Below are 56,486 nucleotides of genomic sequence, written 5' to 3' on the forward strand. Positions count from 1 at the left end.
TGCGCGTTCACCGGCCGGGAACCACAGGCGCGTGGTTTTCACGCAGGCCGGGTAGTTGGCTGCTTCGGTCAGGCCGAGGATGAACCGGCAGACCATGAAGCCGAGGGCCGACGTCGCCAGACCATGGGCGCCGGTGGCCAGGCTCCAGAGCAGCACCGCGCAGAAGAACACGCGCTTGACGCCGACGCGGTCGATCAGGCGTCCCTGCAGGACGAAACCGATCGCATAGCCGACCTGAAACCAGAAGTTGATGTTGGCGTAATCCATCGCCGTCCAGCTCATTTCCTTGGCGAGGATGGGCTGCATGACGCCGAGGGCTGCGCGGTCGATGTAGTTCAGGGTCGTGGCGAAAAACACCAGCGCCAGCATGCCCCAACGGGTCTTGCCGACAGCCATGGCGCCGCGGATCTTGTCGCCGATGCCACCCGTGGCAGTGCTCATGGCCGGGGCCATGCGGGAAGTCTGTGAAGGAATCATTGTTCCACCCGTTTTTGAATTTGTTATGTGGTGTTGTTTGCACGCACTGCGACCGGAGGTTCATTTCCGGACTCAATGTGAAGTCGATGGTGGGCAGTGGACGAAAAATCGTCAATTCGCCGAAACGCCATAGTGTTCGATAATCGCACGCAAAACTAACCGGCTGGTACACTTTAAATTGCTGCTGAAGACGATGCAGCCAATAATTTCCTCACGATAAAAAACGTACCTCTGTAGGAGCTGCCGAAGGCTGCGATCTTTGTTTGTGAAGATCAAAAGATCGCAGCCTTCGGCAGCTCCTACACAGGACGCGTGACAAGACGATCTCCATCGGGAGTAGAAACATGCAGCGTTCCATTGCCACCGTTTCCCTGAGCGGCACCCTGCCGGAAAAGCTCGAAGCCATTGCCGCCGCCGGGTTCGACGGGGTCGAAATCTTCGAAAACGATCTGCTGTATTACGATGGCAGTCCGCGGGAAATCAGGCAGATGTGCGCTGACCTGGGGATCGCCATCACCCTGTTCCAGCCGTTCCGCGATTTTGAAGGCTGCCGCCGTGATCGGCTGGCGCGCAATCTGGAACGGGCCGAGCGCAAATTCGACCTGATGCAGGAACTGGGCACCGATCTGGTGCTGGTCTGCAGCAACGCTTCGGCGGACAGCGTCGGCGACCGGCAGATTCTCGTCGATGATCTGCGGCTGCTGGCCGAACGTGCCGGCGCTCGCGGGTTGCGTATCGGCTATGAAGCGCTGGCCTGGGGCCGGCACGTCAATACTTATCAACAGGTCTGGGACATCGTCCGCCAGGCCGATCACCCGGCGCTCGGCGTGCTGCTCGACAGCTTTCACACCTTGTCGCTGAAAGGTGATCCACGCGCGATTGCCGATATTCCCGGCGACAAAATCTTCTTCGTGCAAATGGCCGACGCGCCGATCCTCGCCATGGATGTCCTGGAGTGGAGCCGGCATTTCCGTTGCTTCCCGGGGCAGGGCGAATTCGATCTGCCGGGGTTCCTCGCGCCGATTATCCAGAGCGGTTACACCGGGCCGTTGTCGCTGGAGATCTTCAACGATGGTTTCCGCGCCGCACCGCCACGGGCCAATGCCGCCGATGGTCTGCGTTCGCTGCTGTATCTGGAAGAGAAAACCCGTCAGCGCCTGGAACAGCAAGCAACGCCGGTGACCAACCGCGAAATCCTCTTCGAAACGCCACAGGCCAGCGAGTACAACGGCATCGAGTTTCTTGAGTTCGCCGTCGACGAAAGCCTTGGCGCCAAACTGAGCAACTGGCTGGAGCGCCTGGGCTTCGTCAAGGCCGGGCAGCACCGCTCCAAGAGCGTGAGCCTGCTGCGTCAGGGCGATATCAACCTGATCCTCAACGCCGAACCGTACTCGTTCGGCCACAGTTTCTTCGAGGCCCATGGCCCGTCGCTGTGTGCCACCGCTGTGCGGGTCAAGGACAGCGCCAGCGCCCTCGCTCGTGCGGTCGCTTACAAGGGCCAGCCCTATCGCGGCCTGGTCGGCCCCAACGAACTGGAACTGGCCGCGGTGCGTGCGCCGGACGGCAGCCTGATTTATCTGGTGGATGAAGCGGCGGATGTCTATGGCACCGACTTCAATCTGCTGCCGAACGCTCAGGCCCGTGGCGGCCTCAAGCGCATCGATCACATGGCCATGGCGTTGCCGGCCGACAGCCTCGACAGTTGGGTGTTGTTCTATAAGAGTCTGCTGGATTTCGAGGCCGACGATGAAGTGGTATTGCCCGATCCGTACGGGCTGGTGAAGAGCCGCGCGTTGCGCAGCCGCGACAGTTCGATCCGCTTGCCGCTGAACATCTCGGAGAACCGCAATACCGCGATTTCCCACGCGCTGTCGAGTTATCGCGGCTCCGGTGTGCATCACATCGCCTTCGATTGTGATGACATCTTCGCCGAAGTCAGCCGCGCCAAAGAAGCTGGTGTGCCGTTGCTGGATATCCCGCTCAACTATTACGACGACCTCGCCGCGCGCTTCGATTTCGACGACGAGTTCCTCAGCGAGCTGGCGTACTTCAACGTGCTCTACGACCGCGACGCGCAGGGCGGCGAGTTGTTCCACGTGTACACCGAGCCGTTCGAGGGACGCTTCTTCTTCGAGATCATCCAGCGTAAAAACGGCTATGCCGGTTATGGTGCGGCGAACGTCGCGGTACGTCTGGCGGCGATGGCCAAATCACGCAGCGGTGCGGTGCGTCAGGCGAAGTTGTAGGAATTTCGTAAACGCGGGATTAAACACGAGCCGCGTGGCTTCCTTCACTGTGCAGCGCGGCCCATAATCGCCAACCTGTGCAGTGATGGCCGTGAGCCCGCAATGACAATGACTTCAGAACTCCCCGCTGCTCCCGTCGAATCCGGTATCGAGCCGCGCAAGAGTCGCAAGAACAACCCGGAAAAAACCCGCGAGAACATCCTGCAGGAGGCGATCGTCGAGTTCGTCCAGCAGGGCTTGTCCGGCGCCCGCGTCGACGCGATCGCCGAGCGCATCCACACCTCCAAACGCATGATCTATTACTACTTCGGCAGTAAGGAGCAGTTGTACGTCGAGGTACTGGAGAAGCTTTACGGCGACATCCGCAGCACCGAAAACCGCCTGCACCTGGCCGAGTTGCCGCCGGTGGTGGCGATCCGTCGACTGGTGGAGTTCACCTTTGATCACCACGACCGCAACGTCGATTTCGTGCGCATCGTCTGTATCGAAAATATCCACAACGCCGAGTTCGTGAAGCGTTCGGACACGATCAAGGCGATGAATAATACGATCCTCGATTCACTGGGCGAGATTTTGCGTCGCGGTGCCGAGGAGGGTGTCTTCCGCGCCGGGCTGGACGCGCTGGATGTGCACTTGCTGATCAGCTCGTTCTGTTTCTACCGCGTCTCGAACCGCCATACGTTCGGTGAGATTTTTCAGATCGATTTGCCGGACGAAAGCATCAAGCAGCGTCATCGCGAGATGATCTGCGAGTCGGTGTTGCGCTACTTGCAGCCGTGACACCTATCCAATGTGGGAGCGGGCTTGCTCGCGAAAGCGGCGTGTCAGCCTATACATCTAGCGCCTGACACACAGCCTTCGCGAGCAAGCCCGCTCCCACAGGATCGATGTTTATCTTCAGCCATTCATGCTTTGAAAATGCGCCAGCATCCGCTGTGCGTCCGGCACCACGCCGCTGAACAATTCAAACGCCTTCACCGCTTGAAACACCGCCATGTTGCCGCCGTCCAGCGTGCGGCAACCCAGCACGCGGGCGTTGCGCAGCAGTTCGGTTTCCAGCGGGAAGTAAACGATCTCCGCGACCCACAATTCCTTGCGCAGCAACTCCACCGGCACCGGCATGCCCGGCAGTTTGGCCATGCCCATCGGCGTGGTGTTCACCAGACCATCGGCCTGATTCAGCGTGCCCGGCAGATCACGCCTGGCGACGGCGCGACCGACGCCGAAATGGTGGTTGAGGTTGTTCGCCAGACTCTCGGCGCGCTCGCGGTCGACATCGAAAATACTCAGCTGCTGTACGCCTTCGCTCAACAACGCGTGGGCCACTGCCGCTCCCGCACCGCCGGCACCCATCTGGACGACACGCTCACGGGCGACATCCTGCAAGCCGCGACGAAAACCTTCGGCAAAACCCAGGCAGTCGGTGTTGTGGCCGATGCGTTTGCCGTCCTTGAGCACCACGGTGTTGACCGCGCCGATGCCCCGGGCTTCCGGGGACAGTTCGTCGAGCAGCGGGATGATCGCCTGCTTGCACGGGAAAGTAATGTTCAGGCCGGTGTAGTTCATCCGCTCGGCCGCCTGCAGCAAGTCGGGCAGGGCGTTGCTGTCCAGATGCAACTGATCGAGATCAATCAGCCGATACAGGTAGCGCAAGCCTTGGGCGTCGCCCTCATGTTCATGCAGTGCTGGCGTGCGCGAGGCTTGAATACCCGCACCGATCAGGCCAGCCAGTATTACCGGTTTACGGGTCATGCTGCGCGCCCCTTCAGTCGCTGACTGAAATGCTCCAGGGCCAGGCGATAGCCATGGCTGCCGAAGCCGCACATCACCGCCGTGGCGATGGCCGAGACAAACGAGTGGTGGCGGAACGGCTCACGCGCATGCACGTTGGACAGGTGCACTTCGATCACCGGCAACTCACTGGCCACCAGCGCGTCGCGGATTGCCACCGAGGTGTGTGTCCACGCCGCCGGGTTGATCACGATCCCGGCGCAGCGGCCGCGTGCCGCATGAATCCAGTCGAGCAATTCGCCTTCGTGATTGGTCTGGCGAAACTCCACGGCCAGGCCGAATTCTTCGGCAGCGCGGCCGCACAGAGCAGAAATATCAGCCAGGGTTTCGTGACCGTAGGTCGCCGGTTCACGAGTGCCGAGCAGGTTCAGGTTCGGGCCGTTGAGCACCAGAACGATAGGGGGCATGGGGGCAAACTCCACTTATTGTTTTTGGCTTGGGCCGAAGGTTTCAGCCTGTGGAGGTAAAATGTACCAGATGGTTACCATGGTCAATTGAACTGATTTAACCCGATGGTTTTGTGTTCGGTGATCGCACAAAAGCTACATCGCATTCAGATTTTCCGAATTGTATCGACAGTTTTGCTTACGTTTTTTTTCGAAGATGCAGCGCTTCCTCATCCGTGCCGACGCTAGTCTGAATGTGGTGAAAGGCATTGAGGTGCTGTGCAGCACCGGCCGTCGGATTTGAAAGGAAAATCGAATCCTGAAACTTATTAACCTAACGGATGGGTTAGCATGAAAGTATGCAACTACAAGGGATTGTCGATAAGCATCATGTTGCGAGATGAGCATTGCCCGCCACATGTTCACGTTAATACAGGCGCCTGGAATGCCCGATTTCAGTTCAGTTTCTGGCACAACGACATTGAACTGTGGGATGTCGTGCCGCTTTCACGTCGACCGCCGCTGGCGTTGCTGGAAGGATTGTGTCGATCACTGGGGCAACCTGCTCATCTGCGTCGCGCACGAGGGATCTGGTGGTCAGTCTTGCAGACAGTTTGTCTCGACAATCAGGTGTGGGACTGCGAGTCAAACGAAGTCCCCGTGATGAAACCGGTCACCGCTACGACCTACAGGATCAGATCGGCGCGTTATGAGCCAGAAGCAGACAAGACTGTTCTGACATTGCTCGGCAAACTGGCAGGAGTTGAAATCGATTTATGAAAGTCATCAAGGCAAAGCCGTCCGTACATCGTCCGCTGACGGAAGAAATGCTCGATGCCGCGATAAAACGTGGCGAAGCGCGCCAAGCTAGCAGCTTGCAGGCTGTTTCTGTGACCTTTGAAAGCCCGTCTCTGGTCATTCGTTTTGAAGACGGCAGCGGTGTGTTGCTACCGGTGAGCCAGTATTCGGAGTTCGACGGGTTTGATTCAGACGATTATGCGAACCTGACAGTCGGCTATGCAGGCACTGCGCTTTGCCACGAGGGCAAAGACCTCGACGTTTCCATCTCCGGAATGATTTCGGCGAGCCCGTCACTCATGAGGATGGCGGCTTCGGTGGTTGCGTCGCGTAACGGTCGTCAAAGCAGTGCGGCAAAATCCGAAGCTGCACGAGCAAATGGCAAGAAGGGCGGGCGTCCACGTAAGACCGACACTGCACCGTAAGCACCCACAAAAAAGCCGTCAATCACGACGGCTTTCTCGTATCCGGCATTCGCCATCAACGCCGGGTCAGCAACACCCCGGACTCCATGTGATGTGTCCATGGGAACTGGTCGAACATCGCGCAGCGGGTGATGCGGTGCGTGTCGTGCAGTTGGGCGATGTTGGCCGCCAGGGTTTCCGGGTTGCAGGAGATGTACAGGATGTTGTCGAAGCGCCGGGTCAGCTCGCAGGTGTCCGGGTCCATGCCGGCACGCGGCGGGTCGACGAATACGCTACCGAACTCGTAGCTCTTCAGGTCGATGCCTTGCAGGCGACGGAACGGGCGCACCTCGTTCAGCGCTTCGGTCAGCTCTTCGGCGGACAGCCGTACCAGCGTGACGTTATCCACAGCGTTTTCGCTGAGGTTGCTCAGTGCGGCGTTGACCGAGGTCTTGCTGATCTCGGTGGCCAGCACTTTGCGCACACGGGTGGCGAGCGGCAGGGTGAAGTTGCCGTTGCCGCAATACAGCTCCAGCAGATCGTCGGGACGATCGCCCAGCGCTTCGTAGGCCCAGTTCAGCATCTTCTGGTTCACCGTGCCATTGGGCTGGGTGAATGCGCCTTCCGGCTGGCGGTAGCTGAAGGTGCGACCACCGACGTCGAGTTTCTCCACCACGTAATCGTGGCCGATGACTTCGCGTTTGCCCTTGGAACGGCCGATGACGCTGACGTTGAGATCAGCCGCCAACTTCGACGCGGCCGCATGCCAGTGTTCGTCCAGCGGACGGTGATAGCACAGGGTAATCATCGCATCGCCGGCCAGGGTGGTCAGGAACTCCACCTGGAACAGCTTGTGGCTCAGCGCCGAACTGGCCTGCCATGCCGCCTTGAGCTGCGGCATCAACTGGTTGATGCGCAGGCTGGCAATCGGGAACTCTTCGATCAGGATCGGCGTGCGTTTGTCGTCCTGGGAAAACATCGCGTAGTGCCGCTCACCGGCCTCGCGCCACAGGCGAAATTCCGCGCGCAGGCGGAAGTTCTGCAGCGGCGAGTCGAACACGGTCGGCTCTGGTGCATCGAACGGGGCCAGCAGGTCACGCAAACGCGTGACCTTGTCTTCGAGCTGAGTGGCGTAGGCCTGGGAATCGAAAGTCATGCGTTGAACCAACCCAACTTGATCACAAACAGAATCGACAGAATCACCAGCGCCGGGTTCAGCTCACGGGCGCGGCCCGACAGCAGCTTGATCACGGTCCAGGAGATGAAACCGAAGGCGATGCCGTTGGCGATCGAGTAGGTGAACGGCATGGCCAGCGCGGTAACCACCACCGGTGCGGCGACGGTGATGTCTTCCCAGTCTATTTCCGCCAGACCGGAAGTCATCAGCACGGCGACGAACAGCAACGCCGGTGCGGTGGCGAAGGCTGGCACGCTGGCCGCCAGTGGCGAGAAGAACAGCGCCAACAGGAACAGGATCGCCACGACGATCGCCGTCAGACCGGTCCGGCCGCCAGCGCTCACGCCGGCAGCGGATTCGATGTAGCTGGTGGTGGTCGAAGTACCCAGCAGCGAGCCGGCCATCGCCGCGGTGCTGTCGGCGATCAGTGCCCGGCCCATTTTCGGCATGTGGCCGTCCTTGCCCATCAGGCCGGCGCGTTTGGCGACGCCGATCAGGGTGCCGGAGTTGTCGAACAGGTCGACGAACAGGAAGGCGAAGATCACGCTGACCAGACCAATGTCCAGCGCGCCCTTGATGTCCAGTTGCATGAAGGTCGGGGCCAGCGAAGGTGGCATCGAGGTCACGCCGCCGAACGGGGTGAAGCCCATGGCGATGGAAATGATGGTCACTGCCAGAATGCCGATCAGCACTGCGCCGCGCACTTTCAGCGCTTCGAGGGCGACGATCAGGGCGAAGCCGAGGGTGGCGAGGATCGGCGCGGGGGCTTTCAGGTCACCGAGGCCGACCATGGTCGCCGGGTTGCTGACCACGATGCCCGCGTTGTGCAGGGCGATCAGCGCCAGGAACAGGCCGATACCGGCGGCAATCGCCGAGCGCAGCGGCAGCGGGATGCTGTTGATGATCCATTCGCGGATGCGGAAGATCGACAGCAGGAAGAAGCACACTGCCGAGATGAACACCGCGCCCAGCGCCACTTGCCAGGTGTGGCCCATGTGCAGGACCACGGTGTAAGTGAAGAAGGCGTTCAGGCCCATGCCCGGGGCGAGGGCGATCGGGTAGTTGGCGATCAGGCCCATGATGGTCGAGCCGATGGCGGCTGCCAGACAGGTGGCGACGAACACCGCGCCCTTGTCCATGCCGGTCTCGCCGAGGATGCTCGGGTTGACGAACAGAATGTAGGCCATGGCCAGGAAGGTCGTGACGCCCGCCAGAATCTCGGTACGCACGTTGGTGTTGTGTGCCTTGAGTTGAAACAGCCTTTCCAGCATGTCTGCTCCCCGTGGCGCGCGCGGCGCCGTGAATGTATCGACCTCAACAGCAAAGCACAGACCGTCGCAAGCGCCTGGGAATTTGTGGTGGGCCGGAAAAAGCCGCGCATCATACCAGCAGCGTGAGGAATATGGCGGTTGTTGGTGCCGAACGTCGTCGAAGTTTTGCCACAGGGTCAACTGCGCCATACTGCGCGCTGAATTTTTTGGGGAAATACGATCACATGGGCAAGCGCTGGATAAAGGCTTTCGGGTTAATGGCCGGGCTGATGGCCGGGTCGACGGCGGCGCTGGCAGCCTCGGCGCCACCGTTGACTGAAGTTAAGGTGATCAAGGTTCAATCGCCGGCCTGTGGTCTGGAAGACATCGGTGATAACCAGCCGCAAACCCAATGCGATCACAGCGGCCCGAGCATCAAGGTGTTCGTGCTGGAAATCGGCTATGGCCAGAACCAGCCGCATGCCACGCTGGACGGTTTTGAAGTCAACGGCACCCGGGCGCCGGTGTGCGCCTTTGATAACGGCAACCTGACCGAGTGCAAGCCCGGCAGCAACACCGTCGGCTCACTGTATACCTTTGATCTGGCGGGCAAGCAGGAAGGCACCTTCACCTTCAGTAACACCTCGATCAACGCGCCACGCAACACCCTGTCGGCCCAGCTTTACATCAAGTAACGGCTGTCATCGAACAGGCAGGGCAAAGCTGACTACGCTTTAAAGATCACCCAGCGGATAGCGCCCATGACCTTTAGAGCCCTGATTACCCTCGCCGAGGGCATCGATGATCTGCAAAGCGTGACCCTGATCGATGTGCTGCGCCGCGCCGGCGTCGAAGTCGTGGCGGCCAGCATCGAAGGCCGGCGCATGCTGACCTGCGCCCGCGGTACGCGCCTGACAGCGGACGGCATGCTGGTTGATGTACTGGCGCAGACCTTCGACCTGATCGTCCTGCCCGGTGGTGCCGTCGGCGCCCAACATCTCGCGGCGCATCAGCCACTGCAACAATTGCTCAAGGACCAGGCCAGCGCCGGACGCCTGTTCGCCGCCATCGGCGAAGCCCCAGCCATCGCCCTGCAAGCCTCAGGCGTATTACGCCAACGCCGCATGACCTGCCTGCCGAGTGCCAGTCATCAATTGTCGGGCTGTACGTTTGTTGATCAACCGGTGGTGGTCGACGGCAATTGCATCACCGCCCAAGGCTCCGGTGGCGCACTGGCGTTTGCCCTGACGCTGGTGGAGCAGCTTGGTGGCAAGGCGTTGCGGGCGAAAGTGGCGGGGGAGATGCTGGTGTGACGAGAGTCAGACCTTCGCCTCTTCCACCGGCACATGCATCCGGTCGCGGTTGGCCAGGGTCGGGAACAGTTTGATCCACGTTCCGGTGACCACCAGCGTGCCGATCCCGCCCATCACCACCGCCGGGACGGTGCCGAACCAGTGCGCGGTGAGGCCGGATTCGAATTCGCCCAACTGGTTCGAGGCGCCGATGAACAGGCCGTTCACCGCGCTGACCCGGCCGCGCATTTCGTCCGGGGTTTCCAGTTGCACGAAGGAGGCGCGGATCACCATGCTGATCATGTCCGCCGCGCCGAGCACCACCAGCACCGCCAGCGAGAACCAGAACGAGGTCGACAGACCGAAGGCGATGGTTGCGACGCCGAACACGCCAACGGCGGTGAACATCACCCGGCCAACGTTGCGTTCGACGGAGAACCGGGCGAGGAACAGTGACATCCCCAACGCGCCAACCGCCGGCGCCGAACGCAGCAGCCCCAGGCCCCAAGGCCCGGTGAGCAGGATGTCCTTGGCGAACACCGGCAGCAACGCGGTGGCGCCACCGAGCAACACCGCGAACAGATCCAGCGAGATCGCCCCGAGGATGTCCGGGCGGCTGCGAATGAAGCGGATGCCCGCCAACAACGAATCCAGTGTGGCTTTGCCTTTGTTCAGCGGCGTCTGTCGTGCGGGCAGGTTGAGCATCAAGGTGCAGGCGATGACATAGAGCAACACCGTCGGGCCGTAGACCCAGACACTGCCAAACGCGTAAAGCAAGCCACCGAGGGCCGGAGCGACAATGGTGGCTGACTGTTGAGCCGACTGCGCTGCGGCGACCGCCCGTGGAAACAGGGCGCTGGGCACGATACTTGGCAGCAGCGCCTGGGTCGTCGGCATCTCGAAGGAGCGCGCCGCACCGAGCAGGAAGGCGAGGATAAAGATCATTTCCCGGGTGACGTGGTCGGTCGCACTGCCGATGGCCAGTGCCAGGGCAATCAACGCCTGCAACGACTGACAGATCGCCGCGACCCGGCGTCGGTCATAGCGGTCGGCGACATGCCCGGTGTGCAGCATGAACAGCACCCGTGGTGCGAATTCCACCAGCCCGACCAGCCCCAGGTCGAGCACGTTGCCGGTGAGTTGATACAGATTCCAGCCGATCGCCACGGTAAGCATCTGAAAACCGCTGGCGGTGAAGATCCGGGCGAACCAGAACGCGAGAAACGGACGATGGTGACGTAACAGCAGGGGCTCTTGGCTGGGCATCTGAAGGCAGGTCTGGCTCAGGAGGGGAACCGCGAGATTATCACCAGTCTGTAACAGGAAGTTGCTATGACAGAAAATTTAGTTAGCCAGACATCGATTATCCGGATACCCCGTTCTCTGTGGCGAGGGAGCTTGCTCCCGCCGGGTCGCGAAGCGGCCCCGACCCAGCACAATCCTGCTTTCAGGCAAGCGCTGGAAAAACTCTTTACGCCTGCTGCGCAGCCGAGCGGGAGCAAGCTCCCTCGCCACGGAGGGTTTCCTGGCTCTGGGACATCTGTTTCAGAACGTTGCCCAGGCAATGAGGCAACTTGTCACGCGGCAAACGACCACGCCGTTCTTCGTCGGAAATGGGACTACTCTTTTAACGTTGCTTGATCCAGATCAAGACCCTCCCGGGCCATGCTCTGGTGGCCCGTTGGCCAGACTCCCTGCGTTGCGATGGCTGTTAAAAAAGAACGAATCAGAATTCGCCGCACTCCATATCCGTGGGGGCAGTAGGCAGGGGCCACAAGCCCCAATGCCGGTATTACCTGACAGAGGAAGACTTATGTTCGGTTTAGAGGCACTCGATCTCGCCCGAATTCAGTTCGCGTTCACCATCTCGTTCCACATCCTGTTCCCGGCCATCACCATTGGTCTGGCGAGCTACCTGGCGGTGCTTGAAGGGTTGTGGTTGAAAACCCATAACGACACTTACCGGGATCTCTACCACTTCTGGTCGAAAATCTTTGCCGTCAACTTCGGCATGGGTGTGGTCTCCGGTCTGGTCATGGCTTACCAGTTCGGCACCAACTGGAGCCGTTTCTCGGACTTCGCCGGTTCCGTCACCGGACCGTTGCTGACCTACGAGGTGCTCACGGCATTCTTCCTTGAGGCCGGTTTCCTCGGGGTGATGCTGTTCGGCTGGAACAAGGTCGGACGCAAACTGCACTTCTTCTCCACGGTAATGGTGGCGATCGGCACGCTGATCTCGACATTCTGGATTCTCGCTTCCAACAGCTGGATGCAGACGCCGCAAGGCTTCGAGATCGTCAACGGCCAGGTGATCCCGACCGACTGGCTGGCCATCGTGTTCAACCCATCGTTCCCGTATCGCCTGATGCACATGGCGACCGCCGCGTTCGTGGCCACGGCGTTCTTCGTTGGCTCGTCGGCGGCCTGGCACCTGCTTCGCGGCAAGGACAACCCGGCGATCCGCACCATGCTGTCGATGGCAATGTGGATGGCGCTGATCGTCGCGCCAATCCAGGCGGTTATCGGTGACTTCCACGGGCTGAACACCCTTGAGCATCAGCCGGCGAAAATCGCCGCGATCGAAGGCCACTGGGAAAACAAAGGCAACGAAGCGACCCCGTTGATCCTGTTCGGCTGGCCGGACATGAAAGAAGAGAAAACCAAATTCGCCGTAGAGATCCCGTACCTCGGCAGCCTGATCCTGACCCACTCGCTGGACAAGCAAGTGCCGGCACTCAAGGAGTTCCCGCCTGAAGACCGGCCGAACTCGACCATTGTGTTCTGGTCGTTCCGGGTCATGGTCGGTCTCGGCTTCCTGATGATCTTCACCGGTCTGTGGAGCCTGTGGCTGCGCAAGCGCGATTCGCTCTACACCTCGCGGCCGTTCCTGTATCTGGCGCTGTGGATGGGGCCGTCCGGCCTGATCGCGATCCTCGCTGGCTGGTTCACCACTGAAATCGGTCGGCAGCCGTGGGTGGTCTACGGGCTGATGCGCACGGCGGATGCTTCGTCCAATCACAGTTTCATGCAGATGAGCATCACCCTGATCATGTTCGTCGTGGTGTATTTCGCGCTGTTCGGTGCGGGGCTTGGCTACATGATGCGCCTGGTGCGCAAAGGGCCGAAAACCGACGAAGGCAAGGAAACCAACGAAGGTGGTCCTGGCCAGAAACGCACTCCGGCTCGGCCGTTGTCCGCAGCCGATGATGAAGGTACCGACGCCGACTCGCAGCGCAGCCTGGAAAAGGAGATTTGACTCATGGGTATTGATCTTCCGCTGATCTGGGCCGTGATCATCATCTTCGGCATCATGATGTACGTGGTCATGGACGGCTTCGACCTGGGGATCGGGATTCTCTTCCCGTTCATCCCGGGCAAGACCGACCGTGACGTGATGATGAACACCGTCGCCCCGGTTTGGGACGGCAATGAAACCTGGCTGGTACTGGGCGGTGCGGCGTTGTTTGGCGCGTTCCCGCTGGCCTATTCGGTGGTGCTGTCGGCGCTGTACCTGCCGTTGATCTTCATGCTGATCGGCCTGATTTTCCGCGGCGTGGCGTTCGAGTTCCGCTTCAAGGCCAAGGACGACAAGCGTCACCTGTGGGACAAGGCGTTCATCGGCGGTTCGGTGGCGGCGACGTTCTTCCAGGGCGTGGCACTCGGGGCTTTCATCGACGGTTTGCCGGTGGTCAATCGGCAATACGCCGGCGGTTCACTGGACTGGCTGACACCGTTCACCCTGTTCTGCGGCGCCGCGCTGGTGGTGGCCTATGCCTTGCTCGGTTGCACCTGGTTGATCATGAAGACCGAAGGCAAGTTGCAGGAGCAGATGCACAACCTCGCGCGGCCGCTGGCATTCGTGCTGTTGGCGGTGATCGGCATCGTCAGTCTGTGGACGCCGCTGGCTCACCCCGAGATCGCGACACGCTGGTTCAGCATGCCGAACCTGTTCTGGTTCATGCCGGTGCCGATTCTGGTGCTGGTGACGCTGTACGGGCTGATCCGCGCGGTGGCGCGCAATGCCAACTACATGCCGTTCCTGCTGACCCTGGTGCTGATATTCCTCGGCTACAGCGGTCTGGGCATCAGCCTGTGGCCGAACATCGTGCCGCCGTCGATCTCGATCTGGGACGCCGCCGCACCGCCGCAAAGTCAGGGCTTCATGCTGGTCGGTACGCTGTTCATCATCCCGTTCATCCTGGGTTACACCTTCTGGAGCTATTACGTGTTCCGCGGCAAGGTCACCCATGAAGACGGTTACCACTGATCTCTCGCTCTGCTCACCCTGTGAGAGCAAGCCTTCTCGCGGTGGCGTCCTCAGCGACGCCATCGCCCAAGAGGAACGATGCAATGAACGGCAAACATTCCCTGCACGAGATTGAAGAAGCCGAAAAAAAGCCGCTGTGGCAGCGGCTCGGCTGGTTGGCCCTGATCTGGATCGGTAGCGTCGGCGCGCTGTTCATTGCCGCCAGCCTGATGCGCCTGTTCATGAACGCGGCCGGCCTGACCACACACTGAAACATCCCGTCCCGCTGCCCTTGGGCACGGTTTTATGACCCTCCGCATTGCGGAGGGTTTTTTTTGCCTGACGCTTTACTTGCGGGCTTTGAGAATCACGAATTTCGGTGTGGCTGCCACTTGCTCGACGCCACGGAACAGCCGCGCCAGTTTGCTGTGATATCCCAGATGACGGTTGCCGACAATGTACAGCGCACCGCCCACCACCAGCGCTTCACGGGCCTGCTGAAACATGCGCCAGGCGAGGAAGTCACCAACCACCTGCTGCTGGTGGAACGGCGGATTGCACAGCACCACGTCCAGCGATTGCGGCTCTTGACCGGCCAGACCATCGCCGGCCCGCACGATCACTTCGCGCTCGCCCAGCGCGGCACGCCAGTTCTCGGCGGCCGATTGCACGGCCATGAACGATTCGTCGACCAGCGTGTAGTGCGCGTCGGGGTTGTGCAGGGCGCTGGCGATGGCCAGTACGCCGTTACCACAGCCGAGGTCGGCGACGCGGGCGCTGCCGAGGTTTTTTGGCAGGTGCGGGAGAAAGGCACGGGTGCCGATGTCCAGACCTTCACGGCAGAACACGTTGGCGTGGTTGAGCAGCTCAATGGCCGGCTCGTCCAGCTGGTAGCGTGAGGGGTAGGGCGAGGTCGCCGGGGCTTTGGCCTCAGGCGTTGCGATCAACAGGCGAGCCTTCTTCACCGCCAGTGAAGCCTGTACCGGACCGATGTAACGCTCGAGCAGATCACCGGCAGCGCGCGGCAAATGCTTGACCATGGCCGCTGCTACCACTTCAGCGCCGGGTGCCAGTTGCCCTTGCAGGCGAATCAGTTGTTCTTCCAGCAATGCCAGTGTCTTGGGCACGCGGATCAGCACTCGGTCGAACGGCCCGATCAACGGCTGACTGGCCGCAATCCCGCGCACGGCATCAAATGCCAGGCCGTTGCGTACCAGATTCTTTTCCAGTCCCTGGAATGCGAGAAATGAGTCGCCACTGCTGCTGACCTGAACCTTGCCCGCCAGACTCGCCGCCAGCGCTCCGAAGCTGTCATTGAGTACCAACACCCGGGTGTCTGCCGTCGGTTGTTGCGCGGCCAGATGATTGAGCAGGTATTCGTCAGCCGCATCGAACGCTTGCAGAGGTTCATTCTGCTGCTCGGGCTGGCGGATCAGGTCGAGTTGGGCAAAGGGTGTTTCGAGCAAGGGCATCGGGCGAGAACTCTGGTTATTCAACGGGTGGCCCGCAGCCCAGGGCGTCGCGCGGCGGAACCATCCGAGTGGACTGCGGCGTGCGGCGCACGTCATCACTCAGGAAGGTTGCAAATGGTACGTTTTTTTCCGTTGAAATACTCGCAGCTTTTAGTGGGCGGGCATGTCGAGAAGGCCGCAACTCTTGGCGGCAATGACCGCAGAAATCTTGTTGCAGACGTTCAGTTTGAGAATCACGTTTTGCACGTGGTAATTCACCGTCCGCTCGCTCAGGCAGAGGATCCTGGCAATCTCATAGGCCGTCTTGCCGAGCGCCGAGAGCTTGAGCACTTCCAGTTCTCGCGGTGAAAGGCGTGGGGGGACGGGCTTTTTGGCCGGTTTGGGCAAGGTTTTGGCGAACAGGTCACTCAGGTGGCTGGTTGCGTAAAACATATAGCCAAAATGCTCGTATAACTCGAGCGGACTTAATGGACCGTTTTTCCTGGCAAGGCTCAGGGTGCTGCACAGCCCGCTGTCTTCGTGGTGGAACGACTGGGACCAACCGTGTCGCAACCCATGCCTCTGTTGCGCGTCCCACAGCGACAAGGTTTGCGAAAACACGTCCTCGGTCCAGACAATCGGCAGCATTGAATTACTGCAGTGTGCTACTACCGGGTCGATTTTTCTGTAGTTTTGTCTTTCATAAAGTTGGTTCCACTCTTTCGGATAGTTATTGATTTGCAAGGTCTTTAAGTCAGCGTTCCGATTGTTTGATGTCAATGAGATGGCACAAAAATTGAAGCCAATATTTTGAGCGAATCGCAGCAAGATCGGATAAGCGGTCTCTATTTCTCTTGCGAAAGTCAGTTGCTTTAATTGCGACTCCTTCCACATTTCCATCACTCACTCTCCATGAGTCGTTCGTCGGGTGCTTTTTATGGATCCAATCGGATCCTGCACGCAACCGAGTGTAGGACAGGTCTTACAAATGGCGTTGAATTTTTTTGCTCTTGGAGGGGGCGGTTAGTTGCTGGAAAGGTTATTAGTCATCAATAACGCGTTGGATTTAACCTGTCATTCAATCGGACTTTGAATAAAGCTGTATTAACGGCATTTGGGTTTAATTCTCATTTTTTCGGGCGGTCTGAACGGTAAACCACTACAAAAGCAGTGGTGTTTATGCTCTGAGTTTGCGCGAGACTGTCAGGGTCTTTTCCGTGGAGTGCCCCCATGACTGTCAGCGCAGATAAATTTACTGCCCAGACCTTGCTCGACGTGCAGCCTTTGACCCCCAGTCTGTTTACCCTGCGCACCACGCGCGATACGGGCTTCAGGTTTCGCGCGGGACAATTCGCTCGCTTGGGGGTGACCAAGGCTGATGGCAGCACGGTCTGGCGTGCTTACTCGATGGTCTCTTCACCCTTCGACGAGTTTCTCGAGTTCTTCTCCATCGTGGTGCCAGGTGGCGAATTCACCAGTGAACTTAGTCGCTTGCAGGTCGGCGATACCCTGCTGGTGGAACGCCAGGCCTTTGGTTACCTGACGCTGGATCGGTTTGTCGACGGTCGGGATTTGTGGCTGTTATCCACCGGGACCGGGGTTGCGCCGTTTCTGTCGATTCTGCAGGACTTCGAAGTGTGGGAGCGATTCGAGCGGATCATTCTGGTGTACAGCGTGCGCGAAGCGCGGGAACTGGCCTATCAGTCGTTGATTGCAGAACTGTCCGAGCGTGATTACCTGGCAGAACACGCCCATAAACTGCAGTTCATTCCCACCGTTACCCGAGAAAAGGTTCCTGGTGCCTTGCATGGCCGTATTACCAGCCTGATTGAAAGCGGCGAGCTGGAGCGTGAAGCCGGCGTTGAACTGGCCCCCGAGCACTCGCGCGTCATGCTGTGCGGCAATCCGCAGATGATCGACGACACCCGGGCACTGCTGAAGAAACGCCACATGAGCCTGAGCCTGACGCGGCGGCCGGGACAGGTGGCGGTGGAAAACTACTGGTAAAAAAACGGCGCCATCAGGCGCCGTTCTTTATTCATCAAGCAGTCAAGGCCGGTTGTTCTGGGCCTTGAGCAGATCGCGGATCTCACCGAGCAACTCTTCTTCCTTGGTCGGAACCGGTGGCAGGGAAGGGGCTACGGCTTCTTCGCGTTTAAGGCGGTTGATGGCTTTGACACCCATGAAGATCGCGAAGGCGACAATCACGAAGTCCAGAATGCTCTGGATGAATTTACCGTAAGCCATGACCACGGCAGGGGCGTTGCCCTCGGCGGCTTTAAGCGTGATGGCCAGATCACTGAAGTCCACCCCTCCGATCAACAGGCCGATTGGCGGCATGATCACGTCGCCGACAAACGACGAAACAATTTTGCCAAAGGCGGCACCGATGATGATACCGACGGCCATGTCGACCACATTGCCTTTGACCGCGAAGGCCTTGAACTCACTTAGCACGCCCATAGGTTATTTCCTTGTTACAGATGAGGTTGGTGTACGCAGTGTAAATCAGCAAACGCGTCCTGCGCGAAACACCTTCTTACAATGCCCGTTTTTATCGACCGATAAATCTGCAATTAGTTTGCAAAGTGCCACTAATCGCGCGCGAAATACGCCGTAACGCGCTGATCGGGAAGCCAAAATTTTCAATCGTCGGGTTACGAACTTTCTATTTATGTTCGCGGACTTAGCCCTCTAGCCTCTGGTTGGCGCACCTGGATGCGCCCAAAAGAACCAGAGGAACCTGATATGAATTCCACCCTTGGACTGGGGGCTTTTCCCCATCGCCGTACGCTCGGCGTACTCACCGCCAGCCTGTTGACCTTCTCCGTGCACGCCGCGCCCCTGACCCGGGACAACGGTGCAGCGGTGGGCGACAATCAGAACTCGCAAACCGCCGGCGCCAACGGCCCGGTGCTGCTGCAAGACGTGCAACTGATCCAGAAACTCCAGCGTTTCGACCGTGAACGCATTCCCGAACGCGTGGTGCATGCCCGCGGTACCGGTGCCCATGGCACGTTCACCGTGACCAACGACCTCAGCGACCTGAGCAAGGCCAAGGTATTCGCTGCCGGGCAGGTGACGCCAGTGTTCGTGCGCTTCTCCGCAGTGGTTCACGGTAACCACTCCCCGGAAACCCTGCGCGATCCACGGGGCTTTGCCACCAAGTTCTACACCGCTGATGGCAACTGGGACCTGGTCGGCAACAACTTCCCGACCTTCTTCATTCGCGACGCGATCAAGTTTCCGGACATGGTCCATGCGTTCAAACCCGATCCACGCACCAACCTTGACGATGACTCGCGTCGTTTCGACTTCTTCTCCCACGTGCCGGAAGCCACTCGCACGCTGACCGAGCTGTATTCCAATTCGGGTACTCCAGCCAGTTATCGGGAAATGGACGGTAATGGCGTGCATGCCTACAAATTGGTTAACGCCAAAGGCGAAGTGCACTATGTGAAGTTCCACTGGAAAAGTTTGCAGGGCATCAAAAACCTGACACCTGAACAAGTCGAGAAAGTTCAGGGCAAAGATTACAGTCATATGACTAATGATCTGGTCGGTCATATCAACAAGGGTGATTTCCCGAAATGGGACTTGTACATCCAAGTGCTGAATCCACAAGATTTGTCCAAGTTTGATTTCGATCCATTGGACGCTACCAAGATCTGGCCGAATGTTCCTGAGCGAAAAGTTGGACAAATGGTGTTGAACCGTAATCCGGCCAATGTGTTCCAGGAAACCGAACAAGTTGCCATGGCCCCGGCCAATGTTGTGCCGGGTATCGAACCTTCAGAAGATCGTCTATTGCAAGGCCGAGTGTTTTCTTATGCCGATACGCAAATGTATCGTCTGGGAGCCAATGCCCTGCAGTTGCCGATCAACGCGCCAAAAGTTGCGGTCAACAATGGCAATCAGGATGGTGCGATGAACTTCGGTGCCACGGCGTCTGGCGTGAACTATCAGCCAAGCCGCCTGCAACCGCGTGAAGAGCCGCAGAGCGCGCGTTACAGCCAGCTGGCACTGTCGGGCAGCACCCAGCAGGCGAAGATTCAGCGTGAGCAGAACTTCAAACAGGCCGGGGATCTGTATCGCTCGTTCAGCCAGCAGGAGCGTCAGGACCTGATCGCCAGCTTCGGCGGTTCGTTGGCGACCACCGATGACGAGAGCAAGCACATCATCCTGTCCTTTCTTTATAAGGCAGATCCGGAATACGGCACCGGTGTGACCAAAGTGGCTAAGGGTGACCTGAGCCGGGTCAAGGCGCTGGCAGCGAAACTGGTCGACTGATCTCGACGCCATGCAACGCGGGGCCTGATTCAGGCCCCGTTCTGCCCAAGGAGAGCGTTTATGCGTGCCTTTCTTTTACTGTTGCTCGGTTGCCTGTCATTTACAGCGCTGGCCGAACAGAACCCCGAGGCGATCAAGGCGCAGTTGCAGGATTACTATTTCGATGCCGCCCGGCGTGGTGATGTGCCGATGCTCGAGACCTTTATCGAGTCCGGTTATTCCCTCGATACCCGCGACAGCAAGGGCTACACGGCTTTGATTCTGGCGGCGTATCACGGCCAGGGTGCGGCAGTTGACCGGTTACTGGCAGCGGGCGCTGATGCCTGCGCGCAGGACCAACGTGGCAATACAGCGCTGATGGGGGCGATTTTCAAAGGCGAGATGCAGATTGCTCGAAGGCTGATGGCCACCGATTGCAGCCCCGATCAGCGCAACGGCGCAGGCCAGACTGCGGCGATGTACGCCGGGTTGTTCAAGCGCATCGAACTGCTCGACGCGCTCAAGGCCAAGGGCGCCGATCTTAATGCCGAAGACCCGCTGGGCAACAGCGCCGCGCGTCTGGCCAACGGCGAAATCCGTACCGCCTCGCCGCGCTGAGCGGTGGCTGCGTTATCATCGCGGTTTTTGCCGGGGGATCCAGATGGCCAAGGCCAAGCGCATGTACGGCTGCACCGAGTGCGGCGCAACCTTTCCCAAGTGGGCGGGCCAGTGCGGCGAGTGCGGCGCCTGGAACACCCTGACCGAAACCATGATCGAAAGCGGCGGGGCCACGGCGCCCACCGGGCGTACCGGCTGGGCCGGGCAGCAGGCGCAGATCAAGACCCTGGCCGAAGTCAGCATCGAGGAGATTCCACGTTTCTCCACCGCGTCCGGTGAGCTGGATCGGGTTTTGGGTGGCGGTCTGGTCGACGGCTCGGTGGTGTTGATCGGTGGTGACCCGGGCATCGGCAAGTCGACGATTCTGTTGCAGACCCTGTGCAACCTCGCCAAGAGCATGCCGGCGCTGTACGTCACCGGCGAAGAATCCCAGCAGCAAGTGGCCATGCGTGCCCGCCGTCTCGGGCTGCCGCAGGATCAACTGCGGGTGATGACCGAAACCTGCATCGAAACCATCATCGCCACCGCCCGTCAGGAAAAACCCAAGGTGATGGTGATCGACTCGATCCAGACCATTTTCACCGAACAGCTGCAATCAGCGCCGGGTGGCGTCTCGCAGGTACGTGAGAGCGCGGCGTTGCTGGTGCGTTATGCCAAGCAGAGTGGCACCGCGATCTTCCTCGTCGGTCACGTCACCAAGGAAGGCGCGCTCGCCGGCCCGCGGGTGCTGGAGCACATGGTCGATACCGTGCTGTATTTCGAAGGCGAGTCCGATGGCCGTTTGCGTCTGTTGCGGGCGGTGAAAAACCGTTTCGGTGCGGTCAACGAACTGGGTGTGTTCGGCATGACCGACAAGGGTCTGAAGGAAGTCTCCAACCCTTCGGCGATTTTTCTCACCCGTGCCCAGGAAGAAGTCCCGGGCAGTGTGGTGATGGCCACCTGGGAAGGAACCCGGCCTATGCTGGTGGAAGTGCAGGCGCTGGTCGATGACAGCCATCTGGCCAATCCACGGCGCGTGACGTTGGGCCTTGATCAGAACCGATTGGCGATGTTGCTGGCGGTATTGCACCGTCACGGTGGTATTCCGACTCACGACCAGGACGTATTTCTCAACGTGGTGGGCGGGGTGAAGGTGTTGGAGACCGCGTCCGACCTGGCGTTGATGGCGGCGGTGATGTCGAGCCTGCGCAACCGGCCATTGCCGCATGATTTGCTGGTGTTTGGCGAAGTCGGTTTGTCCGGCGAAGTGCGCCCGGTGCCGAGCGGGCAGGAGCGCTTGAAGGAAGCGGCCAAGCATGGCTTCAAACGGGCGATTGTGCCCAAGGGCAATGCACCGAAAGAAGCGCCGCCGGGGTTGCAGATCATTGCCGTGACCCGGCTGGAACAGGCGCTCGACGCACTGTTCGAATAATCTTTCAGAGACGCCGCATACCCTGTGGGAGCGGGCTTGCCCGCGAAAGCGGTGTGTCAGTCGAAATCAATGTTGACTGACACGGCTTCTTCGCGGGCAAGCCCGCTCCCACAGGGGATTTGTATTGATGGCTAGATTTCGATCAGGGCGCCGAGTTCGCGCTCAAGCTCGGCTTCGTCAGCCAGGTTGAGCTCGATCAACCGTCGCAAGCGCTGGATCGACTCCAGACTGATATGCCGGCAGACGAAGCCTAGTTGTCCGTGATCTTCGTGAGCCAGGTGTACATCCATCTCGATATCGACATCATCGCTCAGATGAATGTTGACGAAGAAATCCTGCTCCCTATCCCCAAGCCACGGCTCCGGCCGTTCGATCAGCAGCCCTTTGAGCGACAGATCGATCAACTTCACCGGCCAGATGAATTGACCCTGACTCAGCTCGGTTCTGGCATCGAACGCAATACGTTTGAAGCGACGGCGATTGGCTGGGTGTTCGCTCATGGCGCAATCCTCGGGAGAGTTCGCTGACTATAGACCCGACTCGCGGGTGGCTGCCAATCAACGAGCCGTCTAGACCAACGTCGGGGTATGGCCTTTGGCGCCGTAAGCGCTAAACTCGGGGTGGCTGTCTTTCTTGTCCACCCTGGCTGGAATAATAAAATGAAAAATAATAATAGCCTGCTACGCCACTTACCCTGGCTAGTGCTGGCAATCGTAGGAGCGTGCGCCCTGGGCGTAGTGGCATTGCGCCGAGGAGAGGCGATCAACGCCTTGTGGATCGTGGTCGCGGCCGTGGCCATTTATCTGGTTGCGTACCGTTACTACAGCCTGTTCATCGCCAACAATGTGATGCAACTCGATCCGCGTCGGGCCACCCCCGCCGTACTCAACAACGACGGTCTGGACTATGTGCCGACCAACAAACACATTCTTTTCGGTCACCACTTCGCCGCGATCGCGGGCGCCGGACCTCTGGTCGGCCCGGTATTGGCGGCGCAGATGGGTTATCTGCCCGGCACGCTGTGGCTGATTGCCGGGGTGGTGCTGGCGGGCGCGGTGCAGGACTTCATGGTTCTGTTCATGTCGACCCGGCGCAACGGCCGTTCCCTGGGCGACATGGTCCGTGAAGAAATGGGCCGCATCCCCGGCACCATCGCCCTGTTCGGCTGCTTCCTGATCATGATCATCATCCTCGCGGTGCTGGCGCTGATCGTGGTCAAGGCACTGGCAGAGAGCCCATGGGGCATCTTCACCGTGATGGCGACCATCCCGATCGCGATGTTCATGGGCATCTACATGCGCTACATCCGACCGGGTCGCATCGGCGAAATCTCGGTCATCGGTGTGTTGCTGCTGCTCGGTTCGATCTGGCTCGGCGGGCAGATTGCCGCTGATCCGGTGTGGGCCAAGGCCTTCAGCTTCACCGGCGTGCAAATCACCTGGATGCTGATCGGTTATGGCTTCGTCGCCGCCGTGTTGCCGGTGTGGCTGATCCTCGCGCCACGCGACTACCTGTCGACGTTCCTCAAGATCGGCACCATCATCGCCCTGGCGATCGGCATTCTGGTGACCATGCCCGAGCTGAAAATGCCGGCGCTGACCCAGTTCGTCGACGGCACCGGGCCGGTGTGGAAGGGCGGTCTGTTCCCCTTCCTGTTCATCACCATCGCTTGCGGTGCGGTATCGGGTTTCCACGCGCTGATCTCTTCGGGCACCACACCGAAGCTGCTGGATAACGAAACCAACGCGCGCTACATCGGTTATGGCGGCATGCTGATGGAATCGTTCGTGGCGATCATGGCCATGGTTGCCGCTTCGGTGATCGAGCCGGGCGTGTACTTCGCCATGAACAGCCCGGCCGCCGTGGTCGGCGGTGACGTCGCATCGGTGGCGCAGATGGTCAGCAGCTGGGGCTTCGCGATCACGCCGGAGGCGCTGCAAGCGGTGGCTCACGACATCGGCGAAACCACCATTCTGGCCCGGGCCGGCGGTGCACCGACCCTGGCGGTCGGTATCGCGCAGATCCTGCACAGTGTCCTGCCGGGTGAAAACACCATGGCGTTCTGGTACCACTTCGCGATCCTGTTCGAAGCGCTGTTCATTCTGACTGCTGTAGACGCCGGTACCCGTGCCGGGCGCTTCATGCTGCAGGACCTGCTCGGCTCCTTCGTTCCGGCGCTCAAGCGCACCGAATCGTGGACTGCCAACCTGATCGCCACCGCCGGTTGTGTGGCGATGTGGGGCTGGTTGCTGTATCAGGGCGTGATCGATCCACTGGGCGGCATCAACACCCTGTGGCCGCTGTTCGGTATCTCCAACCAGATGCTGGCCGGTATCGCGCTGATGCTCGGCACCGTGGTCCTGATCAAGATGAAGCGCCAGCGCTACATCTGGGTCACCCTGCTGCCAGCCGCCTGGCTGCTGATCTGCACCACCACCGCAGGCTTCATCAAGTTGTTCGACGCCAACCCGGCGATCGGCTTCCTGTCGCTGGCCAGGAAATACAGCGATGCGCTGGCCAATGGTCAGGTGCTGGCACCGGCAAAAAGCGTCGAGCAGATGCAGCACGTGATCTTCAACGCCTACACCAACGCAACGCTCACTGCTCTGTTCCTGTTCGTGGTCTTCAGCATCCTGTTCTATGCGCTCAAGGTCGGCATCGCCGCCTGGGGCAAAAAAGAGCGTACGGATAAAGAATCGCCATTCCAGGCCCTGCCGGACGCGTAACCAGAGGATTGCACCATGTTCAATGACCTGAGTCGCCTCGGTAAATACCTCGGTCAGGCCGCCCGCCTGATGGTCGGCATGCCCGACTACGACACCTACGTCGAGCATATGCAAACCAAACACCCGGACAAACCGGTGATGAGCTACGAGATGTTCTTCCGCGAACGTCAGGAAGCGCGTTACGGTGGCAAGGGTGGGCCGAAGTGCTGTTGAGCTGACAGCCTGCGGTTGAGGTAATCCCCCTGTGGGAGCGGGCTTGCTCGCGAATACGGAGTGTCAGTTGAGACGCGTGGTGACTGACACACCGCTTTCGCGAGCAAGCCCGCTCCCACATTTGTTTTGTGTTTCTTTAAGGAGATCGTGTTTTGTCTTCTCCCATACCCGTAACGGTACTCAGCGGTTTCCTCGGTGCCGGCAAGACCACCTTGCTGCGCCATCTATTGAAAGCCGAGCACGGCCTGAAAATCGCCGTGATCGAGAACGAATTCAGCGACGCCGGCATCGACACCCAGTTGCTCGGCGTCGAACCGGTGCAAGTCATGACCCTGGCCAACGGCTGCGTCTGCTGCACCATCCACACCGATCTGACCAAGGCCCTGTACCTGCTGCTCGAACGCCTGGACAGCGGTGAAATCGCCTTCGACCGTCTGGTGATCGAGTGCACCGGGCTGGCTGATCCAGCGCCTGTGGCGCAGACCTTTTTCATCGATGAAGAACTGCGCGAACGCTATCTGCTCGACGGCATCATCACCCTGGTAGATGCCGCCCATGCCGACCAGCACCTGACCCAGACCATCGCCCAGGCGCAGATCGGTTTCGCCGACCGCTTGCTGGTGAGCAAGACCGATCTGGTGGATGAGGCGACGTTCAACGCACTGAGCGAACGCCTGACGCGAATCAATCGTCGTGCGCCGATCCGCGTGGTCGAGCACGGCAACATCGATCTGGCGGAACTGCTCGACGTGCGCGGCTTCAACCTCAATGCTGACCTGGGCGGCGGGGTCAGCCTGCGCCCGGTGAGCAAGGCGCCGTCCATCGACCGTATCTCCAGCCTGGTGCTGCGCACAGACCAGCCGCTGGATATCGATCAACTCAGCGAGTTCATGAATGAGCTGCTGGAAGAACATGGCAAGCAGTTGTTGCGCTACAAGGGCGTGTTGAACATCGCTGGCGAGGATCGGCGGCTGGTGTTTCAGGGCGTACTGAAACTTTACGGTTTCGACTGGGACACCGAGTGGGCCGAGGGTGAGGCGCGGGAAAGCGTGATCGTGTTTATTGCCGATGATCTGCCGGAAGAGAAAATTCGGGCGGGGTTTGCCAGAGTGACTTCTGCCTGATGGATCCTGGTTGTCAGCGATGGCCTCTTCGCGAGCAGGCTCGCTCCCACAGTAGGTCGCATTCTGTCAGGAGGAATGCAATTCACTGTGGGAGCGGGCTTGCTCGCGAAGGCGATCTAACCGGCGACACGATGCTCAAGGGCTGTACCCAGCAAGGTCTGCTCAAGATGATCCAGGTGTTGATTCATCAGTCGCTCAGCCATGGACATATCCCCAGACGCGACCGCCTCGACAATCGCCAGATGCTCCTGCCACGCGCAGCAACCGGGCGTCGATCCATCACACCGCGCAATCGCCAGCGACGTCAACGGCACCAGACTGCCAAGAAAATGCGCCAACGGTGCATTCCCCGCCATTTGTGCCAACTGCAGATGAAACTCGCCGGACAAACGAATCGCCGCCGCACGCCGTTCCTGTGTCACGGCCAGACGTTCGCGTTCGACCAGCGTGCGCAAGCGTTTCAAACCCTCCGCTGAGGCATTCTGACAAGCCAGACGCGCCAGCGTCGCTTCGGTCAGGCGCCGGGCGTGCAGGGTTTGCCGGGTCTGCTCGGCATCCGGTGCGGCCACCCGTGGCCGATGGTTGGCGCGCAGCACAATCACCTGCTCATGGGACAACTGCGTCAGCACCCGGCGCACATCGGCGCGGCTGACGCCAAACATCTGCTTGAGACTGTCTTCGGTGAAGCGGCTGGCCGGGTCGATTCGCCGGTCCAGAATCGCGTCGAACAGCCGCGGGTACAGATCGTCTGCCGACGCCTGCAGGCGGGAGAAGTGCAGGGGGGCCGACATCTGACGAGTGTGCGGCGACGTGGCAAGGCTGTTCATGGCCGGTCTCCAGTGTGAATCAATCAGTGGCTGAGGTTGTCATCCGGAATGTTCAATTCAACGCCCATCCGTTGGCCTTCGCGCAGAATGTGCCGACGCATTTCGGCGCTGGCCTGAGCGCTGTTCTTGCTGCGGATTGCGCGCACCACCGCTTCGTTTTCTTCCAGGCGTTCGGCCAGATGCTCAGGCGAATTGCGCAGCACTTCGGCGCTTTGCTTGAGGGCATTGCTCGTTTGCTGCACCACACTCTGGAAAATCGGGTTCGAGGTCAGGGTGAACAGCTCTTCGTGGAAGGCGATGTAGGCGCTGACCCCGGCTTCGCTGTCGCCCGCTTCGAGGGCTTCGCGCATGTCCATCAACGTCAGGCGCAATTGCCCGACTTCCTTGCTGCTGATCGACTGCGCGACCAGACCGACGATGAAAGGCTCAAGGGTGTAGCGCAGTTGCAGCACGTCTTCGAGGCTGGCGCCGGCCACCGCGCTGTCGTGGCTCTGGCTGTCGCTGAGTTGGGCGTCGAGCACCACCACGCCTTTGCCCGGCATCGAGCGCACCAGGCCAAGGGTTTCCAGGACGATCACTGCTTCGCGCAGGCTTGGGCGGCTGATGCCCAGTTGTTCGGCCAGTTCGCGCTGACCCGGCAGCATGTCGCCGGAGCGCCACTGACCGCGGGCGAGGGCGGCGCGCAGTTTTTCTACGACTGAGTTGACGACGGTTGATGTGGTGATCACTTGTCTTGCTCCGTGAGCCCGTTGGGGCTGCCGCAAACAGGATCAAAAGATCGCAGCCTGCGGCAGCTCCTGCGGGGTTGAAAATCAGAACTCTTGCTGGTGTGCCGGAGTTCCGGTTTTACGCGGTTGAAAGGTGTAGCCCTGCTGACCGCTGAGTACTTTGTTGGCGCGTTGCACATCGATGTCCTTTTCCCAACGGGCGATGGCCACGGTGGCGACGCAGTTGCCGATCAGGTTGGTCAGTGCCCGGCCGATGCCCATGAACCAGTCCACCGCCAGTACCAGCACCAGACCCACGACCGGAATCGCCGGGATCGCCGTCAGCGTCGCCGCGAGAATCACCAGCGCCGAGCCGGGAATGCCGTGGGCGCCCTTGGAAGTGATCAGCGACACCAGCAGAATCGTCAGCAGATCGGTCATCGCCAGTGGCGTGCCGGTGGCGTTGGCAATGAACACGATGGCCAGGGTCAGGTAGATCGAGAAACCGTCGAGGTTGAACGAATAGCCGGTGGGAATCACCAGCCCGACCGTCGAGCTGCCAATCCCCAGGTGTTCAAGTTTGCGCATGATCTGTGGCAGCACGGCGTCGGAAGAAGCGGTGCCCATGACGATCAGCAATTCTTCGCGCAGGTATTTGAGCAGGGGCCACAGACGCAGGCCCGAGGCGCGCATTACCACGCCGAGGATCACGCTGACGAACGCCATGCAGGTCAGGTAAAACAAGCCCACCAGACTGCCCAGGTGTTGCAGCGAATCGAGGCCGTACTTGCTGGTGGTGAAGGCGATGGCGCCGAACACGCCGATCGGCGCCAGACGCACGATCATGCCCATGATCCGGAAAATCACATGGCTCAGCTCGTTGATCAGCCGTGAGATCCCGGAAGCCGCTTCGCCCACCAGATTCAGCGCGCTGCCGAACAGCACCGAAAACAGCAGCACTTGCAGGATGTTGTTATCGGCGAAAGCGCCGAGCACCGAAGTCGGGATCAGATCCATCAGGAACTGAGTGGTGGTGTGCATGTGCTGGCCGCGTTCGGCGATGTCGCCCATGTCGGCGGCGGACAACTGCTCCAGATGGATATTCGCGCCACTGCCGATGCCGGTGCTGAAGGCGAATACCAGACCGATCACCAGGGCGATGGTGGTCAGCACTTCAAAGTAGATCACCGACTTGAGGCCGATGCGTCCGACCTTCTTCAGATCGCCCGCGCCGCTGATGCCGCTGACCACCACGCAGAACACGATCAGGCCGATAAGCATCTTGATCAGTTTGATGAAGCCGTCACCCAGTGGTTTGAGCTGAGCGGAATATTCGGGAAGGGTCAGCCCGCAGACGATGCCGAGCACCAGTCCGAGAACCACTTGGAGGAAGATTGAACGCGAGCACCATCTGAGCATGGGAGGAATCCTGGTCGGTGTCCTGGCTGCCGTGCGCCTTTGGGCGCATCAGATTCAGAACTTAATTATTGTGGTCTTACCGGTATGTCCAGTGCGGGTGCAGTCTAGGCGCGGATTTTTGCGGATCGCAAGTGAAAATTGATGAATTGGCATGACCGGTCTGACCAGTTGTGCGATGAGTCCCATTCTTGAGCGGTTCAGGCGTTTGAAAAAATGTGGGCACAAAAAAACCGGCCAATCACTGGGCCGGTTTTTCATGCTGCAGATTTAACGTCGCGATTACGCGCCGTACACCGGCAGTTTCTTGCAGATGGCTTTGACTTTCTCACGAACGGCGTCGATCACCGCTTCGTTGTTCAGGTCAGCCAGGATGTCGCAGATCCAGCCGGCCAGCTCTTTGCACTCAGCCTCTTTGAAGCCGCGAGTGGTCACAGCCGGGGTACCGAAACGCAGACCGGAGGTCACGAACGGCGAGCGAGGATCGTTTGGCACGGAGTTCTTGTTCACGGTAATGAACGCTTTGCCCAGCGCGGCGTCGGCGTCTTTACCGGAGATGTCCTGCTTGATCAGCGACAGCAGGAACAGGTGGTTCTTGGTACCGCCGGACACTACGTCGAAACCGCGCTCGATGAACACTTCGGCCATGGCTTGGGCGTTCTTCACCACTTGTTCCTGGTAAGCCTTGAACTCAGGCTGCAGCGCTTCCTTGAAGCAGATCGCTTTAGCGGCGATCACGTGCTCCAGCGGGCCACCCTGGGCGCCCGGGAATACCGCGGAGTTCAGCTTCTTCTCGATCTCGGCGTTGGCGCGCGCCAGGATCAGACCGCCACGAGGACCGCGCAGGGTCTTGTGCGTGGTGGTGGTGACCACGTCAGCGAATGGCACCGGGTTCGGGTAGACGCCAGCGGCGACCAGACCGGCCACGTGAGCCATGTCGACGAACAGGTAGGCACCGACTTTGTCAGCGATGGCGCGGAAGCGTGGGAAGTCGAGGATCTGCGAGTAGGCAGAGAAACCGGCCACGATCATTTTCGGCTTGTGCTCGACCGCCAGACGCTCGACTTCGTCGTAGTCGATCAGGCCGTTGGCGTCGATGCCGTACTGCACGGCGTTGTACAGCTTGCCGGAGGAGGAAACGCTGGCACCGTGAGTCAGGTGACCACCGTGGGCCAGGCTCATGCCCAGGATGGTGTCGCCACCTTGCAGCAGGGCCAGGTAAACAGCGGCGTTGGCTTGGGAACCGGCGTGCGGCTGAACGTTGGCGTAATCGGCGCCGAACAGCTCTTTGGCACGGTCGATGGCCAGTTGCTCAACAACGTCGACGTACTCGCAACCACCGTAGTAGCGCTTGCCCGGGTAGCCTTCGGCGTACTTGTTGGTCAGTACCGAGCCTTGAGCTTCCATCACCGCAGGGCTGGTGTAGTTTTCCGAAGCGATCAGCTCAATGTGCTCTTCCTGGCGCTGAGCTTCTTGCTCCATGGCGGCAAAGAGATCGGCGTCGTACTTGGCAATAGTCAAATCACGGCTGAACATGGCGGTCCTCAAGGATCGGGGGCAGAAAAGGGGGGCATTCTAACCCAATGGGTTTTGGATGGCATATGAAACGACATCATGTCGCAGACAAGTGGCGTTCATGCCAGATGTGCGGTGCTTTTGCTGGCTCCACAATGGCCGCGTTTCAACCGGAGAATACTGATCCACGGCAAGTCCCTGTGGCAGCCAGCCTGCTGGGGATGGCTGCACCGCAGATTTTTCCGGCGTCTGTACCGGCCCTTTCGCGAGCAAGCCCGCTCCCACAGGGATGTGCATTCCAATGTGGGAGCGGGCTTGCTCGCGAAGGCGTCATTGGTGGTGCCGCAAAAAATCAGTCGAACATGAACAGCGCGTCATTGCTGAACTGCGCTTCAAACCGGCTCGCCGGCATCGGCCGTCCGAACAGATAGCCCTGAACCTCATCGCAGCCATGTTCGCGCAGGAAGTCCAGTTGCTCATGGGTTTCCACGCCTTCGGCGATTACCGCCAGATTGAGGCTGTGGGCCATGGCGATGATTGCGCGAGCGATCTGCGCATCCTGTTCGCCGGACGGCAGGCCGTCGACGAAGGTACGGTCGATCTTCAGCACGTCGATCGGGAATTGCTTGAGGTAGTTCAGCGACGAATAACCGGTGCCGAAGTCGTCGACCGCAATGCTCAGGCCCAGGTTTTTCAGCCCGGCCAGAATCTGCATTGCTTCGCTGACTTCGCGCATCAGGATACTTTCGGTCAGCTCCAGCTCCAGACACGCCGGTGGTAACCCTGTTTCGCGCAGGATCGTGGCGATGCGCGTACCGAGCTGGCCATCGGAGAACTGCCGCGCCGAAATGTTCACCGAGACCTTCGGCACGCGCACGCGGTTCTGGTGCCAGGTCTTGAGCTGGCGGCAGGCTTCGCTGATCACCCAGTCGCCAACGTCCACTACCAGACCGAGCTCTTCCAGCACCGGAATGAAATCCCCCGGCGGCACCAGTCCACGACGCGGATGACGCCAGCGTAGCAGTGCCTCGGCGCCAGTCAGGCGTTTGCCGTCGCCGCTGAATTGCGGCTGGTAGTACAGGACAAATTCGTTCTGCTCCAGCGCATGACGCAGGTCGCTTTCCAGCTCCAGACGTTCCAGCGCACTGGCGTTCATGTCGGCCTGATAGAACTGGAAGTTGTTCTTGCCGCGCTCCTTGGCGTGGTACATCGCGGTGTCGGCGTTCTTCATCAACTGGCTGAGCTCGTTGCCGTCCTGCGGGCTCAGGGCGATGCCGATACTGGCGGTGACGAAGAATTCGCGACCTTCCAGCACGAACGGACGCACCAGGCTGGCGAGAATCTGCTCGGCCACATGAATCGCCCGGTTCAGCGCCATTTCGCGGCTGGAGCGGTGCTGCAGGAGCAAGGTGAACTCGTCACCGCCCATGCGCGCCACGGTGTCGTCATCGTCGACGCAGGCCAGCAACCGCGTGGCCATGTCTTTCAACATGCGGTCGCCAGCCGCGTGGCCGAGGGAGTCGTTGATCGGCTTGAAGCGGTCGAGGTCGAGGAACATCAGCACCACCCACGACTTCTGCCGTTCGGCCGATTGCAGCGCGGTGTGCAGTCGGTCCTGGAACAGCGTGCGGTTCGGCAGGTGGGTCAGGGCGTCGTAGTAAGCGAGACGATGGATGCGTTGTTCGCTGGCTTTGCGCTCACTGATGTCGCTGAAAAAGCACACGTAACTGGCCAGATCGCCTTCATCGTCGAGTACCGCCGTGATGCCGACCCACGCCGGGTAATGCTCGCCGTTACGGCGCTTGAGCCAGACTTCGCCTTCCCAGGTGCTGTGCTGGTGCAATTGCTTGAGCACGTAGCGCAGGTGCGCGTCCTGTTGCTCATCGACGGTGAGCATGTTCGGCAACTGATCGAGCACCTCCGACACCGCGTAACCGCTGACCCGGCTGAAGGCTTCGTTGGCCTGCACGATGTAACCGGCGGGGTCGGTGATCAGAATCGCCGAGGTCGAGTGCTCGAATACGGTGGCGGCCATGCGCAAGTCTTTCTCGGCGCGGCGCTGCTGGCTGATGTCGCGACCGACGCCGAGCACGCCTTCGAACGCGCCGTGTTCATCCCACACCAGCACCAGCCGCAGTTCGATCGGGATCTTGTGGCCGTCGGCGCGCAGGCAGTCGAACAGGAACATCTGCGTCTGTACCTGGCTTCGCAGTTGCGCGAGTTGCTCAGGCTTGTCGAGCGCTTTGCTGACCCGATCCATCAAGGTGTAGATGCCGGATAGCTGTTGCGGGTTGGCGATCGTCGATTGCCAGCCGTTCTGGAAAATCCACTCGGCGTCGTAGCCGAGTACCGCTTGCACCGACGGGCTCACGTAGTTCAGCGACAGCTTGCTGTCAGTGGAGAAAATCACGTCGCTGATGCTTTCGGCGAGCATCCGGTAGCGCTGCTCGCTGTCGCGCAACGATTCGCTGGCCTCGATCTGCTCGGTGATGTCCTTGGCCACGCCAATGATTCGCGTGACCTGATCATGCTTGTCGCGGGCCAGCGCCTGCTCACGAATATCGAAGCGCCGCCATTTGCCGTCGCGATGGCGGAAGCGCAATTGGCACTGCAACAGCTGGCTGTACCCGGCGTGCCGCTGCATCTGCCGCGAGCGGTGGTAATAGTCGGCGTCCTCCGGGTGCAGGAGGATTTCCCAGAAGTACTCGCCCATCTGGTGCAGCTCGGAGCGGTTGTAACCGAGGGTCTGGCCGAGGTGGTGGTTGCTGAAAATCATCCGCTGGCTGATCACGTCCTGCACATACAGATGATCCGGCACGGTGCGCACCACGTCCGACCAGAAACCTTCGCGCTCCAGCAGCGACAGTTCGATCAGCTTGCGGCTGGTGATGTCGTTGATGCTGAGGATCACCGCTTTATAGTCGTGCTGTTCCTCGGGCAGGCGCAGGACCATCCACAGGTGCTGATCGCGGCCGTTGATGTCCGGCAGTCTGATTTCCAGTTCCAGTTGATTCTGTTGCTGCAAAACTGCGTCGAGCACCTGGTTGCCGATGGCGCACTGGTTGTGCGGCTGACCGTCGATCAGCAACTGCCAGGCGTGCTCGCAGGAATTGACATTGAGCAGCTGCAGCGCGACCTGATTGACTTCGGTGACGCGCAGCTCTTGCAGCAGTTGCTGGCGCTGGGCCGGTTGGTCGAGCCAGGCCTTGAGCTGGTCGCTGGTCTGGATCTGTGCCTTGTCGAACACCTGCTTGAGGCCGGACAGATCGAGCACACACAACGCAACGCCAGTGCCTTCGAAGATGTCCTGATAACGTCGGCGACCTTCATGCAACTGGCGCTGGCGGCGACGCATGTTCAGCAGGGCGATCACCGGCAACATCGAGAACGCCAGACCCAGCAGGCATTTGCCGATGAACGCCGGCAGCAGTTCTTCGAGCACGCGCTGGCGATCGAACAGCCCGCGCAACTGCCAGTCGCTGCTGCTCAGTGGCACGGTCAGCACGGTGTTGGCCATGTCGTCCGGGCTCAGCACCCCGGGCCGGGCGGAGGATAGCGCTTCGTCGCGGCTGATGATCTGATGGTTGAGGCGGTTTTCCACCAGCCACAACGGGCGGATGCCGGTTTCGCCCAGCTTGGTCAGCGAGTCGAAGAAGGTCGGGGTCAGGCGCAATACCCAGTAGCCGCGCGTGCTGCCGCTGGCCTGATGCAACAACAGATGCACCACCGAGCCGTCGTCGGCGTTACTGAAGTAATGCGCCTGGGCGCGGCTGCGGCGCACCAGTTCAGCGAGGTAATCGGCGTCGTGGCTGTCGCTGGCGCTGTCGTTGAGGATTTTCCCGGACGGGCTGAGCAGGGCCAGACTGCGCAGGTCCGGGAGCGATTGTTGGAGCTTGCGCAGCAGCGCCTGCTGTTCGTCGGACGACTGCGGCTGTTCGACGATCGGTAGCAGGTTGAGGGCGATTTGCGCATTCAGCGACATGTTCAGGCTGACCTGCGAGGCGAGGTCGGCGGTGTAGTCGATGGTGTACTGGCGCTGGTTTTTCTGGGTCTCGCGCAATTGATCGAGCAGTTGCCAGAACAGCAGGGCCAGCAGCAAAAGTACCAGCGTCGCCAATGCACCCTTCAATGTTCCGCGCAGGGGCGAGCCGGTCCCCGGATTGGACGCGCTCACAGAAGCTGGCGGGGTAACGTTGGACAAGCTGAAATCCTGCGGTTTGGCTGGACTGGCGCGACGTGCACTATAAGCCGGACGCCCGAAGGGCGGCTAGCATGCCTTGAGTTGTGGCGAAGTGCCAGCCCCGCTCGGCTGGACTGCCACCGGTCATTAAGGTAGCTTTGCCGGTTACGCGGGAGCGTTCCAGCTCCTAGAATCAGACTTTTTTCCGCGCGCACGCATTGATGACCATCAAGTGAACGACGCGCATCGGTCTGGCCGGGCATCGCCTGCGCTCCAATCATTCATCTGTCACTGACCCAAGGTTCTCCATGGCTCAATACGTCTTCACCATGCATCGGCTGGGCAAAGTTGTTCCGCCGAAGCGGGAAATCCTGAAAAACATTTCGCTGTCGTTCTTCCCCGGCGCCAAGATCGGCGTGCTCGGCCTCAACGGTTCGGGTAAATCCACGTTGCTGAAAATCATGGCCGGCGTCGATACCGAGTTCGAGGGCGAAGCCCGTCCGATGCCGGACCTGAACATCGGTTATCTGCCGCAAGAGCCACAACTTGATCCGACCAAGACCGTGCGTGAAGTGGTCGAGGAAGCCGTCAGCGTGATCAAGGATGCGCAAGCGCGTCTGGACGAGGTCTACGCCGCTTACGCTGACCCGGATGCCGACTTCGACAAGCTGGCTGCCGAACAGGCCAAGCTCGAAGCGATCCTGCAGGCCAGCGATGGTCACAACCTGGAGCGTCAACTGGAAGTCGCGGCCGACGCCCTGCGTCTGCCGGCCTGGGACGCCAAAGTCGAACACCTGTCCGGTGGTGAAAAACGTCGTGTGGCCCTGTGCCGTCTGCTGCTGTCCGCTCCGGACATGCTGCTGCTCGACGAACCGACCAACCACCTGGACGCTGATTCGGTGGCGTGGCTGGAGCACTTCCTGCACGACTTCCCGGGCACCGTGGTCGCGATCACGCACGACCGTTACTTCCTCGACAACGTCGCTGGCTGGATTCTGGAACTCGACCGCGGCGCGGGCATTCCGTACGAAGGCAACTACTCGGGTTGGCTCGAAGCCAAGTCCGATCGTCTGGCGGCCGAATCCAAGCAGCAGTCGGCTCACGAAAAAGCCATGAAGGAAGAACTGGAGTGGGTGCGCAAAGGCGCCAAGGCCCGCCAGTCGAAATCCAAGGCTCGTCTGCAACGCTTCGAAGAAATGCAGTCGCAGGAATTCCAGAAGCGTTCGGAAACCAACGAGATCTACATCCCGGCCGGTCCGCGTCTGGGCGACAAGGTCATCGAGTTCAAGAACGTCACCAAGGGTTACGGCGATCGCGTGCTGATCGACAACCTGTCGTTCTCCATGCCGAAGGGCGCCATTGTCGGCGTGATCGGTGGTAACGGTGCCGGTAAGTCGACCCTGTTCCGCATGCTGATGGGCAAGGAAACTCCGGATTCCGGCACCATCGAAGTCGGCGAAACCGTGCAACTGGCCTGCGTTGACCAGAGCCGCGAAGACCTCGACGGCAGCAAGACCGTGTTCCAGCAGATCTCCGACGGTTCCGACCAGATCCGCATCGGCAACTACGAGATTCCGTCGCGCACTTACGTCGGTCGCTTCAACTTCAAGGGCGGCGACCAGCAGAAGTTCGTCAAGGACCTGTCCGGTGGTGAGCGCGGTCGTCTGCACCTGGCGCTGACCCTGAAGGAGGGTGGCAACGTCCTGCTGCTCGACGAACCGTCCAACGACCTCGACGTTGAAACCCTGCGTTCGCTGGAAGAAGCCCTGCTGGACTTCCCGGGCGCCGCCATTGTGATCTCTCACGATCGCTGGTTCCTGGACCGCGTCGCGACCCACATCCTGGCGTACGAAGACGACTCGCAAGCGGTGTTCTTCGAAGGTAACTACACCGAGTACGAAGCCGACCGCAAAAAGCGCCTCGGCGAAGCGGCGGCCCACCCACATCGGGTACGCCACAAGAAACTGGCCTGATTCGGGTTGGTTGCATGAAAAAGCGGAGCCTTCGGGCTCCGTTTTTTTTGCCTGGGTTTTCAGGACCAGCGAGTCGCGCCCTTCGCGAGCAGGCTCGCTCCCATATTTGAAATGCAGTCCCCCTGTGGGAGCGAGCCTGCTCGCGAAAGCGGTGTAATTGCTGGTGCAACTTTCAGACTGGTTCTCACCATTCAGGTGCAATATCAGTCCAAAAAGCCCTCTGATTTACATCCTGTGCACCATTTAATTTCATAACTGCGACATTTTGCGCTGTTCCTGTGCGCAAATCGTTTGTTACAGTCCGGCTCAATCGCTTCCAACGACAATAAATTTGCCGAGACTTTTCCCATGATCGAATCCGTCGAATCCTTCCTCGCCCGCCTGAAAAAACGCGACCCGGATCAACCCGAATTCCACCAGGCCGTCGAAGAAGTCCTGCGCAGTCTGTGGCCGTTTCTCGAAGCCAATCCGCGTTACCTGACCTCAGGCATTCTGGAGCGCATCTGCGAGCCGGAGCGCGCAGTGGTGTTCCGCGTGTCGTGGGTCGACGATCAGGGCAAGGTCCAGGTCAATCGCGGTTTCCGCATTCAGATGAACAGCGCGATCGGCCCGTACAAGGGCGGCTTGCGCTTCCATCCTTCGGTGAACCTGGGCGTGCTGAAGTTTCTCGCCTTCGAACAGACCTTCAAGAACTCCCTGACCTCGTTGCCCATGGGCGGCGGCAAGGGCGGTTCGGACTTCGATCCTAAGGGCAAGAGCGACGCCGAAGTCATGCGTTTCTGCCAGGCGTTCATGAGCGAGCTGTACCGCCACATCGGCGCGGACGTTGACGTGCCGGCCGGTGACATCGGTGTCGGTGCGCGGGAGATCGGTTTCCTGTTCGGTCAGTACAAACGCCTTAGCAACCAGTTCACCAGCGTGTTGACCGGCAAGGGCATGACCTACGGCGGCAGCCTGATTCGCCCGGAAGCCACCGGTTTCGGTTGCGTGTACTTCGCCGAAGAAATGCTCAAGCGCCGCGGGCAGACCGTCGAAGGCAAGCGCGTGGCGATCTCTGGTTCCGGCAACGTCGCGCAGTACGCGGCGCGCAAGGTCATGGACCTGGGCGGCAAGGTGATTTCGCTGTCCGACTCCGAAGGCACGTTGTACTGCGAATCGGGCCTGAGCGAAGAACAGTGGCAGGCGTTGCTGGAACTGAAAAACGTCAAACGCGGACGCATCAGCGAATTGGCCACGGCGTTCGGTCTGGAATTCCGTGCCGGTCAGTTGCCGTGGTCGCTGCCGTGCGACATCGCGCTGCCCTGCGCAACGCAGAACGAACTCGACGCCGAATCTGCTCGTACGCTGCTGCGCAACGGCTGCGTGTGTGTGGCCGAGGGCGCAAACATGCCGACCACGCTTGCGGCTGTGGATATCTTCATCGAGGCCGGCATTCTGTTCGCCCCGGGCAAGGCGTCGAACGCCGGCGGGGTCGCGGTCAGCGGGCTGGAGATGTCGCAGAACGCCATGCGCCTGCTGTGGACGGCGGGTGAGGTGGACAGCAAGCTGCACGCGATTATGCAGTCGATCCACCACGCCTGCGTGCATTACGGCGAAGAGAACGGACGGATCAATTACGTCAAAGGCGCGAACATCGCCGGCTTCGTCAAAGTCGCGGATGCGATGCTCGCGCAGGGCGTGGTTTAAGCCGGTTCGATGCGAATCACTTCAATCACCTGATCGCCAGCGGGTCGCTGCCACAGCACTTCGTCATTGAGCCGGGCACCGAGCAATGCCCGGCCCAGCGGCGAAGCCCAGTTGATCAGGCCCTGGCTGGCGTCGGCCTGATCTTCGCCGACCAGTTGCACCCGACTTTCGGTGTCGTGTTCGTCGGCGTAGGTCACCCAACTGCCGATCTGCACTTTATCGGTCGAGATCGCCGGGGCCGCGACCTGTGCGCTGGCGAGGCGTTGGTTGAAGTAGCGCAAATCTCTTTCGAGATCGGCTTGGCGCTGCTTGTCGGCCTGCTCTCCCTTGGCCGATTGTTCGGCGTGCAAGGCTTGCAATTCGGCGACTTTGGCCTGCAACTGCACCAATCCTTGGGGGGTGACGTAATTGGGCTGCGCACTGACCTGCCGTTCGACGGGCTGATCGGCTTGCGCAGCGGCGTTATCTTCGTTGACGAAAGCGCGGCTCATGCTGTCCTCCTCTGCAAAGAGTTTGGGCCATGGTCGCCGGCATTTGGTTTCACTGGATGTCTGGAAGCGACCTATTGCGAGCGATAAGCCCGCCCGGCGTCCTGATCTTTCTGCTGCTGCCAGGCGCGCTCGCGTTCGTCCCAGTGCTCGTTGCGATACTCTTCGCGATCCTTGTTTTCCAGCATTGCCTGGCACTGGCGGAAGCCGTCGGTCCAGCCTTCGGCGTATTGCTTGTCCTTGAGATAGCGCGGCACGTTCTTGCGAAACTCGCCACTGATCGAGCCGGCGGCTTGCCGGCCACTGACGCAGCCATCGTCAAAACCGTCGGCGAAGGCCGGTGGATAACCTTTGGCGATCAAGTCTTCGTGGGTGGTCTGGCAACCCCCGAGCAACAGCAAAACACCCAGCAATCCCGCACACCGCCACATCGCACTCTCCCGCGCCGATTCTCGGCTGATAGGGAAAGTCTAGAAGCGGATTCGTCGGGCGTTGGTGAAAGACATGTAAGTAATTCGTTGAACACTGGAGATCCCTGTGGGAGCGGGCTTGCTCGCGAAAGCGGTGGGTCAGTCGAGATTTGAATCGCCTGACACGACGCCTTCGCGAGCAAGCCCGCTCCCACAGGGGGTATTGATTAGGCTTCAGATCAGTAGTGGTACCACTTCACCTCAAGCATCACTTCGGTTTCCGGTGTCGCCACATGACTGAACTCACGCTGCGCACTCAGGCGCAAACCGAGGTTGCGCGACAATTCCCACTGCTGGTTCAGGCTCAGGCTGCGGCGTACTTCGCCGTTGGTGAAATAGTCGCCCTTGGCCTCGACGCTCATATTGCCCAACGGGTTTTTCCACAGCACGCCGGTGTTGAAGCCAGCGGCCGGCGTGACGAATCCGGCGAAGTCATTGTTGTGTTCGATGCGTACGGTGCCGAGGGCAAAGCCGAGCGTATCTTCGCCCAACTGCCAGGTGCCGCCACCACCACCGTTGACGTGGCTGACCAGGTTTTCGTCATCGTGTTTGCCCGGTACGCGCTCAAGGCCACCGGTGACTTGCCATGACAGTGGCTGCAGCAGTTCATTGCGCGGGGTGAGCGAGCGAATGGTCGCCAGGTCCAGTTGCTGGAACTGCCACTGGTTGCCTTCGTACTGGCGCAGCTTCATCTGCAGGATTTCGATTTGCGCGCCAAGGGGGAAGCTTTCGGCGTTGTCGTTGAGATCGTGATAGGCCATGCGCAAACCGTACTCACCGAATGCCCGATCACCGCGAGTGCCGATGCCAGCCTGCCAGGTGCGTGATTCGTGGCCGTCTTCGGGCAGGCCCGGTTGTGGAATCTGCAACTCCGGCGCCGGGTTCTTGTTGATCGCCCGCAGCAGTTCGAAGCTGCGCTGTGCACGTTGCGCATCACGTTCCTGCCCGTTGGCGCGGTAACGCTCCAGACGATAGGCGGCATCGATGATCAGCGCCTGACGATCCCGGGGCAGGGCCTTGAAGGTCGGCTCCTGCAACACTTGTTGATCGGCGCTGACCTTCAGCACCCATTGCTGTTCTTCCTTATTCAACGGCTCGGCGCGGCTGAGCAGTTCACGCTCGCGGGACGGGCGATATTCGATGCTTTCCACCAGCCCGGCTTCTTTCACCGCTTTGACCGTATCGGTAGGGATGGCGGTCAGCGGGAATTGCTCGGTCAGGCGCAGGCTCGGACGTGCCACTTGCAGCAGTTCGAGTAGGCGATAGGAGCAGTTTTCGTCGAAGAAGAAATAGTCGAACTGGATCTGCTTCAGCTCCCACACATGCTCGACCATGCGCGCGGTTTCTGCTTGGGTCAGGTTCAGCCGGTATTCCCACAGATCGCGGTTTTCCAGGCTGCGGTACTCGGAGAGTTTTTCCTGGTACGGCACCAGCGCGAACAGCCCCGGGTAGCCACCCATCAAGCCCTTCCAGGCGTAGAGGATGCTGTTGTCCGAGCCTTCGATGTAGGCGCCGAAGTTGATCGCGTAACTCAGCAGCGAAGTCTTGTCGCTTTGCACGTCAGCCTGGTCGATGCGCAGCAGGGTGTGGCCGAACATCGACGACGGGCTGTTGAGGTAGGCCGCCGGGAAGATCATCACCGCGCTGTGCGGCGAGACGTCCTTGAACCACTTCTTGAATTCGGCGCAATCGGGGGCGGGCAGATCGCTGAGATTGAGCTGCGCTTTCAGCCAGCGCGTACGCGCCGGGTAGACGCATTGCGCGTGTTGCTCGCCGAGACTGGCCGGGGCGTACAGCGCCTGCACGGTGGCGGCCAGCTCATGGTCGGGGTGTTCGTTGCCATCGGGCGCAAGAAAGAATTTCCTGTCGCTGACATAGCTGCGCCAGCCGCCGAGCTTGGCGGTTTCGTAATGACCGAGGGAAATCCAGAAGCGGTCGTTGGCCAGTTGCTGCAAACGTTGAGGGTCGATGTGAGGCGCGGCGGACAGCGGGGCGCAGACACAGAGCGCCAGCCAGGCAAGGCGTTTGAGCATAAGTGGCAACTTAAGTCGAAAGAAAGACAAAGACCCCAAGCATTAATGTCGACCAGTCAAACCCGCACCAACCCTGTGGCGAGGGAGCTTGCTCCCGCTGGGGCGCGCAGCGGCCCCGCTTTGAAAACCGGGAGCGCTGCGCACTCCAGCGGGAGCAAGCTCCCTCGCCACAGAGTTCAGCGCATGTCACAACTGACCTGCATCGCTCAAAAAGGGTGGGCCATAAAAAAACAAAACCCGCTTCCCGAAAGAAGCGGGTGGGGTCGAGCTTAAGCCTGAGTTGCGTACTTGGCCAGACGTGGGTCCGACTTCAGCACGGCCAGGGTGTTGGTATGCACGTCTTCTGCGGTCACGTCAGCCTTGCTGAAGATCTGCTGGAAGTGCTCGTGAGTGACAGCAGCGAAGTGCGCACGGTCTTCCGGCGCCACGCCCAGTACCACGGCGTAGGTCGTCAGCGCTTCGCCGTTGCCCTTGGCCATGTCTTCGGACAGCTCGTTCATCATGCCATTCATGGCGAACCAGGATTTACCGCCGTAGGTCAGCGACGCGTTGGTCGAGCAACCGTTGGTGCCGGAAGTCATACCGAACGTAGCGTTACCGGAGGTGCCGTTAGTGGTGGATGCCAGGAAGTGTGCCGGGGTGCCACGCTGACCTTCGAACAACATGTTGCCCCAACCGCAATCCGGGCCACCCGGGGCTTGCGCCATGGCGTTGATGGAAACAGCGGTGAAGAGAGTACCGAGAAGAATCCGTTTCATAGCTTTGTTCTCTTTGTGTGCATACCAATGGACAGGGTTCTGACACCTGACGGTGCCAGTGGGCCAGTATTCGTTCCAGCCGCGCAGTTTGGAGTTTAGGCACGTTCCTGGGGTTCCGTGAGTTTTTACAAAAGATTTGGCGATAACCCCGATTTGCCGGGGGGCGGGGCAGGGTCACCCGGTTGTCTATGCTTTGTCGTGTGGCGCGCCTTGCCAGTGGGGCACGGGCAGCGCCAGAATGCCGCTATCCGCCCCGCCTGATTGTTAAGGAAGCCCGATGCCTGATCCTGTTGCTGCCAGCCTGCGTATAGCGCCCGAAGCGCTGACTCGTCCGTTTTCCGCTGAACAGTTCAGCTTCACTACCACCAATGATCTGGAGCCCTTTCGCGGTGTGCTCGGCCAGGAACGTGCGGTCGAAGCCTTGCAGTTCGGTGTGGCGATGCCACGCCCCGGTTACAACGTCTTTGTCATGGGCGAGCCCGGCACTGGCCGCTTCTCGTTCGTCAAACGCTACCTGAAGGCCGAAGGCAAGCGCCTGCAGACCCCGGCGGACTGGGTCTACGTCAATAATTTCGATGAGCCGCGCGAGCCCCGCGCGCTGGAATTGCCTTCTGGCACGGCGGCTTCGTTCATCGGTGACATCAACGGCCTGATCGATAACCTGCTGGCAACCTTTCCGGCCGTGTTTGAACACCCGTCCTACCAGCAGAAGAAAAGCGCCATCGACCGCGCCTTCAACCAGCGCTACGACAAGGCCCTCGATATCATCGAGCGGCTGGCGCTGGAGAAGGACGTCGCCCTGTACCGCGACAGCAGCAATATCGCCTTCACGCCGATGCTTGAAGGCAAGGCGCTGGATGAAGCGGAATTCGCCCAATTGCCGGAAGCCGAGCGCGAACGGTTTCACGAAGACATCTCCGGCCTCGAAGAGCGTCTGAACGAAGAACTCGCCAGCCTGCCGCAGTGGAAGCGTGAGTCGAACAATCAACTGCGTCAGCTCAACGAGGAAACCATCACCCTGGCCTTGCAGCCGTTGCTCTCGCCGTTGTCCGAGAAGTACGCGGAGAACGCTGCGGTCTGCGGTTACCTGCAAGCGATGCAGGTGTACTTGCTGAAAACCGTGGTCGAGCAACTGGTCGACGACAGCAAGACCGACGCCGTGGCGCGCAAGCTGCTGGAAGAGCAATACGCGCCGAGCCTGGTGGTCGGTCATCCGGCCAGCGGCGGGGCGCCGGTGGTGTTCGAGCCGCACCCGACTTACGAAAACCTGTTCGGCCGCATCGAGTACACCACCGATCAGGGCGCGCTTTACACCACTTACCGGCAGTTGCGCCCAGGTGCTTTGCATCGGGCCAATGGCGGTTTTTTGATCCTTGAAGCGGAAAAAATGCTCAGCGAGCCGTTCGTGTGGGACGCGCTGAAACGCGCCCTGCAATCGCGCAAGCTGAAAATGGAATCGCCGCTGGGCGAGATGGGCCGTTTCGCCACGGTGACCCTCAACCCGCAACACATTCCGTTGCAGGTCAAAGTCATCATCATCGGCGCGCGGCAGTTGTATTACACGCTGCAGGACCTCGATCCGGACTTCCAGGAGATGTTCCGCGTGCTGGTCGACTTCGACGAAGACATCCCGATGGTCGACGAAAGTCTGGAGCAGTTCGCCCAGTTGCTGAAAACCCGTACTTCGGAGGAAGGCATGGCGCCGCTGACCGCCGATGCGGTGGCGCGTCTGGCGACCTACAGCGCACGGCTGGCCGAGCATCAGGGGCGTTTGTCGGCGCGGATCGGCGATCTGTTCCAACTGGTCAGTGAAGCGGATTTCATTCGTCATCTGGCCGGTGATGAAATGACCGATGCCGGGCACATCGAGCGGGCGCTGAAAGCCAAGGCCACTCGTACCGGTCGGGTTTCGGCGCGGATTCTCGACGACATGCTCGCCGGGATCATCCTGATCGACACCGACGGCGCGGCGGTCGGCAAGTGCAACGGGCTGACTGTGCTCGAAGTGGGTGATTCGGCGTTCGGTGTGCCGGCGCGGATTTCCGCCACGGTGTACCCGGGCGGCAGCGGTATCGTCGACATCGAGCGCGAGGTCAACCTCGGTCAGCCGATCCACTCCAAGGGCGTGATGATCCTCACCGGGTATCTGGGCAGCCGTTACGCCCAGGAGTTCCCGCTGGCGATTTCCGCGAGCATTGCGCTGGAGCAATCCTACGGTTACGTCGATGGCGACAGTGCGTCGCTGGGCGAGGCTTGCACGCTGATTTCGGCGCTGTCGAAAACTCCGCTCAAGCAGTGCTTTGCGATCACCGGTTCGATCAACCAGTTCGGCGAAGTGCAGGCAGTCGGCGGGGTCAACGAGAAGATCGAAGGTTTCTTCCGCCTCTGCGAAGCCCGCGGGCTGACCGGCGAGCAGGGCGCGATCATTCCGCAGGCCAACGTCGCCACGCTGATGCTCGACGAGAAGGTGCTGGCGGCGGTGCGCGCCGGGCAGTTCCACGTGTATGCCGTGCGTCAGGCTGACGAAGCGCTGAGCCTGTTGGTTGGCGAGCCGGCCGGTGAGCCGGATGCTGACGGTCAGTTCCCTGAAGGCAGCGTCAATGCGCGCGTGGTCGAGCGTCTGCGGGTGATTGCCGAGATGATCAGTGAAGACGATCTGAAAGAGGCGGAAAAGGAACTGGCGCAGGAGGCACTAGCCGAAGCCAAACCAGCCTGACCGCAAACGCGGTAAAAACTGTGGGAGGGGGCTTGCTCCCGAAGGCGGTGTACCAATCGACACATTAGTTGATTGAGACACCGCCTTCGGGAGCAAGCCCCCTCCCACAGTTGTTTTCCCAGATTGATTTTTGTGGTGATCTTCGGGAAAAGTGCCACTACTCTGACGTCAGAATTCACACAATGACCATTCGGCGCCTTCTGGTTCTATCCGGCTTGCGCGGCGGACTTTTCTTCTATTCTCTGCTCAAGGACATCGACAGTATCACTGGATCGAAACAGCCTTCGCGTGAAGGCTGAATACAGGCTTTACCGAGGGTCGCCGCCATGTCGCGCAACCTCTGCCTCACCCGTCAATGCCTAGGTCTTGTGACCCGCATCGAATGCGCCATCAAACCGCTGGCCGGCGATAACGGCATGTGGACCTTGCTCTTCGCTGCCGGCATGGCCGGCGAACAACCCTCCGCCATCAAGGCCCAGGGCCCGTTTCACGGGCCGGTCGCCGCCGAGTCGATTCTCGACACTATTGTGGAAAGCCTGACGATGCACGGCTACGAGCTGGCCGACGATCCGCAGATCTGGAGCCTGCACCTGCAGGCACAGTTGCGCCAGATCAATGGCGGGCGTGGGCGTACGGTCGGCGTGTTCGACCACTAGGCGCAATCATGGCGCGGTGTCGGACTGCTGCGCCTTGTCGAGTTTGACCTCAAAGCCGTATTGCACGGTATTGAGCTCGGTCCGCTGATAGGTCTCCACGTGCGTTGGACGACCATAGAAGTAATGCACGCCGAACAGCGCCGGGCCATCCGCACTCGCGTCATGACTGACCGAGAGAATCTGTTTCAGGTAGTTGCCGCTGTCGTCCTTGACGAAGAATCGCCAGGCGTTGGCCGGAAACAGTTTCAGGTCCACCACCAAGGTGTTGTTCTTGATCTCCAGGCCTTTGGGCAGGGATTTGGCGTCGTAGGCTTTTTTCTCCACGCTGGCGAGAAACAGCGGCATCGACCCCACGGCAATCGCCGGGGTTTCCGGGAACAGGTTCAAATCGTAAGTAATGGTCGCTTGCAGCGGATCGACCTGATACGCCTCGGGCGGCAGTTCGATCGGCTCATCGAGTTTGCCGCTGCGTTTCTCGGTGAAGAACGTCACGGGACTCTCGCCGGGGCTGAAATCATCACCGAGCAATTCATCGTTGAAGGTTCGCCGGTGAGAGAACTCGATGCGTGCAGCGCTCGGATCCTCCACGGACTGATGGATGCGGATACCGGCCTTCAACGCTTCCTCGGTGAGGCTTGCGCCCTTGAGCCAGTTCGGCGCCAGATCGTCATAGACGACCACCGCCGGGTCCAGCGGTTGGATGGCTTTTTCGGTGGTGTGCTGGCTGAAAGTGCGCACTGGCAGATCCAGTGTTTTGCGGGTCACGGTTGCCGATGAGAAATCCAGCACGCTGACTTCGAGGGTGTCGATGGGGCCGTTGAAGTAGACCTTGTTGTAGCGGCGCGGATGCTGCTGCTCGAAGGTCTGCTGTTCGTCCTCGAGCTGTTTTTCCAACGCCTCGCTCCAGGTTTTCTGCTGTTGCAGATGCGCCAGTTGTTTCTCGTAGAAAGCGACTTGTGCCGGGCTCTCATTGATTGAGCCGGCGCGCACCAGGTATTGCCCGTTGGTGTCACGGGCCTGAACGATGACTGGATTGAGCTGCGCACCCTCGACCTCAGGGGCCAATGGCAGGCTGTTGCTGAATTCGACTTCGGCGTAGTTCTTTTCAAGCTTCAGCAGAGTGACGCTGAGGTTGTCATCGGTGCGGGTCTGGCCGACGTCCTTCTGGCTCAGGTTGAAGCTGAACAGGCGGCGCGGTGCGATGACTTCGACTTTGCCTTGCAGGCTCACCGGTTGTGGCTGGCTCTTCTTGTCCACGTCCAGCCCTTCGATGAACGGGTAGGTCACGGTCAGGTCATCGGGGTTGTTGACGTTGGAGCTGGACGGGCTCAACTGAATGCCGGGATCGGTTTCCGACCACTCCGGCTGATAGGCGATCACGCGCTTGTTGCTCAGGGTCACCGACTGCCATTCCACGCCGTGCGGGAATAGAAAGCCGCCGGGAATGTTCAGGTTGAACGGGAATACCGGTTGCAGGTCGGTAAGGTAATCGGAGCTGGCGTCCTTGTGCAGCACGAACAGTCCGTTGATAAAGGTATCGACCAGCGCCTGCGGCGAAGGGTAGTGCTTGAGGATGCCGAGGGTGTCTTCGCCGTAGACGGTTTTCAGCGGGGCGCTGTCGAGCTTGAGCTGCGCGCGTTCGAGCAGCAGCAGCGAACCACCGAGTTCGGTCACGGCATCCTTAAGTTTCGGGTCGGTAATGGCGTCCAGTGAGTGTTCGAAGGTTGCCGTCTTCGCGTCGAGGCTGACCGAGGGCTTTTTCTCATCGCCGGGTGAGCAGCCACCCAGCAGCAGAACGAGGCAAATTCCGGCAGTCGTCAACGGTAATCGCACATGCATTTCCAGTCGTCCTGTCCACTTTCGCTAGGCGGTCAATGGTTTGGACAGTAGCAGAAAAAAATTCACACACACACGCAGGTTGCGGTGATGGGAGGTGCGAGCCGGGCGGTTTCTGGCGGTCACGGGCGGCTGGTATACTCGCCGCCGATTTCAATCCTTATTGTGTGAGAGTCAATGGAACGCTTTATCGAAAATGCAATGTACGCCACGCGCTGGCTGCTGGCGCCGATCTATATCGGGCTGTCCCTCGGGCTGCTGGCGCTGGCATTGAAATTCTTCCAGGAAGTGTTTCATGTCATTCCCAACGTGTTTTCCATGGCCGAATCGGATCTGATTCTGGTGCTGCTGTCGCTGATTGACATGGCGCTGGTGGGCGGCTTGTTGGTGATGGTGATGATTTCCGGCTACGAGAACTTCGTGTCCGAGCTGAACATCGACGAAGGCAAAGAGAAGCTCAGCTGGCTGGGCACCATGGACTCCTCGTCGCTGAAGATGAAAGTGGCGGCGTCGATCGTGGCGATTTCCTCGATCCACCTGCTGCGGATCTTCATGGATGCCAAGAACGTCGATCCCGAGCACCTGATGTGGTACGTGATCATCCACATGACCTTCGTGATTTCGGCGTTCGCGATGGGTTACCTGGACAAGCTCACCAAGCACTGATCATTGTTTGATCGCTGCAAAAACACCGCCCGTCTGTTGCGAAACAGACGGGCGGTGTCGTTTGTGGCTTGTGCTTTGGTGCGCGCGGGCATATCCCTGTAAGGGTCCTGGCTCGCCACCGCACGAGGTGCGTTCATGAACCTGCAAGAGTTGAATGCGTTTGCCATCGCCAGAAAGGTCGATGAGCTGAACCTGATCTCCATGGAGGGCGGGATTTATCTGCTCGAAGCGCGGATGCACGGGGCGGCGTATCCGCTGAGTGATCTCAAGGGCGAGATGCTGCAGCTGCGCTCGGTGGAGCATGCGCGGGATTTGCTGCATAACTTTCCGGTGCTGCCGTTCAACCTTGTACACACCTCGGTGCACGACGAAATGTGCGGCCTGGGCGGCAGCGTCGATGAAAGCCTGAAAGTGCCACTGGCCTGGCGTTCGGCCCTATAGGCCTTGCGCCCCATCGCCGGGCATCTGTGCTAGTCTGCTCGCCCTTTTGGTTCCGGGCGCGCCGGGACGCGCTGTGCACGCACGGCAAGTCTGATGGCCGTCCGCACAGCGGAGCAGTGTCATGTCCGAAGTAAATCTGTCCACCGACGAAACCCGCGTCAGCTACGGTATTGGCCGTCAGCTGGGTGACCAGCTGCGCGACAACCCGCCACCGGGTGTCAGCCTGGACGCCATCCTGGCCGGTCTGACCGACGCATTCGCCGGCAAGCCAAGCCGTGTCGATCAGGAAGCCATGTCCGCCAGCTTCAAGGTTATCCGCGAGATCATGCAAGCCGAAGCCGCTGCCAAGGCTGAAGCCGCCGCCGGTGAAGGCCGTGCTTTCCTGGCTGAAAACGCCAAGAAAGAAGGCATCACTACTCTGGCTTCCGGTCTGCAATTCGAAGTGCTGACCCAGGGCGAAGGCGCCAAGCCATCCCGTGAAGACACCGTGCGTACTCACTACCACGGCATGCTGATCGACGGCACTGTGTTCGACAGCTCCTACGATCGTGGCCAGCCAGCAGAATTCCCGGTTGGCGGCGTGATTGCTGGCTGGACCGAAGCTCTGCAACTGATGAATGCCGGCAGCAAATGGCGCTTGTACGTGCCGAGCGAACTGGCTTACGGCGCTCAAGGCGTCGGCAGCATCCCGCCGCACAGCGTTCTGGTATTCGACGTCGAGCTGCTGGACGTTCTGTAATGCCTGGCCTGTCCCGGTGACAGGTCAATAATGTGGGAGCGGGCTTGCTCGCGAAGGCGTCCTTTCAGGCAATCATTCGTTGCCTGACACAGCGCTTTCGCCAGCAGGCTGGCTCCCACAGTTTTTTCCGCGCTACTCATATTTCGATCTTGTGATGCAGCTCATTGGTCGGGCGCAAGGCCCGGGCATAGCAGAACAGGAACAGATTGCGCACCAGCTCCTTGAGCACCAGCGGTTCGCTGGAATTCAGGCTGCTGACGTCCAGATCACCCTGATCCTGCAGCTCATGCAGGGCTTCTTCTTCCAGTACCGCACAGACTTCGCCGGTTTCCCGATGCAGGATCCTGAGGTACGGGTGTGGGCGATCCAGCCAGGCGTCGATCAAATAAGTCATGGGTCTCATCTCCTTGAAAGGTTTCAATGAGAATAATTCTTATTCGTCAAATAGCAAGTGCCTATTGGCGGAATGCGGCTTTTTCCGGGTAAAGATTGCGTAAGGTCAAAACGGCTGGCGTCTGGCTATTACGCGAGAACGCGGAAGGGAAAAGCGGGGAGGGCGATTCACCATCCCGCGGCGGGCGCGGGATGGATGACAGCAGGATCAGACCTTTCTGACGAACTCGGACTTGAGCTTCATCGGGCCGATGCCGTCGATCTTGCAGTCGATGTCGTGGTCGCCGTCGCACAGGCGGATATTCTTGACCTTGGTGCCGACCTTGACCACCAGCGAGGTGCCCTTGACCTTCAGGTCCTTGATCACGGTGATGGTGTCGCCGTCCTGCAGCACGTTGCCGACCGAATCTTTCTTCACGGCATCATCGGATGCCACTTCGGCTTCGCCGTTGGCCGACCACTCGTGGGCGCACTCAGGGCAGATCAGTTGGGCACCGTCTTCGTAGGTGTATTCGGAATTGCATTTCGGGCAGGGTGGCAACGTGCTCACTAAGGCTCCTTGATAGGGGATCGCTAAAAGTCGCACATTGTATAGGGTTTTACGCGCAGGAGGGCATAGCGCAGAAACAACTGTGGGAGCGGGCTTGCTCGCGAATGCGGTATGTCATTGAACATTAATGTTGAATGACAGGTTGCTTTCGCGAGCAAGCCCGCTCCCACAGAAGGCAGATCAGTGCGTGCGGGCGACCGCAAATTCGCTCAGTTCCACCAGTGCATCGCGGTATTCGCTGGCCGGCAGCGCGTCGAGGCACTTGATCGCACGGGCTACGTAGTCGCGGGCCAGTTGCGCGGTGTACTCCAGCGAACCCGAGGCTTCCACGGCGATGCGGATGCTTTCGAGGTCTTCGATCCCGCCTTTCTGGATCGCCTGACGTACCAGAGCAGCTTGCTCCGGCGTACCTTCGCGCATGGTGTAGATCAGCGGCAGGGTCGGCTTGCCTTCGGCCAGATCGTCACCGACGTTCTTGCCCAGAGTCTCGGCATCGCCCTTGTAGTCCAGCAGGTCGTCGACCAGCTGGAACGCCACGCCGAGGTGATCACCGAAGGTGCGCAGGGCTTCGCTCTGCTCGGCGGTGGCACCGGCCAGTGCGGCGGCGCTGTGGGTCGAGGCTTCGAAAAGCATCGCGGTCTTGCCGCGGATGACTTCCATGTAGGTTTCTTCGGTGGTGCTGGCGTCGCGTACCTTGGACAGTTGCAACACTTCGCCTTCGGCGATGATGCGCGTGGCCTGGGACAGGATCTTCATCACCGGCATCGAACCCAGTTCGACCATCATTTCGAACGAGCGCGAGTACAGGAAGTCGCCGACCAGCACGCTCGGGGCGTTGCCCCACATGGCGTTGGCGGTCGAGCGGCCACGGCGCATGCCGGACATGTCGACCACGTCGTCATGCAGCAGGGTCGCGGTGTGCAGGAATTCGATGGTGGCGGCCAGCAGGCGCATGTCGTCGCCTTCGCGACCCAGGGCCTTGCCGCACAGCAGCACCAATAAAGGACGCAGGCGTTTGCCGCCGGCCGAGGTGATGTAATCGCCGATTTTCGATACCAGCGGCACTCGGGAAGTCAGCTGCTTCTTGATGATGCCGTCGACGGCGTTAAAATCGTCCGCCACCGCGCGGTAGAAAGCTTGGGGTTGCATCAGCGACAGTTGCTCCAGAAGGGTTGCGCGGCATGCTAGGACCCACACCGGGGCCTGTCAAGGCGCGATGGACGGCCACTTGCGTGACTCTCGCGGCTTGCGTACAATCGCGCACCCTGAACTTCCTGGGCAGCACCTGCCTTACGCAATTGCACTTGGGCCGTTCCAGCCCCATGCAGCCATGCCAGCCAATACCTCTTCTTATAAAGAGCTGGGTGAGCAGGATTATCGGAGAAATACCATGTACGCAGTAATCGTTACCGGCGGTAAGCAATACAAGGTCGCTGAAGGTGAATACCTGAAGATCGAAAAACTGGAAGTCGCTACTGGCGAATCCGTGACTTTTGACCGCGTTCTGCTGGTCGCCAATGGCGACGACGTGAACATCGGCGCACCTGTTGTTGCTGGCGCAACCGTCAAGGCTGAAGTGATCTCCCAAGGTCGTCACGATAAAGTCCGCATCATCAAGTTCCGTCGCCGTAAGCACCACATGAAGCGTATGGGCCACCGCCAGTGGTTCACCGAGATCAAAATCACCGGTATTCAGGCTTAATTACAGCCTAATTCCTCACTAGGAGAATTGAACTCATGGCACACAAAAAAGCTGGTGGTAGTACCCGTAACGGTCGCGACTCAGAAGCCAAACGCCTTGGCGTGAAGATGTATGGCGGCCAGGTCATCAAGGCCGGCAACATCATCGTGCGTCAGCGCGGCACCCAATTCCACGCTGGCTACGGCGTTGGCATGGGTAAGGATCACACCCTCTTCGCGAAAATCGAAGGCGTGATCAAGTTTGAAGTAAAAGGCGCCTTCGGTCGTCGTTACGTGAGCGTTGTCGCGGCTTAATCGCGAGATCGCTGGAAGAGCCCTGTCTTGCGACGGGGCTTTTTCGTTTGTGGGGTGAGTCTCTTGCAAAACTGTTTGTATGGGCTGTCGGCGTGCGATGCAGGTCGTGTTTTGGGGTCGCTGCGCTCATTTTTGCAAGAGTCTTATGTCTTGATTGTTTTTCGGCTCGTCCGTATGGCGAGAGGCGTTGAGTTATGAAGTTTGTAGACGAAGTATCGATCCGCGTAAAAGCTGGCGACGGCGGCAATGGCTGCATGAGTTTCCGTCGGGAAAAATTCATTGAAAACGGCGGCCCGAACGGCGGTGATGGCGGTGACGGCGGTTCCATCTACATGATGGCCGACGAAAACCTCAACACCCTGGTCGACTACCGTTACACCCGGCACTTCGATGCCGAGCGTGGCTCCAACGGCGGCAGCACCGATTGCACCGGCAAGAAGGGTGAAGACCTGATCCTGCGCGTGCCGGTCGGTACCACCGTGATCGACTCGGCCACCCAGGAAGTAATTGGCGACCTGACCAAGGCCGGCCAGAAGCTGATGGTGGTGCAGGGCGGTTGGCACGGTCTGGGCAATACCCGTTTCAAATCCAGTACCAACCGTGCGCCGCGCCAGACCACTCCGGGTAAGCCGGGTGAGCAGCGTGACCTGAAACTGGAAATGAAAGTGCTGGCTGACGTCGGTCTGCTGGGCTTGCCGAACGCCGGTAAAAGTACCTTTATCCGTTCGGTGTCGGCGGCCAAACCGAAAGTCGCCGACTACCCGTTCACCACGCTGGTGCCGAACCTGGGTGTGGTCAGCGTTGATCGCTGGAAAAGCTTCGTCATCGCCGACATTCCGGGGCTGATCGAAGGCGCGTCCGACGGTGCCGGACTTGGCATTCGCTTCCTCAAGCATTTGGCGCGTACGCGTCTGTTGCTGCACCTTGTCGACATGGCGCCGCTGGATGACACCAGCGCACCGGACGCGGCTGAAGTGATCGTCAACGAGCTGGTCAAATTCAGTCCGTCGCTGGCCGAGCGTGATCGCTGGCTGGTGCTGAACAAGTGCGACCAGATTCTCGAGGAAGAGCACGAAGAGCGCGTCAAGGAAATCGTTGATCGCCTGCAGTGGGAAGGTCCTGTCTACGTGATCTCGGCCATCGCCAAAGAAGGCACCGAGCGCCTGACCCGCGACATCATGCGTTATCTGGAAGATCGTGCCGATCGCCTGGCTAACGACCCGGCGTACAAGGAAGAGCTGGCCGATCTCGATCAGCGCATCGAAGACGAAGCTCGTGCCCAGTTGCAGGCGCTGGATGACAAGCGTGCTCTGCGTCGCAGCGGCGTGAAGTCGGTCCACGACATCGGCGACGATGACTGGGACGAAGAAGATGTGGATGATGAAGACGGTCCGGAAATCATTTACGTGCGCGACTGATTCGTTGCAGTAAACTTAAGCGCCGCTCAATCGAGCGGCGTTTTAGTATCTGGAAATCGATCGTTGGTCACCAATAGCCACGATTAACGTCACGGGCAGCGCTGGGTCGCGCTGTCCTCAAGCTAAGGTTGAAGATGATGCGGAGCAAAGTGACAGGTGCGCAGCGTTGGGTCGTGAAGATCGGCAGCGCCTTGCTGACAGCTGATGGCAAAGGGCTGGATCGTGCGGCAATGAGTGTCTGGGTCGAGCAGATGGTCGCCCTGCATGAGGCAGGTGTCGAGTTGGTGCTGGTGTCCTCCGGGGCGGTGGCTGCCGGCATGAGTCGTCTGGGCTGGACCGCACGACCCAGTGCGATGCACGAGCTCCAGGCCGCTGCTGCAATCGGTCAGATGGGCTTGGTGCAGGCCTGGGAATCGAGCTTTGCCGAGCATGGCCGGCACACCGCGCAGATTCTCCTGACTCACGATGACCTGTCCGACCGCAAGCGCTACCTCAACGCCCGCAGCACCCTGCGTGCGCTGGTCGAGCTGAAAGTCATCCCGGTGATTAACGAAAACGACACCGTGGTCACCGACGAAATCCGTTTCGGCGACAACGATACGCTGGCGGCGCTGGTGGCCAATCTGGTCGAGGCCGATCTGCTGGTGATCCTCACCGATCGCGACGGCATGTTCGACGCCGACCCGCGCAATAACCCTGATGCGCAACTGATTTACGAAGCGCGCGCCGATGATCCGACGCTTGATGCGGTGGCGGGCGGTACTGGTGGCGCGCTGGGGCGTGGCGGCATGCAGACCAAGCTGCGTGCGGCGCGGCTGGCGGCGCGCTCCGGGGCGCACACGATCATCGTTGGTGGGCGTCTGGAGCGAGTGCTTGATCGCCTGAAGGCTGGCGAGCGCATTGGCACGCTGCTGTCGCCGGAGCGCGGCATGTTGGCGGCGCGCAAGCAGTGGTTGGCCGGGCATCTGCAGACGCGCGGCACGCTGGTGCTGGACGAAGGCGCGGTGTCGGCGTTGTCGCAGGGCAACAAGAGTCTGTTGCCGGTCGGCGTCAAATTGGTCCAGGGCAGCTTCCGGCGTGGCGAGATGGTGGTCTGCGTGGCGCCGGACGGTCGTGAGATTGCCCGTGGCCTGGCCAACTACAGTGCGCTTGAGGCGCAAAAAATCATTGGTCAGTCGTCAGATGCAATTGTCGGCGTGCTGGGCTACATGGCTGAGCCGGAACTGGTTCATCGTGACAATCTGATTCTGGTCTAAGGGAAAATACGCATGCGCATGGCTAAAGGATTGTTGGGTCTGCTGATGGCGCTGCCATTGCTGGCCTCGGCCGAGGAAATCGGTCAGGTGTCGACGGTGTTCAAGTTCGTCGGCCCGAATGACCGGATCGTGGTCGAGGCTTTCGATGATCCGAAGGTCGACGGTGTGACCTGCTACCTGTCTCGCGCCAAGACGGGAGGGGTGAAGGGTGGTTTGGGTCTGGCCGAGGATCGCGCCGAGGCGTCGATCGCCTGTCGTCAGGTGGGTCCGATCAAGTTCAAGGGCGAACTGAAGGATGGTGATGAGGTGTTCAAGGAGCGCACATCGCTGGTGTTCAAGACCATGCAGGTGGTGCGTTTTCTCGACAAGAAGCGCAATACGCTGGTGTACCTGGTCTACAGCGATCGCGTGATCGAAGGGAGTCCACAGAATGCGGTAACCGCAATTCCAATCGTGCCGTGGGTGCCGGTCCAGCAGTAACAACGCAAATCCGGAATGTGGGAGCGGGCTTGCTCGCGAAGAGGTCGTGTCAGTCGCTAGAGATGTCGGCTGACAGATTGCATTCGCGAGCAAGCCCGCTCCCACTTTTTTGTGTGCGGGATTCACCAAATCGCAGGCAATAAAAAACCGACCCTAAGGTCGGTTTTTTAATGACTACGTCGATTAAGCAGCTTCTTTCAGTGCTTTGACGTGGCCATTCAGACGGCTCTTATGACGAGCAGCCTTGTTCTTGTGGATGATGCCTTTATCGGCCATGCGGTCGATAACTGGCACAGCCAGAACGTATGCAGCTTGAGCTTTTTCAGCGTCTTTTGCGTCGATGGCCTTAACTACATTCTTGATGTAGGTACGAACCATGGAACGCAGGCTGGCGTTGTGGCTGCGACGCTTCTCAGCCTGTTTTGCACGTTTTTTGGCGGAAGGTGAGTTGGCCACCGTCGAGCTCCTCGAAAGACTTTTTAGGAAATAGCAAACAAAATAGGCCGCGAATCATGCCGATGAAGAGAAGTCTTGTCAAGGGCGCTTGAAACGTTCCGCTAAGTGGTAGGTGTAAAGAGGCGGGATATTTATTTCCGGCGCTTGACCTGTAAACTCGCGAGCTTTGGCTCTGTGCTGTTGCGGCGCAGAGTATCGCACAAGTAGGCGCATTGTTCGCCTGCTGTTTATCGACAGGCACACATTCCCTCAATGAATCTGCTCAAATCGTTGGCCGCCGTCAGCTCTATCACCATGCTTTCCCGGGTTCTCGGGTTCGTCCGTGACACGCTCATCGCTCGCACGTTCGGCGCCGGAATGGCCACGGACGCCTTCTTCATTGCCTTCAAATTGCCCAACCTGCTGCGGCGAATCTTCGCCGAGGGCGCGTTCTCGCAGGCCTTCGTACCGATTCTGGCGGAATACAAAAGTCAGCAGGGTGAAGAGGCGACCCGTACTTTTATTGCTTATGTATCTGGCCTGCTGACGTTGGTGCTGGCGCTGGTCACTGCGCTGGGGATGATCGCCGCACCGTGGGTGATCTGGGCCACGGCGCCGGGTTTTGCCGACACGCCGGAAAAATTCCAGCTCACCTCCGACCTGCTGCGGGTGACGTTCCCTTATATATTGCTGATCTCCCTGTCCTCGCTGGCCGGGGCGATCCTCAATACCTGGAACCGCTTTTCGGTGCCGGCGTTCGTGCCGACCCTGCTCAACGTCAGCATGATTGTGTTCTCGCTGTTCCTCACGCCGTATTTCGATCCGCCGGTGATGGCTCTCGGCTGGGCGGTACTGGTCGGTGGTCTGGCGCAGTTGCTTTATCAACTGCCGCACCTGAAAAAGATCGGCATGCTGGTGCTGCCGCGCCTGAATCTGCGCGATAGCGGCGTCTGGCGAGTGATGAAGCAAATGC

At 59.9% G+C, this 56,486-nt stretch carries 53 protein-coding genes (2 of these 53 running past the window's edge); 29 read left to right on the forward strand and 24 right to left on the reverse strand.

Annotated features, from left to right (window positions below):
* Positions 1-477: the 5' portion of an MFS transporter gene (locus VLA07_RS20640; RefSeq protein ID WP_333991054.1), read on the reverse strand. Its footprint begins 861 nt before the window's first position; only the first 477 of its 1,338 coding nucleotides appear in the window; it begins with the start codon at positions 475-477; its stop codon lies beyond the left edge, outside the window.
* Positions 478-821: 344 nt separating this feature from the next.
* Here VLA07_RS20640 and quiC point away from each other — a divergent pair, with 344 nt between their 5' ends.
* Together quiC and VLA07_RS20650 are read left to right on the forward strand one after the other, a co-directional pair.
* Positions 822-2,723: a 3-dehydroshikimate dehydratase QuiC gene (gene quiC, locus VLA07_RS20645; protein WP_333991057.1), complete on the forward strand. Its 1,902-nt coding sequence runs from the start codon at positions 822-824 to the stop codon at positions 2,721-2,723.
* A gap of 102 nt (positions 2,724-2,825) precedes the next feature.
* Positions 2,826-3,503: a TetR family transcriptional regulator gene (locus VLA07_RS20650; RefSeq protein WP_027612854.1), complete on the forward strand. Its 678-nt coding sequence runs from the start codon at positions 2,826-2,828 to the stop codon at positions 3,501-3,503.
* Between the two features lie 117 nt (positions 3,504-3,620).
* Here the strand turns inward: VLA07_RS20650 and VLA07_RS20655 are convergent, their stop codons facing one another.
* Positions 3,621-4,475, reverse strand: coding sequence for a shikimate dehydrogenase (locus VLA07_RS20655; protein ID WP_333991060.1), 855 nt, complete (start codon positions 4,473-4,475; stop codon positions 3,621-3,623).
* Positions 4,472-4,921: a type II 3-dehydroquinate dehydratase gene (aroQ, locus tag VLA07_RS20660; RefSeq protein WP_025108744.1), complete on the reverse strand. Its 450-nt coding sequence runs from the start codon at positions 4,919-4,921 to the stop codon at positions 4,472-4,474. The genes VLA07_RS20655 and aroQ overlap by 4 nt, the downstream gene beginning before the upstream one ends.
* A gap of 330 nt (positions 4,922-5,251) precedes the next feature.
* Between aroQ and VLA07_RS20665 the strand changes: the two genes are divergently transcribed.
* Positions 5,252-5,680 carry a DUF4160 domain-containing protein gene (locus tag VLA07_RS20665; RefSeq protein WP_333991063.1) on the forward strand — a complete coding sequence of 143 codons (429 nt, stop codon included), beginning with the start codon at positions 5,252-5,254 and terminating at the stop codon, positions 5,678-5,680.
* Positions 5,677-6,123, forward strand: a complete 447-nt coding sequence (locus VLA07_RS20670) for a DUF2442 domain-containing protein (protein WP_097089285.1) — start codon at positions 5,677-5,679, stop codon at positions 6,121-6,123. The genes VLA07_RS20665 and VLA07_RS20670 overlap by 4 nt, the downstream gene beginning before the upstream one ends.
* 55 nt (positions 6,124-6,178) lie before the next feature.
* Here VLA07_RS20670 and trmA read toward each other — a convergent pair whose 3' ends face one another.
* Together trmA and VLA07_RS20680 are read right to left on the reverse strand one after the other, a co-directional pair.
* On the reverse strand, positions 6,179-7,258 hold the full coding sequence (gene trmA / locus VLA07_RS20675) for a tRNA (uridine(54)-C5)-methyltransferase TrmA (protein ID WP_047602591.1): 1,080 nt from the start codon (positions 7,256-7,258) through the stop codon (positions 6,179-6,181).
* Entirely contained in the window at positions 7,255-8,550 is a 1,296-nt protein-coding gene (locus VLA07_RS20680; RefSeq protein ID WP_007963748.1) for an NCS2 family permease, read from the reverse strand. Before VLA07_RS20680 ends, trmA begins: the two co-directional genes overlap by 4 nt.
* A 224-nt stretch (positions 8,551-8,774) precedes the next feature.
* On the opposite strand from VLA07_RS20680, the gene VLA07_RS20685 reads away from it, so the two are divergent.
* Together VLA07_RS20685 and VLA07_RS20690 are read left to right on the forward strand one after the other, a co-directional pair.
* Positions 8,775-9,224: a DUF4879 domain-containing protein gene (locus VLA07_RS20685; RefSeq protein WP_285376221.1), complete on the forward strand. Its 450-nt coding sequence runs from the start codon at positions 8,775-8,777 to the stop codon at positions 9,222-9,224.
* Between the two features lie 66 nt (positions 9,225-9,290).
* Complete coding sequence (locus tag VLA07_RS20690; RefSeq protein WP_330207136.1) at positions 9,291-9,842, forward strand: DJ-1 family glyoxalase III; 552 nt, start codon at positions 9,291-9,293, stop codon at positions 9,840-9,842.
* 6 nt (positions 9,843-9,848) lie between these two features.
* Here the strand turns inward: VLA07_RS20690 and VLA07_RS20695 are convergent, their stop codons facing one another.
* A complete protein-coding gene (locus VLA07_RS20695) occupies positions 9,849-11,087 on the reverse strand; it encodes an MFS transporter (protein WP_258676111.1) in 1,239 nt (412 codons plus the stop codon).
* A 547-nt stretch (positions 11,088-11,634) separates the two neighbouring features.
* Between VLA07_RS20695 and VLA07_RS20700 the strand changes: the two genes are divergently transcribed.
* The 3 genes from VLA07_RS20700 to VLA07_RS20710 all read left to right on the forward strand — a co-directional run bounded on the left by VLA07_RS20700 (position 11,635) and on the right by VLA07_RS20710 (position 14,339).
* Positions 11,635-13,077, forward strand: coding sequence for a cytochrome ubiquinol oxidase subunit I (locus VLA07_RS20700; protein ID WP_027612845.1), 1,443 nt, complete (start codon positions 11,635-11,637; stop codon positions 13,075-13,077).
* Between the two features lie 3 nt (positions 13,078-13,080).
* On the forward strand, positions 13,081-14,088 hold the full coding sequence (gene cydB / locus VLA07_RS20705) for a cytochrome d ubiquinol oxidase subunit II (protein ID WP_007963753.1): 1,008 nt from the start codon (positions 13,081-13,083) through the stop codon (positions 14,086-14,088).
* 83 nt (positions 14,089-14,171) lie between these two features.
* The gene (locus tag VLA07_RS20710; RefSeq protein WP_007963754.1) at positions 14,172-14,339 is read left to right on the forward strand and encodes a DUF2474 domain-containing protein; all 168 of its coding nucleotides are present in this window, start codon (positions 14,172-14,174) and stop codon (positions 14,337-14,339) included.
* Positions 14,340-14,414: 75 nt separating this feature from the next.
* Here VLA07_RS20710 and VLA07_RS20715 read toward each other — a convergent pair whose 3' ends face one another.
* The gene (locus tag VLA07_RS20715) at positions 14,415-15,539 is read right to left on the reverse strand and encodes a methyltransferase (RefSeq protein ID WP_115988850.1); all 1,125 of its coding nucleotides are present in this window, start codon (positions 15,537-15,539) and stop codon (positions 14,415-14,417) included.
* Positions 15,540-15,689: 150 nt separating this feature from the next.
* A complete protein-coding gene (locus VLA07_RS20720; protein ID WP_333991077.1) occupies positions 15,690-16,418 on the reverse strand; it encodes a helix-turn-helix transcriptional regulator in 729 nt (242 codons plus the stop codon).
* A 330-nt stretch (positions 16,419-16,748) separates the two neighbouring features.
* Here VLA07_RS20720 and VLA07_RS20725 point away from each other — a divergent pair, with 330 nt between their 5' ends.
* The gene (locus VLA07_RS20725; RefSeq protein ID WP_027612842.1) at positions 16,749-17,525 is read left to right on the forward strand and encodes a ferredoxin--NADP reductase; all 777 of its coding nucleotides are present in this window, start codon (positions 16,749-16,751) and stop codon (positions 17,523-17,525) included.
* A gap of 42 nt (positions 17,526-17,567) precedes the next feature.
* Here the strand turns inward: VLA07_RS20725 and mscL are convergent, their stop codons facing one another.
* Positions 17,568-17,981: a large-conductance mechanosensitive channel protein MscL gene (gene mscL / locus VLA07_RS20730; RefSeq protein ID WP_027612841.1), complete on the reverse strand. Its 414-nt coding sequence runs from the start codon at positions 17,979-17,981 to the stop codon at positions 17,568-17,570.
* 285 nt (positions 17,982-18,266) lie between these two features.
* Between mscL and katB the strand changes: the two genes are divergently transcribed.
* From katB to radA, 3 genes are read left to right on the forward strand one after another with little or no spacing between them, the layout of a single operon-like run.
* Positions 18,267-19,808: a catalase KatB gene (gene katB, locus VLA07_RS20735; RefSeq protein ID WP_330207132.1), complete on the forward strand. Its 1,542-nt coding sequence runs from the start codon at positions 18,267-18,269 to the stop codon at positions 19,806-19,808.
* Positions 19,809-19,868: 60 nt separating this feature from the next.
* Positions 19,869-20,405 carry an ankyrin repeat domain-containing protein gene (locus VLA07_RS20740; RefSeq protein WP_333991081.1) on the forward strand — a complete coding sequence of 179 codons (537 nt, stop codon included), beginning with the start codon at positions 19,869-19,871 and terminating at the stop codon, positions 20,403-20,405.
* A 43-nt stretch (positions 20,406-20,448) separates the two neighbouring features.
* The gene (gene radA, locus VLA07_RS20745; RefSeq protein WP_007963764.1) at positions 20,449-21,816 is read left to right on the forward strand and encodes a DNA repair protein RadA; all 1,368 of its coding nucleotides are present in this window, start codon (positions 20,449-20,451) and stop codon (positions 21,814-21,816) included.
* A gap of 131 nt (positions 21,817-21,947) precedes the next feature.
* Here radA and VLA07_RS20750 read toward each other — a convergent pair whose 3' ends face one another.
* Positions 21,948-22,316, reverse strand: coding sequence for a PilZ domain-containing protein (locus VLA07_RS20750; RefSeq protein ID WP_027612837.1), 369 nt, complete (start codon positions 22,314-22,316; stop codon positions 21,948-21,950).
* Positions 22,317-22,475: 159 nt separating this feature from the next.
* Here VLA07_RS20750 and VLA07_RS20755 point away from each other — a divergent pair, with 159 nt between their 5' ends.
* From VLA07_RS20755 to yjiA, 3 genes are all read left to right on the forward strand, one after another.
* Positions 22,476-24,542 (forward strand): carbon starvation CstA family protein, encoded by a 2,067-nt coding sequence (locus VLA07_RS20755; RefSeq protein WP_333991085.1) that lies wholly within the window; start codon positions 22,476-22,478, stop codon positions 24,540-24,542.
* Between the two features lie 15 nt (positions 24,543-24,557).
* Positions 24,558-24,755 carry a YbdD/YjiX family protein gene (locus VLA07_RS20760; RefSeq protein WP_003228401.1) on the forward strand — a complete coding sequence of 66 codons (198 nt, stop codon included), beginning with the start codon at positions 24,558-24,560 and terminating at the stop codon, positions 24,753-24,755.
* 152 nt (positions 24,756-24,907) lie between these two features.
* On the forward strand, positions 24,908-25,879 hold the full coding sequence (gene yjiA, locus VLA07_RS20765; RefSeq protein WP_096795248.1) for a GTPase: 972 nt from the start codon (positions 24,908-24,910) through the stop codon (positions 25,877-25,879).
* Between the two features lie 116 nt (positions 25,880-25,995).
* Here yjiA and VLA07_RS20770 read toward each other — a convergent pair whose 3' ends face one another.
* From VLA07_RS20770 to VLA07_RS20790, 5 genes are all read right to left on the reverse strand, one after another.
* The gene (locus tag VLA07_RS20770) at positions 25,996-26,706 is read right to left on the reverse strand and encodes a GntR family transcriptional regulator (protein WP_247269236.1); all 711 of its coding nucleotides are present in this window, start codon (positions 26,704-26,706) and stop codon (positions 25,996-25,998) included.
* Between the two features lie 23 nt (positions 26,707-26,729).
* Positions 26,730-27,434, reverse strand: coding sequence for a FadR/GntR family transcriptional regulator (locus VLA07_RS20775; RefSeq protein ID WP_027612834.1), 705 nt, complete (start codon positions 27,432-27,434; stop codon positions 26,730-26,732).
* An 84-nt stretch (positions 27,435-27,518) separates the two neighbouring features.
* Positions 27,519-28,832 carry a C4-dicarboxylate transporter DctA gene (locus VLA07_RS20780; protein WP_007963773.1) on the reverse strand — a complete coding sequence of 438 codons (1,314 nt, stop codon included), beginning with the start codon at positions 28,830-28,832 and terminating at the stop codon, positions 27,519-27,521.
* 279 nt (positions 28,833-29,111) lie between these two features.
* Positions 29,112-30,365, reverse strand: coding sequence for a serine hydroxymethyltransferase (gene glyA, locus VLA07_RS20785; RefSeq protein WP_003228394.1), 1,254 nt, complete (start codon positions 30,363-30,365; stop codon positions 29,112-29,114).
* A 331-nt stretch (positions 30,366-30,696) separates the two neighbouring features.
* Complete coding sequence (locus tag VLA07_RS20790; RefSeq protein WP_333991091.1) at positions 30,697-34,545, reverse strand: sensor domain-containing protein; 3,849 nt, start codon at positions 34,543-34,545, stop codon at positions 30,697-30,699.
* A gap of 287 nt (positions 34,546-34,832) precedes the next feature.
* On the opposite strand from VLA07_RS20790, the gene ettA reads away from it, so the two are divergent.
* Both ettA and gdhA read left to right on the forward strand, forming a co-directional pair.
* On the forward strand, positions 34,833-36,497 hold the full coding sequence (ettA, locus tag VLA07_RS20795) for an energy-dependent translational throttle protein EttA (protein WP_333991094.1): 1,665 nt from the start codon (positions 34,833-34,835) through the stop codon (positions 36,495-36,497).
* Positions 36,498-36,845: 348 nt separating this feature from the next.
* On the forward strand, positions 36,846-38,183 hold the full coding sequence (gdhA, locus tag VLA07_RS20800; RefSeq protein WP_210558634.1) for an NADP-specific glutamate dehydrogenase: 1,338 nt from the start codon (positions 36,846-36,848) through the stop codon (positions 38,181-38,183).
* On the opposite strand, the gene VLA07_RS20805 is transcribed toward gdhA, so the two are convergent.
* The 4 genes from VLA07_RS20805 to VLA07_RS20820 all read right to left on the reverse strand — a co-directional run bounded on the left by VLA07_RS20805 (position 38,180) and on the right by VLA07_RS20820 (position 41,932).
* Positions 38,180-38,674: a GreA/GreB family elongation factor gene (locus VLA07_RS20805; RefSeq protein WP_027612831.1), complete on the reverse strand. Its 495-nt coding sequence runs from the start codon at positions 38,672-38,674 to the stop codon at positions 38,180-38,182. The genes gdhA and VLA07_RS20805 overlap by 4 nt on opposite strands.
* Before the next feature lie 71 nt (positions 38,675-38,745).
* Positions 38,746-39,102 (reverse strand): hypothetical protein, encoded by a 357-nt coding sequence (locus VLA07_RS20810; protein ID WP_007963787.1) that lies wholly within the window; start codon positions 39,100-39,102, stop codon positions 38,746-38,748.
* A 218-nt stretch (positions 39,103-39,320) separates the two neighbouring features.
* The gene (locus VLA07_RS20815; RefSeq protein ID WP_333991100.1) at positions 39,321-41,174 is read right to left on the reverse strand and encodes an Lnb N-terminal periplasmic domain-containing protein; all 1,854 of its coding nucleotides are present in this window, start codon (positions 41,172-41,174) and stop codon (positions 39,321-39,323) included.
* A 269-nt stretch (positions 41,175-41,443) separates the two neighbouring features.
* Complete coding sequence (locus tag VLA07_RS20820) at positions 41,444-41,932, reverse strand: DUF3015 domain-containing protein (protein WP_007909797.1); 489 nt, start codon at positions 41,930-41,932, stop codon at positions 41,444-41,446.
* 277 nt (positions 41,933-42,209) lie between these two features.
* Between VLA07_RS20820 and VLA07_RS20825 the strand changes: the two genes are divergently transcribed.
* Positions 42,210-44,648: a Lon protease family protein gene (locus tag VLA07_RS20825; protein ID WP_027612829.1), complete on the forward strand. Its 2,439-nt coding sequence runs from the start codon at positions 42,210-42,212 to the stop codon at positions 44,646-44,648.
* A 326-nt stretch (positions 44,649-44,974) separates the two neighbouring features.
* Positions 44,975-45,304, forward strand: coding sequence for a PA4575 family protein (locus tag VLA07_RS20830; RefSeq protein ID WP_007963794.1), 330 nt, complete (start codon positions 44,975-44,977; stop codon positions 45,302-45,304).
* Between the two features lie 6 nt (positions 45,305-45,310).
* Here VLA07_RS20830 and VLA07_RS20835 read toward each other — a convergent pair whose 3' ends face one another.
* Positions 45,311-47,143, reverse strand: a complete 1,833-nt coding sequence (locus VLA07_RS20835) for a hypothetical protein (protein WP_333991104.1) — start codon at positions 47,141-47,143, stop codon at positions 45,311-45,313.
* Positions 47,144-47,317: 174 nt separating this feature from the next.
* On the opposite strand from VLA07_RS20835, the gene VLA07_RS20840 reads away from it, so the two are divergent.
* The 3 genes from VLA07_RS20840 to VLA07_RS20850 all read left to right on the forward strand — a co-directional run bounded on the left by VLA07_RS20840 (position 47,318) and on the right by VLA07_RS20850 (position 48,986).
* Positions 47,318-47,806 (forward strand): TIGR00645 family protein, encoded by a 489-nt coding sequence (locus VLA07_RS20840; RefSeq protein WP_007963798.1) that lies wholly within the window; start codon positions 47,318-47,320, stop codon positions 47,804-47,806.
* A gap of 135 nt (positions 47,807-47,941) precedes the next feature.
* Positions 47,942-48,247 carry a DUF6482 family protein gene (locus tag VLA07_RS20845; RefSeq protein ID WP_027612827.1) on the forward strand — a complete coding sequence of 102 codons (306 nt, stop codon included), beginning with the start codon at positions 47,942-47,944 and terminating at the stop codon, positions 48,245-48,247.
* A gap of 121 nt (positions 48,248-48,368) precedes the next feature.
* Positions 48,369-48,986 carry an FKBP-type peptidyl-prolyl cis-trans isomerase gene (locus VLA07_RS20850; RefSeq protein ID WP_003228367.1) on the forward strand — a complete coding sequence of 206 codons (618 nt, stop codon included), beginning with the start codon at positions 48,369-48,371 and terminating at the stop codon, positions 48,984-48,986.
* 136 nt (positions 48,987-49,122) lie between these two features.
* On the opposite strand, the gene VLA07_RS20855 is transcribed toward VLA07_RS20850, so the two are convergent.
* The 3 genes from VLA07_RS20855 to VLA07_RS20865 all read right to left on the reverse strand — a co-directional run bounded on the left by VLA07_RS20855 (position 49,123) and on the right by VLA07_RS20865 (position 51,078).
* Positions 49,123-49,380 carry a PA4570 family protein gene (locus VLA07_RS20855; protein WP_003228365.1) on the reverse strand — a complete coding sequence of 86 codons (258 nt, stop codon included), beginning with the start codon at positions 49,378-49,380 and terminating at the stop codon, positions 49,123-49,125.
* Positions 49,381-49,587: 207 nt separating this feature from the next.
* Positions 49,588-49,929 (reverse strand): zinc ribbon domain-containing protein YjdM, encoded by a 342-nt coding sequence (locus VLA07_RS20860; protein WP_003228364.1) that lies wholly within the window; start codon positions 49,927-49,929, stop codon positions 49,588-49,590.
* Between the two features lie 180 nt (positions 49,930-50,109).
* Entirely contained in the window at positions 50,110-51,078 is a 969-nt protein-coding gene (locus VLA07_RS20865; protein ID WP_003228362.1) for a polyprenyl synthetase family protein, read from the reverse strand.
* A 241-nt stretch (positions 51,079-51,319) separates the two neighbouring features.
* Between VLA07_RS20865 and rplU the strand changes: the two genes are divergently transcribed.
* The 5 genes from rplU (at position 51,320) to VLA07_RS20890 (ending at position 55,078) form a co-directional block, all read left to right on the forward strand.
* Positions 51,320-51,631, forward strand: coding sequence for a 50S ribosomal protein L21 (rplU, locus tag VLA07_RS20870; protein ID WP_003228361.1), 312 nt, complete (start codon positions 51,320-51,322; stop codon positions 51,629-51,631).
* A 35-nt stretch (positions 51,632-51,666) separates the two neighbouring features.
* On the forward strand, positions 51,667-51,924 hold the full coding sequence (gene rpmA / locus VLA07_RS20875) for a 50S ribosomal protein L27 (protein ID WP_003228360.1): 258 nt from the start codon (positions 51,667-51,669) through the stop codon (positions 51,922-51,924).
* Between the two features lie 194 nt (positions 51,925-52,118).
* A complete protein-coding gene (gene cgtA, locus VLA07_RS20880; protein WP_003228358.1) occupies positions 52,119-53,342 on the forward strand; it encodes an Obg family GTPase CgtA in 1,224 nt (407 codons plus the stop codon).
* A 137-nt stretch (positions 53,343-53,479) separates the two neighbouring features.
* Positions 53,480-54,598: a glutamate 5-kinase gene (gene proB, locus VLA07_RS20885; RefSeq protein WP_027612826.1), complete on the forward strand. Its 1,119-nt coding sequence runs from the start codon at positions 53,480-53,482 to the stop codon at positions 54,596-54,598.
* Positions 54,599-54,610: 12 nt separating this feature from the next.
* Positions 54,611-55,078: a CreA family protein gene (locus VLA07_RS20890; RefSeq protein ID WP_003228353.1), complete on the forward strand. Its 468-nt coding sequence runs from the start codon at positions 54,611-54,613 to the stop codon at positions 55,076-55,078.
* Between the two features lie 183 nt (positions 55,079-55,261).
* On the opposite strand, the gene rpsT is transcribed toward VLA07_RS20890, so the two are convergent.
* Entirely contained in the window at positions 55,262-55,534 is a 273-nt protein-coding gene (rpsT, locus tag VLA07_RS20895) for a 30S ribosomal protein S20 (protein WP_003228351.1), read from the reverse strand.
* 252 nt (positions 55,535-55,786) lie between these two features.
* Between rpsT and murJ the strand changes: the two genes are divergently transcribed.
* On the forward strand, positions 55,787-56,486 hold the beginning of the coding sequence (murJ, locus tag VLA07_RS20900) for a murein biosynthesis integral membrane protein MurJ (RefSeq protein ID WP_027612825.1). Its footprint extends 839 nt past the window's final position; only the first 700 of its 1,539 coding nucleotides appear in the window; it begins with the start codon at positions 55,787-55,789; the stop codon falls past the right edge of the window.

The sequence above is a fragment of the Pseudomonas sp. S3(2024) genome, assembly GCF_036861315.1.
GTDB lineage: Bacteria > Pseudomonadota > Gammaproteobacteria > Pseudomonadales > Pseudomonadaceae > Aquipseudomonas > Aquipseudomonas putida_A.

Bases quoted from the DNA above. Each gene is read 5' to 3' on its own strand.
- VLA07_RS20720 (WP_333991077.1), bottom strand. From the start codon at position 16,418: ATGGAAATGTGGAAGGAGTCGCAATTAAAGCAACTGACTTTCGCAAGA.
- VLA07_RS20700 (WP_027612845.1), top strand. From the start codon at position 11,635: ATGTTCGGTTTAGAGGCACTCGATCTCGCCCGAATTCAGTTCGCGTTC.
- gdhA (WP_210558634.1), top strand. From the start codon at position 36,846: ATGATCGAATCCGTCGAATCCTTCCTCGCCCGCCTGAAAAAACGCGAC.
- VLA07_RS20680 (WP_007963748.1), bottom strand. From the start codon at position 8,550: ATGCTGGAAAGGCTGTTTCAACTCAAGGCACACAACACCAACGTGCGT.
- radA (WP_007963764.1), top strand. From the start codon at position 20,449: ATGGCCAAGGCCAAGCGCATGTACGGCTGCACCGAGTGCGGCGCAACC.
- proB (WP_027612826.1), top strand. From the start codon at position 53,480: ATGCGGAGCAAAGTGACAGGTGCGCAGCGTTGGGTCGTGAAGATCGGC.
- VLA07_RS20840 (WP_007963798.1), top strand. From the start codon at position 47,318: ATGGAACGCTTTATCGAAAATGCAATGTACGCCACGCGCTGGCTGCTG.
- quiC (WP_333991057.1), top strand. From the start codon at position 822: ATGCAGCGTTCCATTGCCACCGTTTCCCTGAGCGGCACCCTGCCGGAA.
- VLA07_RS20710 (WP_007963754.1), top strand. From the start codon at position 14,172: ATGAACGGCAAACATTCCCTGCACGAGATTGAAGAAGCCGAAAAAAAG.
- ettA (WP_333991094.1), top strand. From the start codon at position 34,833: ATGGCTCAATACGTCTTCACCATGCATCGGCTGGGCAAAGTTGTTCCG.
- VLA07_RS20845 (WP_027612827.1), top strand. From the start codon at position 47,942: ATGAACCTGCAAGAGTTGAATGCGTTTGCCATCGCCAGAAAGGTCGAT.
- VLA07_RS20695 (WP_258676111.1), bottom strand. From the start codon at position 11,087: ATGCCCAGCCAAGAGCCCCTGCTGTTACGTCACCATCGTCCGTTTCTC.
- VLA07_RS20670 (WP_097089285.1), top strand. From the start codon at position 5,677: ATGAAAGTCATCAAGGCAAAGCCGTCCGTACATCGTCCGCTGACGGAA.
- glyA (WP_003228394.1), bottom strand. From the start codon at position 30,365: ATGTTCAGCCGTGATTTGACTATTGCCAAGTACGACGCCGATCTCTTT.
- trmA (WP_047602591.1), bottom strand. From the start codon at position 7,258: ATGACTTTCGATTCCCAGGCCTACGCCACTCAGCTCGAAGACAAGGTC.
- katB (WP_330207132.1), top strand. From the start codon at position 18,267: ATGAATTCCACCCTTGGACTGGGGGCTTTTCCCCATCGCCGTACGCTC.
- VLA07_RS20770 (WP_247269236.1), bottom strand. From the start codon at position 26,706: ATGAACAGCCTTGCCACGTCGCCGCACACTCGTCAGATGTCGGCCCCC.
- VLA07_RS20865 (WP_003228362.1), bottom strand. From the start codon at position 51,078: ATGCAACCCCAAGCTTTCTACCGCGCGGTGGCGGACGATTTTAACGCC.
- VLA07_RS20685 (WP_285376221.1), top strand. From the start codon at position 8,775: ATGGGCAAGCGCTGGATAAAGGCTTTCGGGTTAATGGCCGGGCTGATG.
- VLA07_RS20890 (WP_003228353.1), top strand. From the start codon at position 54,611: ATGCGCATGGCTAAAGGATTGTTGGGTCTGCTGATGGCGCTGCCATTG.
- VLA07_RS20805 (WP_027612831.1), bottom strand. From the start codon at position 38,674: ATGAGCCGCGCTTTCGTCAACGAAGATAACGCCGCTGCGCAAGCCGAT.
- VLA07_RS20760 (WP_003228401.1), top strand. From the start codon at position 24,558: ATGTTCAATGACCTGAGTCGCCTCGGTAAATACCTCGGTCAGGCCGCC.
- aroQ (WP_025108744.1), bottom strand. From the start codon at position 4,921: ATGCCCCCTATCGTTCTGGTGCTCAACGGCCCGAACCTGAACCTGCTC.
- VLA07_RS20725 (WP_027612842.1), top strand. From the start codon at position 16,749: ATGACTGTCAGCGCAGATAAATTTACTGCCCAGACCTTGCTCGACGTG.
- VLA07_RS20810 (WP_007963787.1), bottom strand. From the start codon at position 39,102: ATGTGGCGGTGTGCGGGATTGCTGGGTGTTTTGCTGTTGCTCGGGGGT.
- VLA07_RS20850 (WP_003228367.1), top strand. From the start codon at position 48,369: ATGTCCGAAGTAAATCTGTCCACCGACGAAACCCGCGTCAGCTACGGT.
- VLA07_RS20690 (WP_330207136.1), top strand. From the start codon at position 9,291: ATGACCTTTAGAGCCCTGATTACCCTCGCCGAGGGCATCGATGATCTG.
- VLA07_RS20655 (WP_333991060.1), bottom strand. From the start codon at position 4,475: ATGACCCGTAAACCGGTAATACTGGCTGGCCTGATCGGTGCGGGTATT.
- VLA07_RS20815 (WP_333991100.1), bottom strand. From the start codon at position 41,174: ATGCTCAAACGCCTTGCCTGGCTGGCGCTCTGTGTCTGCGCCCCGCTG.
- VLA07_RS20755 (WP_333991085.1), top strand. From the start codon at position 22,476: ATGAAAAATAATAATAGCCTGCTACGCCACTTACCCTGGCTAGTGCTG.
- VLA07_RS20750 (WP_027612837.1), bottom strand. From the start codon at position 22,316: ATGAGCGAACACCCAGCCAATCGCCGTCGCTTCAAACGTATTGCGTTC.
- VLA07_RS20855 (WP_003228365.1), bottom strand. From the start codon at position 49,380: ATGACTTATTTGATCGACGCCTGGCTGGATCGCCCACACCCGTACCTC.
- VLA07_RS20650 (WP_027612854.1), top strand. From the start codon at position 2,826: ATGACAATGACTTCAGAACTCCCCGCTGCTCCCGTCGAATCCGGTATC.
- VLA07_RS20665 (WP_333991063.1), top strand. From the start codon at position 5,252: ATGAAAGTATGCAACTACAAGGGATTGTCGATAAGCATCATGTTGCGA.
- cydB (WP_007963753.1), top strand. From the start codon at position 13,081: ATGGGTATTGATCTTCCGCTGATCTGGGCCGTGATCATCATCTTCGGC.
- VLA07_RS20780 (WP_007963773.1), bottom strand. From the start codon at position 28,832: ATGCTCAGATGGTGCTCGCGTTCAATCTTCCTCCAAGTGGTTCTCGGA.
- rpmA (WP_003228360.1), top strand. From the start codon at position 51,667: ATGGCACACAAAAAAGCTGGTGGTAGTACCCGTAACGGTCGCGACTCA.
- VLA07_RS20740 (WP_333991081.1), top strand. From the start codon at position 19,869: ATGCGTGCCTTTCTTTTACTGTTGCTCGGTTGCCTGTCATTTACAGCG.
- VLA07_RS20820 (WP_007909797.1), bottom strand. From the start codon at position 41,932: ATGAAACGGATTCTTCTCGGTACTCTCTTCACCGCTGTTTCCATCAAC.
- VLA07_RS20830 (WP_007963794.1), top strand. From the start codon at position 44,975: ATGTCGCGCAACCTCTGCCTCACCCGTCAATGCCTAGGTCTTGTGACC.
- mscL (WP_027612841.1), bottom strand. From the start codon at position 17,981: ATGGGCGTGCTAAGTGAGTTCAAGGCCTTCGCGGTCAAAGGCAATGTG.
- rplU (WP_003228361.1), top strand. From the start codon at position 51,320: ATGTACGCAGTAATCGTTACCGGCGGTAAGCAATACAAGGTCGCTGAA.
- VLA07_RS20825 (WP_027612829.1), top strand. From the start codon at position 42,210: ATGCCTGATCCTGTTGCTGCCAGCCTGCGTATAGCGCCCGAAGCGCTG.
- VLA07_RS20715 (WP_115988850.1), bottom strand. From the start codon at position 15,539: ATGCCCTTGCTCGAAACACCCTTTGCCCAACTCGACCTGATCCGCCAG.
- cgtA (WP_003228358.1), top strand. From the start codon at position 52,119: ATGAAGTTTGTAGACGAAGTATCGATCCGCGTAAAAGCTGGCGACGGC.
- VLA07_RS20835 (WP_333991104.1), bottom strand. From the start codon at position 47,143: ATGCATGTGCGATTACCGTTGACGACTGCCGGAATTTGCCTCGTTCTG.